General features: G+C 48.2%; 61 protein-coding genes, 7 tRNA genes, 1 rRNA gene and 1 riboswitch (1 of these 70 only partly in view). Of the genes, 19 read left to right on the plus strand and 50 right to left on the minus strand.

Translation table 11 applies throughout. The features are described 5' to 3' along the window. Positions 1-141 carry the end of a cation diffusion facilitator family transporter gene (locus KNQ12_RS12165; protein WP_214748324.1) on the plus strand. It extends 837 nt beyond the left edge of the window, so the window shows 141 of its 978 coding nt (coding positions 838-978); its start codon lies off the left edge, out of view; it ends in the stop codon at positions 139-141. A gap of 41 nt (positions 142-182) precedes the next feature. Here KNQ12_RS12165 and KNQ12_RS12170 read toward each other — a convergent pair whose 3' ends face one another. From KNQ12_RS12170 to KNQ12_RS12180, 3 genes are all read right to left on the minus strand, one after another. Continuing rightward, positions 183-878 carry a thermonuclease family protein gene (locus tag KNQ12_RS12170; RefSeq protein WP_251055827.1) on the minus strand — a complete coding sequence of 232 codons (696 nt, stop codon included), beginning with the start codon at positions 876-878 and terminating at the stop codon, positions 183-185. Positions 879-968: 90 nt separating this feature from the next. After that, a complete protein-coding gene (locus tag KNQ12_RS12175; protein WP_029343173.1) occupies positions 969-1,619 on the minus strand; it encodes an SDR family NAD(P)-dependent oxidoreductase in 651 nt (216 codons plus the stop codon). A gap of 60 nt (positions 1,620-1,679) precedes the next feature. Next, a complete protein-coding gene (locus KNQ12_RS12180) occupies positions 1,680-1,946 on the minus strand; it encodes a DUF5327 family protein (RefSeq protein WP_214748319.1) in 267 nt (88 codons plus the stop codon). A gap of 57 nt (positions 1,947-2,003) precedes the next feature. Between KNQ12_RS12180 and KNQ12_RS12185 the strand changes: the two genes are divergently transcribed. Together KNQ12_RS12185 and KNQ12_RS12190 are read left to right on the plus strand one after the other, a co-directional pair. Beyond that, positions 2,004-2,972: a Gfo/Idh/MocA family oxidoreductase gene (locus KNQ12_RS12185; protein ID WP_214748318.1), complete on the plus strand. Its 969-nt coding sequence runs from the start codon at positions 2,004-2,006 to the stop codon at positions 2,970-2,972. Positions 2,973-3,004: 32 nt separating this feature from the next. Next, entirely contained in the window at positions 3,005-4,666 is a 1,662-nt protein-coding gene (locus KNQ12_RS12190; RefSeq protein ID WP_058265456.1) for a glycerol-3-phosphate dehydrogenase/oxidase, read from the plus strand. A 46-nt stretch (positions 4,667-4,712) separates the two neighbouring features. Here the strand turns inward: KNQ12_RS12190 and bcaP are convergent, their stop codons facing one another. From bcaP to KNQ12_RS12215, 5 genes are all read right to left on the minus strand, one after another. Next, on the minus strand, positions 4,713-6,149 hold the full coding sequence (bcaP, locus tag KNQ12_RS12195) for a branched-chain amino acid transporter BcaP (protein ID WP_047391976.1): 1,437 nt from the start codon (positions 6,147-6,149) through the stop codon (positions 4,713-4,715). A 225-nt stretch (positions 6,150-6,374) separates the two neighbouring features. Beyond that, complete coding sequence (locus tag KNQ12_RS12200) at positions 6,375-7,670, minus strand: DUF2252 domain-containing protein (protein WP_214748316.1); 1,296 nt, start codon at positions 7,668-7,670, stop codon at positions 6,375-6,377. A gap of 68 nt (positions 7,671-7,738) precedes the next feature. Then, complete coding sequence (gene msrA, locus KNQ12_RS12205; protein ID WP_055969900.1) at positions 7,739-8,686, minus strand: peptide-methionine (S)-S-oxide reductase MsrA; 948 nt, start codon at positions 8,684-8,686, stop codon at positions 7,739-7,741. Positions 8,687-8,755: 69 nt separating this feature from the next. Continuing rightward, a complete protein-coding gene (locus KNQ12_RS12210; protein ID WP_035399267.1) occupies positions 8,756-8,938 on the minus strand; it encodes a hypothetical protein in 183 nt (60 codons plus the stop codon). Positions 8,939-9,018: 80 nt separating this feature from the next. Beyond that, on the minus strand, positions 9,019-10,500 hold the full coding sequence (locus KNQ12_RS12215; protein ID WP_055969897.1) for an amino acid permease: 1,482 nt from the start codon (positions 10,498-10,500) through the stop codon (positions 9,019-9,021). Positions 10,501-10,631: 131 nt separating this feature from the next. Beyond that, positions 10,632-10,820, minus strand: a riboswitch (Lysine riboswitch). A gap of 165 nt (positions 10,821-10,985) precedes the next feature. On the opposite strand from KNQ12_RS12215, the gene KNQ12_RS12220 reads away from it, so the two are divergent. Together KNQ12_RS12220 and KNQ12_RS12225 are read left to right on the plus strand one after the other, a co-directional pair. After that, positions 10,986-11,441 (plus strand): MarR family winged helix-turn-helix transcriptional regulator, encoded by a 456-nt coding sequence (locus KNQ12_RS12220; protein WP_050677326.1) that lies wholly within the window; start codon positions 10,986-10,988, stop codon positions 11,439-11,441. Between the two features lie 136 nt (positions 11,442-11,577). Continuing rightward, positions 11,578-12,669, plus strand: a complete 1,092-nt coding sequence (locus KNQ12_RS12225; RefSeq protein ID WP_235515959.1) for a diguanylate cyclase — start codon at positions 11,578-11,580, stop codon at positions 12,667-12,669. Between the two features lie 43 nt (positions 12,670-12,712). On the opposite strand, the gene KNQ12_RS12230 is transcribed toward KNQ12_RS12225, so the two are convergent. Beyond that, positions 12,713-13,318 carry a TetR/AcrR family transcriptional regulator gene (locus KNQ12_RS12230; protein WP_055969891.1) on the minus strand — a complete coding sequence of 202 codons (606 nt, stop codon included), beginning with the start codon at positions 13,316-13,318 and terminating at the stop codon, positions 12,713-12,715. A gap of 192 nt (positions 13,319-13,510) precedes the next feature. Here KNQ12_RS12230 and KNQ12_RS12235 point away from each other — a divergent pair, with 192 nt between their 5' ends. The 5 genes from KNQ12_RS12235 to KNQ12_RS12255 all read left to right on the plus strand — a co-directional run bounded on the left by KNQ12_RS12235 (position 13,511) and on the right by KNQ12_RS12255 (position 18,657). Then, a complete protein-coding gene (locus KNQ12_RS12235; protein ID WP_035399222.1) occupies positions 13,511-14,167 on the plus strand; it encodes an HlyD family secretion protein in 657 nt (218 codons plus the stop codon). 12 nt (positions 14,168-14,179) lie between these two features. After that, complete coding sequence (locus KNQ12_RS12240; RefSeq protein ID WP_214748314.1) at positions 14,180-15,871, plus strand: DHA2 family efflux MFS transporter permease subunit; 1,692 nt, start codon at positions 14,180-14,182, stop codon at positions 15,869-15,871. A 130-nt stretch (positions 15,872-16,001) separates the two neighbouring features. Next, positions 16,002-16,559, plus strand: a complete 558-nt coding sequence (locus KNQ12_RS12245) for a hypothetical protein (RefSeq protein WP_023466728.1) — start codon at positions 16,002-16,004, stop codon at positions 16,557-16,559. Between the two features lie 121 nt (positions 16,560-16,680). Continuing rightward, a complete protein-coding gene (locus tag KNQ12_RS12250; protein ID WP_023466727.1) occupies positions 16,681-17,238 on the plus strand; it encodes a nitroreductase family protein in 558 nt (185 codons plus the stop codon). A gap of 222 nt (positions 17,239-17,460) precedes the next feature. Continuing rightward, positions 17,461-18,657: an MFS transporter gene (locus KNQ12_RS12255; protein WP_055969885.1), complete on the plus strand. Its 1,197-nt coding sequence runs from the start codon at positions 17,461-17,463 to the stop codon at positions 18,655-18,657. A gap of 56 nt (positions 18,658-18,713) precedes the next feature. Here the strand turns inward: KNQ12_RS12255 and KNQ12_RS17055 are convergent, their stop codons facing one another. The 4 genes from KNQ12_RS17055 to KNQ12_RS12270 are packed head-to-tail and all read right to left on the minus strand — an operon-like array spanning position 18,714 to position 20,407. After that, a complete protein-coding gene (locus KNQ12_RS17055) occupies positions 18,714-18,956 on the minus strand; it encodes a DM13 domain-containing protein (protein WP_251055826.1) in 243 nt (80 codons plus the stop codon). Positions 18,957-18,970: 14 nt separating this feature from the next. Further along, positions 18,971-19,240 (minus strand): hypothetical protein, encoded by a 270-nt coding sequence (locus tag KNQ12_RS17060; protein WP_251137749.1) that lies wholly within the window; start codon positions 19,238-19,240, stop codon positions 18,971-18,973. Between the two features lie 35 nt (positions 19,241-19,275). Next, positions 19,276-19,728, minus strand: a complete 453-nt coding sequence (locus KNQ12_RS12265) for a DUF4385 domain-containing protein (protein ID WP_055969879.1) — start codon at positions 19,726-19,728, stop codon at positions 19,276-19,278. Between the two features lie 49 nt (positions 19,729-19,777). Continuing rightward, complete coding sequence (locus tag KNQ12_RS12270) at positions 19,778-20,407, minus strand: TetR/AcrR family transcriptional regulator (protein WP_075642789.1); 630 nt, start codon at positions 20,405-20,407, stop codon at positions 19,778-19,780. 107 nt (positions 20,408-20,514) lie between these two features. Between KNQ12_RS12270 and kynU the strand changes: the two genes are divergently transcribed. The 4 genes from kynU to kynB are packed head-to-tail and all read left to right on the plus strand — an operon-like array spanning position 20,515 to position 24,682. Beyond that, the gene (kynU, locus tag KNQ12_RS12275; RefSeq protein ID WP_055969872.1) at positions 20,515-21,792 is read left to right on the plus strand and encodes a kynureninase; all 1,278 of its coding nucleotides are present in this window, start codon (positions 20,515-20,517) and stop codon (positions 21,790-21,792) included. A gap of 10 nt (positions 21,793-21,802) precedes the next feature. Then, on the plus strand, positions 21,803-23,155 hold the full coding sequence (locus KNQ12_RS12280; RefSeq protein WP_055969869.1) for an amino acid permease: 1,353 nt from the start codon (positions 21,803-21,805) through the stop codon (positions 23,153-23,155). 50 nt (positions 23,156-23,205) lie between these two features. Continuing rightward, complete coding sequence (kynA, locus tag KNQ12_RS12285; RefSeq protein ID WP_055969867.1) at positions 23,206-24,045, plus strand: tryptophan 2,3-dioxygenase; 840 nt, start codon at positions 23,206-23,208, stop codon at positions 24,043-24,045. 13 nt (positions 24,046-24,058) lie between these two features. Continuing rightward, the gene (gene kynB / locus KNQ12_RS12290) at positions 24,059-24,682 is read left to right on the plus strand and encodes an arylformamidase (protein WP_055969866.1); all 624 of its coding nucleotides are present in this window, start codon (positions 24,059-24,061) and stop codon (positions 24,680-24,682) included. A 37-nt stretch (positions 24,683-24,719) separates the two neighbouring features. On the opposite strand, the gene KNQ12_RS12295 is transcribed toward kynB, so the two are convergent. The 3 genes from KNQ12_RS12295 to cydD all read right to left on the minus strand — a co-directional run bounded on the left by KNQ12_RS12295 (position 24,720) and on the right by cydD (position 28,919). After that, positions 24,720-25,358: an alpha/beta hydrolase gene (locus KNQ12_RS12295; RefSeq protein ID WP_055969865.1), complete on the minus strand. Its 639-nt coding sequence runs from the start codon at positions 25,356-25,358 to the stop codon at positions 24,720-24,722. Between the two features lie 124 nt (positions 25,359-25,482). After that, entirely contained in the window at positions 25,483-27,192 is a 1,710-nt protein-coding gene (gene cydC, locus KNQ12_RS12300) for a thiol reductant ABC exporter subunit CydC (RefSeq protein WP_214748312.1), read from the minus strand. Beyond that, a complete protein-coding gene (gene cydD / locus KNQ12_RS12305; RefSeq protein ID WP_214748309.1) occupies positions 27,189-28,919 on the minus strand; it encodes a thiol reductant ABC exporter subunit CydD in 1,731 nt (576 codons plus the stop codon). The genes cydC and cydD overlap by 4 nt, the downstream gene beginning before the upstream one ends. A 208-nt stretch (positions 28,920-29,127) precedes the next feature. Between cydD and KNQ12_RS12310 the strand changes: the two genes are divergently transcribed. After that, positions 29,128-29,610, plus strand: coding sequence for an Rrf2 family transcriptional regulator (locus KNQ12_RS12310; RefSeq protein WP_055969858.1), 483 nt, complete (start codon positions 29,128-29,130; stop codon positions 29,608-29,610). Between the two features lie 22 nt (positions 29,611-29,632). Further along, positions 29,633-30,001, plus strand: coding sequence for a nuclear transport factor 2 family protein (locus KNQ12_RS12315; protein ID WP_023466710.1), 369 nt, complete (start codon positions 29,633-29,635; stop codon positions 29,999-30,001). A gap of 61 nt (positions 30,002-30,062) precedes the next feature. Here the strand turns inward: KNQ12_RS12315 and KNQ12_RS12320 are convergent, their stop codons facing one another. Beyond that, positions 30,063-30,230 carry a hypothetical protein gene (locus KNQ12_RS12320; RefSeq protein WP_156357225.1) on the minus strand — a complete coding sequence of 56 codons (168 nt, stop codon included), beginning with the start codon at positions 30,228-30,230 and terminating at the stop codon, positions 30,063-30,065. 82 nt (positions 30,231-30,312) lie between these two features. Then, complete coding sequence (gene ypfJ / locus KNQ12_RS12325; protein WP_055969857.1) at positions 30,313-31,155, minus strand: KPN_02809 family neutral zinc metallopeptidase; 843 nt, start codon at positions 31,153-31,155, stop codon at positions 30,313-30,315. A gap of 193 nt (positions 31,156-31,348) precedes the next feature. Between ypfJ and KNQ12_RS12330 the strand changes: the two genes are divergently transcribed. Beyond that, a complete protein-coding gene (locus KNQ12_RS12330) occupies positions 31,349-32,467 on the plus strand; it encodes a glycosyltransferase family 4 protein (protein ID WP_214748307.1) in 1,119 nt (372 codons plus the stop codon). 60 nt (positions 32,468-32,527) lie between these two features. On the opposite strand, the gene KNQ12_RS12335 is transcribed toward KNQ12_RS12330, so the two are convergent. From KNQ12_RS12335 to KNQ12_RS12380, 10 genes are all read right to left on the minus strand, one after another. Then, complete coding sequence (locus KNQ12_RS12335; RefSeq protein ID WP_055969851.1) at positions 32,528-33,187, minus strand: peroxiredoxin-like family protein; 660 nt, start codon at positions 33,185-33,187, stop codon at positions 32,528-32,530. Between the two features lie 40 nt (positions 33,188-33,227). After that, positions 33,228-34,295 carry a YcjF family protein gene (locus KNQ12_RS12340; protein WP_035399298.1) on the minus strand — a complete coding sequence of 356 codons (1,068 nt, stop codon included), beginning with the start codon at positions 34,293-34,295 and terminating at the stop codon, positions 33,228-33,230. 98 nt (positions 34,296-34,393) lie between these two features. Further along, positions 34,394-34,876, minus strand: coding sequence for a GNAT family N-acetyltransferase (locus KNQ12_RS12345; RefSeq protein WP_055969848.1), 483 nt, complete (start codon positions 34,874-34,876; stop codon positions 34,394-34,396). A gap of 37 nt (positions 34,877-34,913) precedes the next feature. Next, positions 34,914-35,351 carry a GNAT family N-acetyltransferase gene (locus KNQ12_RS12350; RefSeq protein ID WP_082487279.1) on the minus strand — a complete coding sequence of 146 codons (438 nt, stop codon included), beginning with the start codon at positions 35,349-35,351 and terminating at the stop codon, positions 34,914-34,916. Between the two features lie 107 nt (positions 35,352-35,458). Beyond that, positions 35,459-36,160 carry a YjjG family noncanonical pyrimidine nucleotidase gene (locus KNQ12_RS12355; protein ID WP_035399304.1) on the minus strand — a complete coding sequence of 234 codons (702 nt, stop codon included), beginning with the start codon at positions 36,158-36,160 and terminating at the stop codon, positions 35,459-35,461. 2 nt (positions 36,161-36,162) lie between these two features. Further along, positions 36,163-36,633 (minus strand): DMT family transporter, encoded by a 471-nt coding sequence (locus tag KNQ12_RS12360; protein ID WP_055969840.1) that lies wholly within the window; start codon positions 36,631-36,633, stop codon positions 36,163-36,165. Positions 36,634-36,645: 12 nt separating this feature from the next. Beyond that, entirely contained in the window at positions 36,646-37,308 is a 663-nt protein-coding gene (locus KNQ12_RS12365; protein WP_353047621.1) for a Crp/Fnr family transcriptional regulator, read from the minus strand. A 12-nt stretch (positions 37,309-37,320) separates the two neighbouring features. Further along, on the minus strand, positions 37,321-37,746 hold the full coding sequence (locus KNQ12_RS12370; protein WP_214748304.1) for a DMT family transporter: 426 nt from the start codon (positions 37,744-37,746) through the stop codon (positions 37,321-37,323). Between the two features lie 192 nt (positions 37,747-37,938). Then, positions 37,939-38,793 (minus strand): PPK2 family polyphosphate kinase, encoded by an 855-nt coding sequence (locus KNQ12_RS12375; RefSeq protein ID WP_050676896.1) that lies wholly within the window; start codon positions 38,791-38,793, stop codon positions 37,939-37,941. A gap of 74 nt (positions 38,794-38,867) precedes the next feature. Continuing rightward, a complete protein-coding gene (locus KNQ12_RS12380; protein ID WP_055969835.1) occupies positions 38,868-39,722 on the minus strand; it encodes an NAD(P)H-binding protein in 855 nt (284 codons plus the stop codon). Positions 39,723-39,844: 122 nt separating this feature from the next. Here KNQ12_RS12380 and KNQ12_RS12385 point away from each other — a divergent pair, with 122 nt between their 5' ends. Then, positions 39,845-40,177 carry a winged helix-turn-helix transcriptional regulator gene (locus KNQ12_RS12385; RefSeq protein WP_023466681.1) on the plus strand — a complete coding sequence of 111 codons (333 nt, stop codon included), beginning with the start codon at positions 39,845-39,847 and terminating at the stop codon, positions 40,175-40,177. Between the two features lie 61 nt (positions 40,178-40,238). On the opposite strand, the gene KNQ12_RS12390 is transcribed toward KNQ12_RS12385, so the two are convergent. The 4 genes from KNQ12_RS12390 to KNQ12_RS12405 form a co-directional block, all read right to left on the minus strand. Next, positions 40,239-41,231, minus strand: coding sequence for an NAD(P)/FAD-dependent oxidoreductase (locus KNQ12_RS12390; RefSeq protein WP_023466680.1), 993 nt, complete (start codon positions 41,229-41,231; stop codon positions 40,239-40,241). A 64-nt stretch (positions 41,232-41,295) separates the two neighbouring features. After that, positions 41,296-42,189 carry a phosphotransferase family protein gene (locus KNQ12_RS12395; protein WP_214748301.1) on the minus strand — a complete coding sequence of 298 codons (894 nt, stop codon included), beginning with the start codon at positions 42,187-42,189 and terminating at the stop codon, positions 41,296-41,298. Further along, complete coding sequence (locus tag KNQ12_RS12400) at positions 42,186-42,668, minus strand: GNAT family N-acetyltransferase (protein WP_023466678.1); 483 nt, start codon at positions 42,666-42,668, stop codon at positions 42,186-42,188. The genes KNQ12_RS12395 and KNQ12_RS12400 overlap by 4 nt, the downstream gene beginning before the upstream one ends. 13 nt (positions 42,669-42,681) lie before the next feature. Then, positions 42,682-43,242, minus strand: coding sequence for an isochorismatase family protein (locus KNQ12_RS12405; RefSeq protein WP_023466677.1), 561 nt, complete (start codon positions 43,240-43,242; stop codon positions 42,682-42,684). A gap of 129 nt (positions 43,243-43,371) precedes the next feature. Here KNQ12_RS12405 and KNQ12_RS12410 point away from each other — a divergent pair, with 129 nt between their 5' ends. Further along, positions 43,372-43,545, plus strand: coding sequence for a hypothetical protein (locus tag KNQ12_RS12410; protein WP_156357224.1), 174 nt, complete (start codon positions 43,372-43,374; stop codon positions 43,543-43,545). A 37-nt stretch (positions 43,546-43,582) separates the two neighbouring features. On the opposite strand, the gene KNQ12_RS12415 is transcribed toward KNQ12_RS12410, so the two are convergent. The 18 genes from KNQ12_RS12415 to rrf form a co-directional block, all read right to left on the minus strand. Then, positions 43,583-44,182, minus strand: coding sequence for a short chain dehydrogenase (locus tag KNQ12_RS12415; RefSeq protein WP_055969825.1), 600 nt, complete (start codon positions 44,180-44,182; stop codon positions 43,583-43,585). Positions 44,183-44,220: 38 nt separating this feature from the next. Continuing rightward, complete coding sequence (locus KNQ12_RS12420) at positions 44,221-44,988, minus strand: alpha/beta hydrolase (protein ID WP_055969822.1); 768 nt, start codon at positions 44,986-44,988, stop codon at positions 44,221-44,223. 23 nt (positions 44,989-45,011) lie between these two features. Continuing rightward, positions 45,012-45,578 (minus strand): hypothetical protein, encoded by a 567-nt coding sequence (locus tag KNQ12_RS12425; protein WP_055969819.1) that lies wholly within the window; start codon positions 45,576-45,578, stop codon positions 45,012-45,014. Positions 45,579-45,653: 75 nt separating this feature from the next. Next, positions 45,654-47,450 (minus strand): glutamine--fructose-6-phosphate transaminase (isomerizing), encoded by a 1,797-nt coding sequence (gene glmS, locus KNQ12_RS12430; protein ID WP_023466669.1) that lies wholly within the window; start codon positions 47,448-47,450, stop codon positions 45,654-45,656. A 412-nt stretch (positions 47,451-47,862) separates the two neighbouring features. Continuing rightward, positions 47,863-49,218 (minus strand): phosphoglucosamine mutase, encoded by a 1,356-nt coding sequence (gene glmM, locus KNQ12_RS12435; protein WP_023466667.1) that lies wholly within the window; start codon positions 49,216-49,218, stop codon positions 47,863-47,865. Positions 49,219-49,247: 29 nt separating this feature from the next. Next, a complete protein-coding gene (locus tag KNQ12_RS12440; RefSeq protein WP_023466665.1) occupies positions 49,248-50,534 on the minus strand; it encodes a CdaR family protein in 1,287 nt (428 codons plus the stop codon). Next, positions 50,534-51,394, minus strand: a complete 861-nt coding sequence (gene cdaA, locus KNQ12_RS12445) for a diadenylate cyclase CdaA (protein WP_023466663.1) — start codon at positions 51,392-51,394, stop codon at positions 50,534-50,536. Before cdaA ends, KNQ12_RS12440 begins: the two co-directional genes overlap by 1 nt. 79 nt (positions 51,395-51,473) lie before the next feature. Then, positions 51,474-52,094 (minus strand): anti-sigma factor, encoded by a 621-nt coding sequence (locus KNQ12_RS12450; RefSeq protein ID WP_023466661.1) that lies wholly within the window; start codon positions 52,092-52,094, stop codon positions 51,474-51,476. 16 nt (positions 52,095-52,110) lie between these two features. Then, complete coding sequence (gene sigW, locus KNQ12_RS12455; protein ID WP_023466660.1) at positions 52,111-52,674, minus strand: RNA polymerase sigma factor SigW; 564 nt, start codon at positions 52,672-52,674, stop codon at positions 52,111-52,113. A 125-nt stretch (positions 52,675-52,799) separates the two neighbouring features. Then, positions 52,800-53,708, minus strand: a complete 909-nt coding sequence (rocF, locus tag KNQ12_RS12460; RefSeq protein WP_055969816.1) for an arginase — start codon at positions 53,706-53,708, stop codon at positions 52,800-52,802. A 212-nt stretch (positions 53,709-53,920) separates the two neighbouring features. After that, positions 53,921-53,996 (minus strand) — tRNA-Ala (locus tag KNQ12_RS12465). Positions 53,997-54,005: 9 nt separating this feature from the next. After that, positions 54,006-54,077, minus strand: a tRNA-Gly gene (locus KNQ12_RS12470). Between the two features lie 6 nt (positions 54,078-54,083). Further along, positions 54,084-54,156: transfer RNA gene (locus KNQ12_RS12475), tRNA-Lys, on the minus strand. Positions 54,157-54,160: 4 nt separating this feature from the next. Beyond that, positions 54,161-54,244, minus strand: a tRNA-Tyr gene (locus KNQ12_RS12480). Between the two features lie 38 nt (positions 54,245-54,282). Further along, positions 54,283-54,355: transfer RNA gene (locus tag KNQ12_RS12485), tRNA-Thr, on the minus strand. A gap of 13 nt (positions 54,356-54,368) precedes the next feature. Then, positions 54,369-54,443, minus strand: a tRNA-Glu gene (locus KNQ12_RS12490). Between the two features lie 2 nt (positions 54,444-54,445). Continuing rightward, positions 54,446-54,520, minus strand: a tRNA-Asn gene (locus tag KNQ12_RS12495). A gap of 11 nt (positions 54,521-54,531) precedes the next feature. Beyond that, positions 54,532-54,619 (minus strand): 5S ribosomal RNA (gene rrf, locus KNQ12_RS12500); the annotation flags it as partial.

Genomic DNA, 54,619 nt, shown 5'->3' on the forward strand with positions numbered 1-54,619 from the left:
ACGATTGCCCAAGCGGACGACATCAAGGACCGGCTTGAACTTCAAATCCGAATTCTTAAAGGGATCACCGATGTCACGATTTCCTTTGATGAAGATGATAAAGTACAGCAGTATCAATCCCCCTCACCACCTGTAGAGTAAACAAAAAGCCATCGATTCCGATGGCTTTTTGTGTGCATTCATTAGCGTGCAGCGCGGACGAATCCGGCTTCTTCTGCTTCTTTTTCCGTACAGAACCGTTGCTCTGGCTTCACTTCATCGTAGGACTGACCTCCCGGTACATGGTAGATTTTTTTACCCGACCGATTGACGTTGCCTTTGATGTCGCAGGATTTCGTTTCTGTAATCGCTTGAGCGTCGAAGCCACGATTCGTAACGTAGCCATCGTGCTCCCAAATCTTTTTCTTCGCCTGCTTGGCTTCCTGTTCAATCTGTTCGAACATATCGACATAACGTGTGTCCGGCTCATAGACGAACGCTACACGTGCGAGTCCTTTTCGAAGTAACTCCTGATTCAACATCTTATCGCCGTACCAGACGTATGCGAGTAATCTTCCATATCGATCAGTCCGGGAATGATCACGCTCCAACCGAATAGCCGTCCCGCTCGGTAAGGTCTCTTTCGTAAATGCTGAAGCTTCCATTCCATATGGTTGAACCGGTGTATCTGGTTTGACGGTTTCTGGTGTATCGACAAGGAGTAGACGAACGTCCTCCATTTTCCCATCCGCCAACTTTACTTTTAATGTATCCCCATCGATGACGCGTTCGACCGTCGCCTTCGTGATTTTTTCGTCATCTGGTTGCTTGATTCCCAATAAGTCTGTCTCCTCTGGTGCACAACCGATGAGAACGAATAGAAAAAGTAGACTTATCATGGCGTATCGTCTCACTTCTGTTTCGCTCCTTTCCATGAAAATACGGATTCGGTCAAAGCCCGAACCCGCATACGCTATCTTGTTTATTCGTTAGTCTGCTGAAAGAACCGTTTCGACTTCATTTCGGTTCGTATAAAGTTGATAGAACGCTTCCGCTACATTTTTCGGATCAAGTGCCGTTCCACGCTTCACTTCCCCGGCAATCGTGACGGTTCCGACGTAGACACCGTCTTCCTTTAACGTATCGTGTAACATATGCGTCACTTGGCGAACGCCTGCCTTCCCGATTGAAAGTCCTGGTAACGATTTGATTGCTTGCATCGCAGCGCCGCCTCCAGTAATCAGGATAGCGCCGTCTTTCCGTTCTTGCATCGACGGAGCAACGAGTTGTGCGGCATGCAGTGCACCGAGAACATCGATTTCGAACTCTTTCGTAATCTGTTCTGCCGAGACTTCAAGGACAGACGCTTGATGTAAAATCGAAGCATTGTAGACTAAGACATCAACTTGTCCGTATTGCTCCTCTGTCCATTCGATGAGGGATGCGATATCAGCTTTTCGTGAAGCATCACATTCCACTCCGACCGCTTCCACGCCCGCTTCTTTTAGTTCCGTGATGACGGCTGCGAGTGTTTCTTGCGTCCGCGCCGCACAAACGACTTGAAAGCCTTCTTGTCCGAATCGTTTACTGATTTCATATCCGTTTCCTGGTCCTGCTCCGATGACGATTACTGTTTTCATGACGTATCTCCCCTTCTCGTTTCAACTGTGATGGTTATTCCCTGAATCGCGTCATTTCATTCAAAAATCGAGCAATGAAGTGCCTTTTTCTTCTTTCTCCTGCGAAACACCCATGAAACGCGCTAACATCGGATCGACTGTTGGTGTTGCCTGAGGTGTTGACGTAGGTAGCGATATCGTTGAACTTGATGTCGTCTCAGATTCAAGTAATAGTTCACAGTACGCCTTCATTGCTGCAATCTGCTCTTTCTGCGCGGCTCCTGTCGTTTGCTCAATGCGTTGCATCGCTTGACGCATCTTTTCGATGATGTGTTGTTCAGTAATCATCTTGTATTCCTCCTTATGGTAGATTGAGGGTATGAACTTGAAAAGGATGTGTTTTCCATGATTCGTACCGCTTTAGTTGGTTTTGGTATTGCCGGTGAACATTTACATGCTCCTTATTTACACGCACCTGATTATCAGTTAGTCGCTGTTCAGTCGAGTCGTCCGGAAGCAGTCGCTGCTTATGACGCGACGCTACCTGTTTATTCGACACTTGAAGCCCTGCTCGCTAAAGAACAGATCGATTTAGTCATCATCGCGACAGCAAATGAGCTACATTATCCACTTGCGCGCCTCGCTTTGCTATCGGGCTGTGATGTACTCGTCGAGAAACCGTTCACTGTCACGCTCGAAGAAGCCGAAACGTTGACAGAACTAGCACGTGTACACGATCGGTTACTGACAGTTTATCATAATCGTCGGTATACGAAGGACTTTCGAACGCTGATGACCTTACTCGAATCAGGACGTCTCGGTACGCTCCAAACGTTCGAAGCGCATTATGATCGCTATCACCCAGACGTTGAGGATCGTTGGCGCGAACAGGACGTACCCGGTGCTGGTCTCTTGTACGATCTTGGATCACATTTGATTGATCAAGCACTCGTCGCCTTCAATGCAGTACCAGATCGCGTCTTTTGTGATCAAACGATTCAACGGCAAGGTGGGATTGTCGATGACTACACACATCTGATTTTAGCATTCGGTACACGACGCGCTATTTTGCACATCGGCTCCATCGTTCCGGCTGTCGGTCCTTCGCTTATGGTACATGGGACAAAGGCTAGCTATTTCGTCGATAAAGTCGATACGAAACGCGCGACGTATCAATTGGCTGAAGCAAACGGTCCCCTTGAAGACTTTCCTTTTGTCTCCGGGCAATTTGGGGATTATTATACAGACCTTGCGCCAGCCATTCGACAGCGAACAAATCCACCTGTCTCTCCGAAACAGGCTGAACTCGTCATGAAAATCATTGATCGTGCTCAAAAGAGTGCAAAATCGGGTACATGGATAGAAGTAGACTAACTATCCATTCAGACGAACAGGGGGAAGACAAGATGTTTTCAAGTACGGAACGGACAGCTTGGTTAGAAGAGATGGGACAAGAACTTTTAGACGTGCTCGTCATCGGGGGCGGTATCACGGGAGCCGGTATTTTGCTTGACGCACAAAGTCGAGGCATGCGGACAGGATTGATTGAGATGCAGGACTTCGCCGAAGGGACATCGAGCCGATCGACGAAACTCGTCCATGGTGGATTGCGTTATCTGAAGCAGTTCGAAATCAAACTTGTTGCCGAAGTCGGAAAAGAACGTGCCATCGTGTATGAGAACGCTCCACACGTGACGACGCCGGAGTGGATGATGCTTCCACTCGTCGAAGGCGGAACGTTCGGCAGCTTCTCGACATCGATCGGCTTACGCGTCTATGACCAGCTCGCAGGCGTCAAACGCAATGAACGCCGGACGATGCTCAGTAAAGAAGAAACATTACGTTACGAGCCACTATTACGTTCGGAACACTTAGTCGGTGGTGGTCGTTATGTCGAATATAAAACGGATGATGCCCGATTGACAGTCGAAGTCTTAAAGGCAGCCGTTGGTTACGGTGGACGTGCCGTCAACTATACGAAGGCTGAATCGCTTGTCTACCACAATGGAAAAGTTGTCGGTGTCGAAGTCCGTGACGTCTTAAGTGACAAAACGTATACGATTCGGGCGAAGAAAATCATCAATGCAACCGGTCCGTGGGTCGACGAACTACGTGAAAAAGATGGTTCGAAAGCTGGGAAATCGCTCCACCTGACGAAAGGGATTCATCTCGTCATCGATCAAGCGCATTTCCCACTCCAACAGGCTGTTTATTTCGACGTTCCAGATGGTCGGATGATCTTTGCGATTCCACGCGAAGGGAAAACCTATGTCGGAACGACTGACACGAACTATAAAGGAGATATTCTTGAGCCGGGTGTCACCGTCGAGGATCAGGACTATATTCTAGAGGCAACAAATCAAATGTTCAACGTCGAGTTACGACCTGAACACGTCGAATCGACATGGTCCGGGCTACGTCCACTCATTCATGAAGATGGAAAGGACCCAAGTGAACTGTCCCGAAAAGATGAGATCTTCGTCTCGAAATCCGGGCTGATGTCAATCGCTGGTGGGAAGTTGACCGGGTACCGGAAGATGGCAGAACGAATCATTGATATGGTCGCAGACCAATTCAAGACAGAAGAAAATCGAATTTACCTCGCTTCCCGTACGCACGATATCTTGCTTGGTGGTGGTCATCCACAAGGAAGTAAAGGATTTGCCCGCTACTTGAAGGAGCAACAACCAAAAGGAGAAGCCCTTGGATTATCACCGAATGAGGCGACATGGCTCATCCAACGTTACGGTACGAACGTCGAACGTGTCTACGAGTTGATTCGGACACGTGGTGACGAGGCAGCTCGTTATCAATTACCGTTACACTGGTTCGGTGCTCTTCTATATGGATTAGAAGCTGAGCTCGTCATGCAACCCGGCGACTTCTTGAACCGTCGTGCCTCGGCCGTCTTCTTTGATTTCCCTCACGCTGAACAGTACGCAGATGGTGTTCTCGCCTTGATGCGTAGCGAACTCGGCTGGTCGGCAGAAGATGAAGCGAGAGCCAATGAAAGCATTCGTCGCGAATTTGATGCGGTCCGTGTCAAAGGACCCGTTCCGCTTTCCTAACATCAGAAGACCCGACCGCCTTCAGGCGACCGGGTCTTCTTGTGTATTACTGTTCTTCTTTTGAAGCAGCGAGTTCCGCTGCCGGCATGTTGCCTGGGTGTAAATTTGAACTCTTACGTGCAAATGTGAAGTAAAGAACTAAACCGATAGCAAGCCAGATTCCAAAAGCAATCCATGTCTCGAGTTTCAAGTTGAACATCAAGAAAAGACATGCAGCGATTGCTGCGATTGGCACATATGGCATACCTGGACATTTGAACGCACGTGGGAGATCGGGCTGTGTCTTACGAAGAATCAAGACAGCGACAGAGATCAAGACGAATGCTGCGAGTGTACCCATGTTGACGAGGTTTGCGATGACATCGAGTGGAACGAATCCAGCAACGAGTGAGCTACCCAGTCCGATCATCCAAGTCGCCTTGAATGGTGTTTGGTACTTCGGATGCACTTCAGAGAACACTTTCGGGAACATTCCGTCACGCGAGATGGCGAATGCAAGACGCACCATTCCGTAAGTCATGACGAGAATGACTGTTGTGATCCCGAGGATCGCACCGAGATCGATGAATCCAGCTACCCAGCTTTGACCGGCCATTTGAATTGCAAGTGAGACTGGATGATCGACACCGGCAAATTGTTGGTACGGTACGATACCCGTCATGATGGCTGCGACGATGACGTAAAGGACTGTACAAACAGCGAGTGAACCGATGATCCCGCGTGGCAAGTTTTTTTGCGGATCGCGGACTTCTTCAGCTGCTGATGTGACGGCATCAAAGCCGATGTACGCGAAGAAGACGATTGCGGCACCCGAGAAGACGCCTCCCCAACCAAATGGTGTGAACGGTGTCCAGTTCGATGGCTCAACGTAGCCAACACCAACAACGATGAAGAGAATGACGACTGCGACCTTGATGACGACCATGATGTTGTTGACACGTTTCGTTTCCTTGATTCCCATCGACAACAATGCCGTAATGGCAAAGAGGATTAAGAATGCTGGAAGGTTGAAGTATGTCTTGGCTCCTTCGACTGCTCCAGGAGCTGCTGATAAGGCTGTTGGCACATGGATGTTGAATCCTGCAAGTAAGGACTGGAAGTATCCAGACCATCCGGCTGCAACGGCACTCGAGGCGAGTCCATATTCGAGGATCAAGTTCCAACCGATGATCCAAGCGAAGATCTCACCCATCGTCGCATACGTGTACGTATAGACGGATCCACTGACCGGAATCGTTGATGCGAATTCAGCGTAAGCAAGAGCAGCTAGACCACAGGCGATGGCAGATAGAATGAATGATACGATAAGTCCTGGTCCTGCAGTCAATGCTCCTGTTCCTGTCAAAACGAAGATTCCGGTTCCGATGATGGCGCCAATTCCTAAAAACGTTAAATCCATCGCGCCAAGATTTCGAGCAAGTCCACTGTTTCGTTTACTTGCAGCAATCATAGCGGAAACATCTTTTTTCCGCGTCAAGCTCATGATGTACTTCCCCCTATGTCTCTTTTGATTTGTCCTACGGAGCGAGTCGTCCGTAAGAACTTAATCAAAAATTTACGAAGTTTTCTGATAAATTGATATAGGTCATTATACCTATTTCTATTTTGTTGAACGCTTTCATTCGTTAAACAAAAAAATCTGTAAAAAAAAGATGGATATGTAACACATGTTACACACCCATTTAACAAGCCTCAGTTTATTAGGTTTTTAAATTGTTTTTCGGGTCTTCATCCACTCTAAAAACACTTGGTAATCCAGCTTTGTTCGTGTCACGTAGGCTTCTGACCAACGCTCGATTTGCTCTAAAAAAGCAGTGTCCGAAACACCAATGGCTTGGATGATTTCAACATCCGCATGATGTGTCAAAATTTTTTCTTTAATCCCGGCGTCCTGATCTGCCCGCGCATGGATTTTCGCGGTAATTTGACCTTGAATACACAACACGTTCTCAAGGTCTTCCTGACTTTTGATATGCTTTGCTTTTAGTTTTTTCTTATATGGCGAGCGCTCACGTACATAATATTCCTTTTTCCCAATCGTCAGGTAGCCAAGATATGGATCCTCATGTGCCTGCATCGCTTTTTGGGACGTGATGATCTGGCGTCCTTGATGAACTGTTTCTGCTTCTGGACGATAGACGGGAAGGAACAACGAAGGGACAGAAGTCTGAGCTTGTTTCATCTCTAGAATCAAATCTTCTTCCCCTCCCTCCCCCTCAATCAAGATGTAATAGCGTTCAAGACCAATCGATGCCGTTCCACTGTCTAGTTTCCGCACGATATCCTTGATTGTATAGAACGCTTCGTCACGACGATCCTCTGCGTCAATCGTCTCGATATAGGAGGACCAGGCAGACTCAATCGCTATTCGCGTCGTATCATCTATCGCTTGCATATCCGGTAATGTACAAAAACGTCTCACGCCATCCACTAGTTCCGTACGCTCTCCCATTAATTCCTCACGTTTCTTTTCTGCTTTTTTGATCAACTTCTTGATTGGTCCTTTCGTATTATCCCGCGTAAAACAGACATCACTCGGATCTTTTCCGAGAGCGTACTTTTTTAAATCGTGTAAGTATTCCAGGACATAATTTCGAATCGCAGGAGTCGGATCGTATCCTGCCTCTTCAGCGAACAACCGGACGGAGACCGCCATGCGAATCAAATCGTATAGATAAGATCCTAAGTATCCTTCATCAAAGTCATTGACGTCGTAGATGATCTCTCCCTTCGCATTGCCATGGACACCGAAATTCTCAAAATGAAGATCTCCCTGAATCCACGTCGGTTTATCACGAGGCGTATCAAAACCAAGGGGAATTCGCGTCACGTCATAATAAAACAGATGCGAACTCCCACGGAAAAAGCGAAACGGACTCAAGCTCATCTTGTCGTACTTTTCCTGACGTGCTTGCTCATCGAGCTGACGGATTTCGTGATCGTAGAAATCAAGCACTTTCGCAATCGTCATTTGTCGAATCTCTTCATATACGGGTCGAAACATTCGATTCTCTCCCTTCCATTTGAAAAAAAGAGCAGTCAAAACGAAATCGTTTGACTGCTCCTTACGTGTTACTCGAAATGTTTTTTATATTCCCCATATCCTGCCGAATCAAGCTCTTCAAGCGGAATAAATCGTAATGCTGCTGAGTTGATACAATAGCGAAGACCACCAAGTTCTGTCGGACCATCATCGAAGATATGACCGAGGTGACTATCCGCATTCGCAGAACGCACTTCCGTCCGCGTCATCCCGTGACTCGTATCGAGTTCGACTTCCATCTTGTCTTCTGAGATGGGTTTAGCGAAGCTTGGCCAACCACAGTTTGACTGGAACTTATCTTTCGATGTGAAGAGTGGTGTGCCGTCAACGATATCGACGTACAGTCCTGGACGTTCTTCATCCCAGTATTCGTTACGGAAAGCGGGTTCTGTCCCGTTCTCTTGTGTGACTTTATACTGAATTGGTGTCAGACGCTCTTTCAGTTCTTTTTCCTTACCGTGGTCCTTCCACGCTTCTTTGATGAATTTCGCGCGACCTGAGCCGACACTATACATCTGATAACGGAACGGATTCTTTTTATAATAATCTTGGTGATATTCTTCTGCTGGCCAAAACGGCTTTTCTGGACGAATCTCTACCGCGACCGGACGCGAGAAACGTCCTGATGCGTCAAGCGCTGCTTTCGAACGTTCCGCCGTTTCACGCTGTGCTTCATCGACATAAAAGATAGCCGGCTGATACGATTCACCACGGTCGTTGAACTGACCACCACCGTCTGTCGGATCGATTTGACGCCAGAAAATCTCGAGTAATTCTTCGTACGTAATGACGGACGGATCGTACGTGACTTCAACCGCCTCCAAGTGACCTGTCGTTTCCGAACAGACCTCTTTATAAGTCGGGTTCTCTGTATGACCACCGGTATATCCTGAAATGACCTGCTCTACCCCATCATATTTATGGAATGGCTTGACCATGCACCAGAAACAACCACCTGCAAATATTGCTTTTGCCATCTATCTTCCCCTCCTCTGTATATGACTATTTTACCTCGTTCAGAGAATGGACTCGACTTTCCTGCTCATTCAATCCTCCGGGTTCGCTTTTAGACGACGCATGACGAAGTAGATCGCCGCAAAGACAAGAAGAAGTCCTCCAAGCGAATACCAGATGTTATTCAAACGATAGATCATTTGGTATAAGGCAAGCGTCACAAGCAATAATGCGATCGGTAAGAAGGCACGCTTAAAGTGGTACCAGTAATTCATAAAGATCGCCCCCTGTTTTTCTTTCATCTTACTTGAAGCGACATCTAAAAAGCCACCTTCATTTGAAGGTGGCTAGTTGATTACGATTGACGTGGATGTTCTGGGAAGTCCATCTCGTCATAACGAACGATTGACGTCCGGTTTTTGAATTTATGTCCCAACCAGAAGGCGAGGAATAATGGAATACCAACATACGTTGCGGCAATTCCGACCCAATCAATTTGATCCGCGAGGAATGCGGCATAGTTTTGACCGACGATGACGAGGAAACAAAGACCGAATGCGAACAGCGGACCGAATGGGAACGCTGGTGCCACATATGGTAAGTCTTTCAACGAGTGACCTTGTGCAAGGAATCCTTTACGGAAACGATAGTGACTGATTGCAATCCCGAGCCATGCGATGAATCCTGTCATACCGGAAGCATTGAGTAACCACAAGTAGACTTGTCCACCAAACATTGACGTCAAGAAACAGAGTGCACCGATTGCTCCTGTTGCGAGCAAAGCGTTACGCGGTACACCGTTTTTCGATACTTTCGCAAACAACTTCGGTGCATCTCCTTGGCGAGCAAGCGTATAAAGCATCCGAGTCGAAGCATACATACCTGAGTTTCCGGCAGATAGAACAGACGTCAAGATGACGGCGTTCATGAGTGCTGCTGAGAACGCAAGACCTGCTTTTTCAAAGACGAGCGTAAACGGACTAACCGCTACGTCCGTAATGTCATTCGAAACCAAGTTCGGACTCGTATACGGAATGAGCATTCCGATGACGAAAATCGCGAAGACGTAGAAAAGTAAGATACGCCAGAAAACTTGTTTGACTGCTTTAGGAACGTTCTTTTTCGGGTCTTCTGACTCACCCGCGGCAATCCCGACGAGCTCCGTTCCTTGGAAACTGAATCCAGCAACAAGAATGATTCCGATGACGGCAGGAATCCCACCGACGAACGGTGCATCGCCAAGAGCAAAGTTTTTAAAGCCAACCGGTGGCTCCGATGTAAAGACACCGAAAATCATCGCAACACCGACGACTAAAAAGACGATGACGGTAACGACTTTAATCATCGCAAACCAATACTCCGCTTCCCCGAATCCTTTAACGGAGAAGTAGTTCAAGCCGATCATGAGTAAGAGGAATAAGGCACTGAAATAAAATCCAGGAACATCCGGGAACCAGTACGTCATGACGATTTGTGCTGCGACGAGTTCAACTGCGATCGTGACTGCCCAGTTGTACCAGTAGTTCCAGCCGAGTGCAAAGCCGAATGATGGATCGACGAATTTTGTTCCATATGTCGAGAAGGATCCAGCGACCGGCATGTACGCTGCCATTTCACCAAGACTTGTCATTAGGAAGTAAACCATCAGACCAACGATTGCATACGATAGGAGCGCACCACCTGGTCCTGCTGCTGCGACGGAAGCACCGGACGCAATGAAGAGTCCTGTTCCGATCGCTCCACCGATGGCGATCATTGACATATGACGGGCTTGTAATCCACGTTTTAATCCTTCTGCTGTCGAATCTGTTGTTTGTTTCACATCTAGATTGTTCATTTCGTTCGCTTCTCTCTTTAATAAATTTTTGAGAGGACACTTTTTGAATGAAAAAACAAAAAGCGCCCTCATCTTCCAGATGGAAGATGAGAACGCAACATAATAAAATGGATGCGCCTCATTCTACCGTCGTGAAAGATAGCTCTCCACAAGTAGGTGATACCCGACTTGTGACAGTATTAGACCTATTTGATCTAATCCCAATCGATCATCTTCAAAGCGATGATTGATTTCGGCAATTCTTCCTTTCAGGTCACCTCATCTGTCGCTTGACGACATCCGTAACCGTACTCTTAAGAACTGCAACCTCCATCCCACTGGTTGAGTGAGAACTGAATTAAGTTAGTTATTACTACGCCATATTACACAAAACGCCACGAAATTGTCAATTGCCTTTTTCGAATCTGGGGTAGTCGATGGTAAAAATCCGATATGTTTAGTACACTAAATGGTAGAAGTCCACTGAGAGAAAGGATGCTGCTTGCATGCCACAGGAACGTGATTTGCTAACTTATCGACTCGAGGAACAAATGCGTGTCATTCTTCGTACCCTGCGACGTGAACTTAACCGGCTATTTGAAGGAACGGCGACCCGGAGTGAATTTTTCATCTTACGAAGCCTTTCAGAAAATGGTCCTCAGCGCCCGACGCTTCTTGCGGAACAATTTGAGCTCGCGACGAGTCAAGTCACTGCTTTGACGGATAAGCTGTATAAACAAGGATATGTCACACGGACACGCTCGACGGAAGATCGTCGTTCAATCGTCCTCGCTTTGACGGATGACGGAGAACGTGCATTTCGGGATCTCGAAATCGTCCGGAAAAACTATTTACAAGATCGCTTCGGTACATTGACGGAAGAAGAGCTGGAAACGATGATTCGTGTCTTTGATAAAATTTTACTGACGATGGATGAGGATTCTCTTACTTCATCTTCTTAAAAACGGTAGATTTTCTACCGTTTTTTATTTTTCATCTAAACATTTATGCCTGTCTAACCGTTATCTAGTTGAGTATACTGGAAGTATATATATGGAAATCTGTTAGTTGGGGAGCTGGGAGGATTTGTTGTCCATCATGAATCAATTCATCATTAACTTTTGTCTACTGTTTACAACGATTACTCTCTTGTTCTTACCGTTTCGGAATCAACCGCGTATTTCATTGAACTCCAAATGGAGCATTCGACTTATACTCGGAGCAGTCTCTGGTTTGATTGCGGTCTTATTGATGTTCAATGGGATTCAAATCGATGTCGCCCGTGTTGATTTACGTATCGTTCCCGTCGCGATTGCCATGCTGTTCGGTGGTTTCCCAAGCGCCATCGTTGCTGGTGCAATGATCATCGGGACACGTTACTTTTTAACACCAGTTGATCAAATGGAAGGATTTTATTTATCGACGTTGATCATCGTCTTGTTCATCACGACGATCGGGATCATTCGTCGATTCGTCCATGTCTCGATGCGTCATTTTCAGCTTATGGTGTTGGTCGGTATTCTCTATTCGTTACCCGCCATCTACGTCCTGACGCACAGCTGGTCGACATTCTTTAAAATCTCGATTGCGTACGTCTTCTTTAATTTATTAGCTGGCTTTGTCGCTTTTCGATTGCTGACGGAATTACGCCGTCACTTCGAAAACATCCAGTATCAGCAGAAACTCGCCATGACGGATGCTTTGACAGGGCTCGCCAATCGTCGTCGCCTGGATGACTCGCTTTCGCTTGTCGGCTCGACCGACCAAGGCTATTCGCTTGTACTCATCGATATCGATTTCTTCAAGCATGTCAATGATACATATGGTCATGATGCGGGCGATGATGTGTTACGCCAACTCGGCATGACTCTCGCTTCCTTGACCCGTCCAGACGACCTCGTCGGACGGTACGGTGGTGAAGAATTTTTAATCATCTTACCAAGTACTTCGGCGAAAGAAGCGCAAAAAATAGCAGAACTAGCTCGGTTGACGGTCGCACGTAACCTGTTCCCAACAGCAGATGTACCTGATCTGCAAATTACGATCTCACTTGGGATTTCCCATTCCAGTGGTTCGCATACGTCACTTGAAGCATTACAACAGGCAGATAAAGCGTTGTATTATTCAAAAGAAAGCGGACGGAATCGGAGTACGATCTATACGAAAGAACTTGCATTCCGACAAGCTTAAACTGATTGGACACTTCCGCAGGGAAGTGTCTTTTTTTACGTCTTCATTCCGTTTCTTTAGGAAAACCGATACTCTCAACCGTTCCAAAGACGATCATCCGACTTAATTGTTCTGCCATGTATTCTGATGAATACGGTCGACCGTTTCGTAACCAAGAAATCAACAATCCTAACTGTCCACCAATGACATAGTTCAATAATAAGTCTCGATCGACGAACGTAGCTTCTTCTGTGATTTGCGGTCGAAACACAATTCGATAATTCTCTTTCAATGTATCGAGAAAACGAGAGATGAACGTTTTGATCGGTCCTTGAACGAGCATCGTCTGATAGAATAGTTCATTTTCTTCGATATGAATGAACAAACGAGCAAAATAGCGACTCACCTGCTCGACTGTCGGAAAGACAGTTCCTGTACCCGTGATCCGAATCGCTTGTTCAAGTGCTTTCATTTGCTCCTCAACGACTTGATCGAGCAAATCATACTTATCCGTATAGTGTGCGTAGAAGGTCGAACGATTCACACCTGCTCCATCCGTCAACATTTTGACAGTAATGCTCGAGAAGCTGTGCGTCTTCAGTAAACGAAATAATTCCATCGTAATACGGTCACGTGACCGTTTTGGTCGGGGATCACGGCTCTCATTCATCCATATTTCACTCCTTTTTCATCCTCTTTTCATTAATGAATCCGTTATCATCTATTTTTCCAACATTTTGTCGGAAATTGTCGGTTGTTTGTTAGCTAACTTTCCATATAATTAACTATATTAATTACTCCTCCCCCCAGAGGAGTACTTTTTTTGAATCGATTGTACACAAGAAAGGATGCTAACACACCCATGAGTATGAAAAAATTATTGATCATCAATATCGTGACACTCATCGTTTTAATCGGTGGTGGTGTTGTCGGATACTACTATTACGATCAAGCAACGAGCTATGTCAAAACAGACAACGCGAAAATCGACGGTAAGATGATAACGGTTGCGAGCCCAAGCGCTGGTAAATTAACAGACTGGTCTGCGAAAACAGGCGAATCACTTGCCAGTGGCGCAACAGTCGGACACGTCATGACGGCACAAGCTGGACAAAAACCGACGGATCTCTCGGTTTCAATGCCCTCAAAAGCAACGATCGTTCAGTCGATGGCGACAAAGAACGGCTTCGTCGCAGCAGGTACACCTCTCGCCTATGGTTTTGACTTAAACGACCTTTGGGTCACAGCGAACATCGAAGAAACAGAAATCGATGAAATCAAAGTCGGACAAACAGTGGATGTTTACGTCGACAGCTACCCAGACACGACACTTTCTGGTGAAGTCGAGCAAATCGGTATGACGACGGCTTCCACGTTCTCAATGATGCCTTCTTCAAACGGAAATGCGAACTACACGAAAGTCGCACAAGTCATTCCTGTTAAAGTCTCACTCTCGCAAGAAAAATCACTCGACATTCGACCTGGTATGAATGTGACCGTCCGCATTCATAAGGATTAAGGAGGGACGTTCATGTCTACTACCTTCTTGTTCGGATACAGTGCGTTCACGATTCTGATCATCATCGGCGTCAACTGGATTGCCCGTCGAAGTCGCCCATCCGACATGGCACTGGCGACTGACGGACCGACTCTTGAGGAATCCCTCGAGGCGGAACCGACGATGACCGTGACACCACCAGTCGCAGCACCTTCTAAACAGGTATCGACTGAAAACGTCAGTATTCCGAAAGTACTGACGGTCTTACTCATCGGTATGTTCATTGCTATTTTGAACCAAACGTTGATCAATGTCGCGTTACCGGTTCTGATCAATGACTTTAACGTGTCGACATCCACTGCCCAATGGTTGACGACGGGCTTCATGCTCGTCAACGGGATTTTGATTCCGATCAGTGCCTTTTTGATGCGAAGCTACACGTTCCGTCAATTGTTCCTCGCTTCGATGACACTGTTTTTCTTCGGATCGGTCATCTGTTCGATGGCAATGAACTTCCCGGTCATGATGATCGGTCGTGTCGTTCAGGCTGCGGGTGCTGGTATCTTGATGCCACTCGGATCAAACGTCTTCATGACATTGTTCCCACCGCATAAGCGCGGTGCTGCCATGGGAATGCTCGGAATCGCGATGATTCTGGCTCCAGCTGTCGGACCTACGATCACGGGATATGTCATCCAAAACTATGACTGGCACGTCATGTTTTATGCGATGTCGTTCTTTGGATTAGTGACGTTGTTACTCGGTACAGCCTGGTTCCGCCTGACGCAGCCACTCTCGAAACCTTCTTTCGACGCACTGGGCGTCTTATTTAGTACGATCGGATTCGGGAGTCTCCTTTACGGATTCAGTGAAGCCGGGAATGACGGCTGGGATAGCCCAATCGTCATCAGCACGATCGTCATCGGCTTAATTGGAATTGCTGCTTTTGCAATGCGTGAGCTGTCGATGGAAGATCCGATGTTGAATATTCGTGTGTTAAAGGTTCCGGAATTTTCGTTCACCCTCTTCATCAATGTCATCGTCACGATGGCCTTGTTCGGCGGGATGTTGCTTTTACCGATTTACCTTCAAAGCATTCGCGGTTTTTCACCGGTCGATTCAGGTCTTCTCCTTTTGCCCGGATCACTAATCATGGGAATCACTGGACCGATTGCCGGTCGTTTATTTGACCGCTTCGGTATTCGACCGCTCGCTATCTTCGGTTTGACGTTGATGACGTACGGGACATGGGAATTGACGCAATTAAACATGGATACGTCGTATTATTCCATCATGGGCATCTACATGCTTCGGTCATTCGGTATGGCATTCATCATGATGCCGATCATGACTGCCGGTATGAACGCTTTACCGATGAAGATGATCCCACACGGAAACGCGACCCAAAACACACTTCGTCAAGTCGCCGGCTCCATCGGAACGGCAATTCTCGTCACCGTCATGACCCGTCAAACGACGGCTCACTTGGCAGACGATGCGAATCAGTTCACGACGCTCGACCCGACGCTTTCGCAACATTTAAACGATCTTGGTCAACAGCTGGGTAGCTCCCAAGCCGCTTCAACGAGTTGGTTTACGATGCTGACGAAACAAGCGACGATCCAAGGGATCACCGATGCGTTCTGGATTGCGACCGTCTTGTCTGCGCTTGCACTGATTCTGTCCTTCTTCTTGCACGGAAAAAAAGAACCGAATCTAGATTGATTGACGACAGACCAGTTGATGTCCTATCAGCTGGTCTTTTCTTATACTTTACGAAAAGTTCTTCTTTGCACTTCAGCCTTAAAATCGATACACTATGGACAATGAGTTTCATATCTAAAGGAGATGCTTTATGGTTGCCTTTCTGCAATTTTATGCGTTCATCTTTGCTTGTTGTTTTGCTTGGCAAGTTGGTCGACCATCCCCTTGGTCACAAAAGATCGTTCGTGCCTTTTTAACAAGTGTCAACGGGCTCTTCGTATTTGCACGTGCCTCGATTTCAATCTTTTTATTAGTTGGACCACTATTACTCGTCACTTATCTTGTCTTCCCACGGTTAATCGCTTTTGAAAATGGTTTAGCGATGGTGATCAGCGTGCTCGTCATCGGACTGGTTGATCGTCTCGTCAGTCTCGTCGTCCTGCCACTCATGCGTTCCTTTTTCTTAAAACGTCAACGCGTCATGCCACAATCGGTGGAAATGGTACTTTATACGATGGCAATGGCTGTCTTACTCTTCATTCAGCTTCATGCTGTTCCTGGCGTTCAAATTCATGTAGCGTTAACGATTTTCCTTGGTTTTACGATTTATTTCGCTCATTATCTATTTGCCCTATATCGGATTCGCCTCATGAAAAAGAAGCTAACGACCGTTGCTCAAGATCAAGACGAGGAACGAAAAGCCTCTTAAATACGAAAACGAAAGATGATTTCCTCTTGGGAATCGTCTTTTTGTTTTCTGATAAATAACGTTGACAATGATAATCGTTATCATTTATAGTGAAAAAGTACTCAGTGAGGAGATGAAACGGATGCATGCCCAACAAGTGATTGAAACACGCCGCTCGATCCGATCCTATACGGAACAACCGGTTCCGGTCGAATTGGTAGAAGCATTACTCGATACAGCGATTTATGCTCCGAATCATAAATTACGAGAGCCTTGGCGCTTTGTTCTCGCAATCGAAGACGGACAAACACGGTATGTCGATGCCTTAATGGAGTTACTAACGGCGCGTGGTCAATTCGAGACGAAAACGTCTGAACAACGTCAACAGGCTGAACAAAAATTACGGGAAGTCCCAGTTTATTTAACGGTACTTTGTCAGGTACAAGGGACACCGGATCAACAACTAGAGGATACTCTCGCAACGGCTGCGATGATTCAAAATCTGCAGTTGGTAGCAACAGAACGAGGTCTTGGGTGTTGCTGGAAGAGCGGAAAACACTGGTTCACACCAGAGTATGCCTCACTCGTTGACGCTTCTGAAAACGAACGCGTTCTCGGCGTCATTCAAATCGGCTGGCCTGCCATCGTTCCACCTGTCAAACCTAGAACGTCCGCAAAGGACAAGTTGACGCACTTTTAAGAGGTGCGCATTCTGCGAGCTACCCCTGCTCGCGCCAATCAAGCCCCAATTCAAAAATAAAAACGTTCCGATGACGTCTCTCTCCCCAAACGGAGACGCAATCGGAACGTTTTTCTGTTAGAGAAACCCTTCATGATTGACAAGTGATTTAGCTTGAATCTAAGATTATGAAGGTGAAACAAATAACCGCTTACAGAAAGCGGGTCGAAAGAAGGGGTCCCCTTGCACGCGGATCAACGAAAAAAATTAACGGTCCTCATGATCAACATGTTCATTGCGGTCGGGAGCTTCGGGATCATCATTCCGATTCTACCCGCTTACTTAGCATCGATTGGACAGGGTGGAACGGCGGCTGGATTAATGATCGCCATCTTTGCCGGAGCACAACTCGTCATGTCACCGATTGCCGGAAAATGGGCGGACCAATACGGTCGTCGCAAGATGATCATCTATGGATTGATCGGCTTGACGCTCTCGATGTTCGTCTTCTACTTCTCCAATTCCGTCACGGTCCTCTATATCTCGCGCGCAATCGGTGGTGCCGGTGCCGCACTCCTGATTCCAGCGATCTTTGCTTACGTCGCGGACATCACGACGATGGATCAGCGCGCAAAAGGAAACAGTTACGTCTCAGCTGCGATGTCACTCGGAATCGTCATCGGTCCTGGAATTGGTGGATTCCTTGCCGAATACGACTTAAAATTGCCACTACTCGTCTCAGCGATCGTCTCAGGGGCAGCCGTCTTGTTCAGCGTCCTGTTACTTCAAGAAAGCGAAAAACACGATGCGACAGCGATGGCACCAGACGAAGGGTCGATGCTTCGAAAACTCGGCACGTCGTTTAAGAAACCGTACTTCGTACCGCTCGTCATTACACTCGTCATGAGCTTCGGTCTCATGGCATACGAATCAGTACTTGGTCTATTCGTCGATGACCAATTCGGTGCTTCACCGAAAGACATCGCGATCATGGTGACGTCGACCGGTATCATCAGCGTCATTGCTCAAATCTTCATCGTCGATAAGTTGTCAAGTAGTCTCGGAGAAGGAAAGGTCTTGAACCTATTCCTGTTCATCGCAGCACTCGGTTTCCTGTTGTCATTATTGACATCAAGTTACGGTGGATTCTTTGCGATTACCCTCGTCATCTTCCTTGCGACATCGATTTTACGTCCCGTCTTGAATACGATGATTTCAAAGCTCGCTGGTAATGAGCAAGGCTTTGCTATGGGAATGAACAACGCCTACATGAGCATCGGGAACGTACTCGGACCGACGCTTGCAGGTGTCCTGTATGACGTCAATATTCTCTATCCGTTTGCACTCGGTCTGATTTTCCTCGTCGTGACGTTCATCGGATCGTTCATCTGGCAGAAACGTCAATCGCGTTTAATTAAAAAAGTCGAACAAACTTCTTAACGTCAAAAAAGCAATGCGTTCCCGATTTTTTATTCGGAAGCGCACTGCTTTTTCATTCATTCATTCATTGCTTTTAAATCACCTGTTCCAAAGTCAGCATCAAAAGCACGACACCAAATGACGACACGGCTATGTTTCGTCAAATCGACGTCTTTTGGAATCATATAGTTCTGATTTCCTTGATTTCCTTTTAAGGTGCCGAGACGAATGCCGTCTGCTGTATCTTCACCGGGCTCGATCAAGTACACAAACAAATCCGGACCATTCGTCGTTTGAAAATCTTCAAAACGTAGATACAACGTATCGTCTACAGTTAGCGTCTTGATGTTCCCTGATGTTTTGTAATTTTTTCACCGTCCATGAATTGGCCTGATAATTCAGCTTCCGTTTCTTCAGGAGAAGGTTGTGACGTTTCGGAGTTGTTTTCCTCCTCCTTTTGTTCCACTGTTGAAGAACCTGGCGGCAGTCCTTCATCGACTGATTCATTCAAAAAAAGAGGTGATGCGAGCCACCAAACTAAAGCCAGTACGCAAACAATGACGATTCCGACGATAATTTTCGATCCTGTTCGCACCGTCTCCACTCCATTCCTCCATTGAGAGAAAGCATGACTTCCGTTTAACCGTATTGTTTTTGATGTTCCCGTTTTAATGCCAAATACTCTTCATCCGCCCGGATCAAATCCCATTTTTCTTGGAAGATGGCCGCAGATTTTGCTTTTTCTTCGTCAATCTCGCGCGCGTGTAATTCTTTGGTCTCTTTATCTTTATATTTACGCCCACCCTTGTAGTTCGCGTAACGTCGTGCGCGCGTATGTCCCATCTGAATGAACTTCCGCGCCATATCCATGCCGACGAAGTCTCCGTCTTCTTTATAAGCTAAATACATCTCATAAATTTTCTCAGACGATTCCTTCGCGATGTCCGGCGTCTTAAAACGCCAATGCGGCAAAATCTCACTTTTGTAAGGTTCGACGAGTAAGACCCCTTGCTCCCCGCGTCCAACCCGGTACTTTTCCGGCTCCTTACGAAAATCCGTCGTCTTGAAATCGAGATCGTAATCAAACGGCATCCCGGTCACGCTCCCTTCTACTTCGAAACGTTCCCTTCCCGTCCGTTCATCAATCCTCGATCCGGTAGAGCCCTTGCGTATAAATCGTCGCTAAGACGTGCGCAATCTCTTCGATCGTCGCTGTCGCCTCTTCGCGGACGACTTCGAATAAATACATCTCATTCGCAAAGAACCAACCACGGGCGACGAGTTTCGAGTCGACATCCTGCCGCGCAAGTCCTGTCTCCTGCGCATACTGGATATCCTGACTGATCCGATCAATGAACCGTTCCCGAATCGCTTTCCATTTCGCACGGACGATATAGGAGACGCCGATTGCTTGCTCGACAACCCGTAACATCGCTCGTTCTTCTTCCGCGAGACGTAAGAAATCCGTCGCTTGCGTCACGATGCGTTCCTTTGCCTCTAGCGGCGTCGTCGGTTCGAATGTTCGTTCCGCGATCGCGTGGAAGCGGCTCATGACATCTTCCATCAGGACGACGAGCAACTCATCTTTCCCTTCAAAATGGACATAGGCTGTTCCGTAGCCGACGCCAGCTTGTTTAATGATTTGTGAAATCGTTGCCGTTTGAAACCCTTGTTCTAAGAAGACGTCACGTGCCGCACTCAACAGTTTCTCGCGTGTCCGCACCGTGCGCAGATGACGTTTATCGATTTTTTCTGGTTGAGAAGATGACATGTCCTTCACTCCTTTTGTTTTCTCTATTCGACAATATTGACACAATGTCAATTTGTTTGCTACGCTTTTGTCAAAATTGATTGAGCATTCATTTGAGGAGGATGACTATGACACTGCAAGCAAAACGGACCGATGCTGTTGCTCGGGATGAGCAAGATACACTCGCCGCCTATCGTGATGAGTTTTATCTGCAACCGGGTAGTATCTATATGGACGGAAACTCACTCGGCTTATTATCGAAGCGTGCCGAGAAGACGTTGCTCGAGTCGCTATCAGACTGGAAAGAACTCGGAATCGATGGCTGGATGAAAGGACGTCATCCTTGGTTTGAATTATCAGAACGTCTCGCTGCTCTCAACGCTCCGCTCGTCGGCGCACAAGCTGAAGAAGTCATGGTCACTGGTTCGACGACCGTCAATCTCCATCAACTCGTCGCGACATTCTTCCAACCAACAGAAGGACGAGATAAGATTTTAGCGGATGCGCTGACGTTCCCGTCGGATATCTATGCCCTCCAAAGCCAACTTCGCTTACGTGGTCTGGATCCGGAGACACATCTCATCCAAGTACCGAGTCGGGACGGTCGCTTTTTAGAAGAAGACGATATCATCGCCGCGATGACAGATGATATCGCGTTGATCGTCTTGCCGACAGTACTTTACCGAAGTGGACAAATTCTCGATATGGAGCGTTTGACGAAGGCGGCACACGACCGCGGCATCCTGATTGGTTTTGATGGTTGTCATTCCGTCGGAGCCGTTCCCCACGCGTTCCATGACTGGGGTGTCGACTTTGCCTACTGGTGTAATTACAAACACTTGAACGGTGGTCCTGGAACGGTTGGTGGATTATTCGTCCACGAACGTCATTTCGGAACGTTGCCTGGTCTGACAGGCTGGTTCGGTTCACGGAAGGATAAGCAGTTCGATATGGATCATACGATGACACCGGCGGCGCATGCCGGTGCTTTCCAAATCGGGACACCACACGTCTTAAGTCTCGCTCCACAAATCGGTGCATTAGAGATGTTTGACGAAGTCGGTATCGAAGCCGTTCGGACAAAATCACTCGCGTTGACGCAGTACATGATGGAACTCGTCGAGCAGGAACTCACACCGTACGGTTTCGTCATCGGAAATCCAATCGACGATAAACGCCGCGGGGCGCATCTCAGCCTCGAGCACCCGGAAGCAGCACGGATCTGTAAAGCACTCAAGGAAAATCGGATCATTCCCGATTTTCGGGCGCCAAACATCGTCCGTCTAGCACCCGTCGCGCTCTATAATACGTTTACCGATGTCTATGACGTCGTCGCGACACTCAAACGAATCATGAAAGATAAAGAATACGAACGTTTCGCGAATGAACGCGAAGTCGTTGCTTAAGGAGTACACCATGGAACAACCTACTGAACTACGGCGTGAACTCAAGACACGCCAACTCACGATGATTGCGATGGGCTGTGCGATCGGAACCGGTCTTTTCCTCGGAAGTGGACTTGCGATCGGGCTTGCCGGACCGAGCGTTTTAATCAGTTACGCAGTCGGCGCCTTCATCGTCCTACTTTTAATGGGCTGTCTGGCTGAAATGACGGTCGCTCATCCAACATCTGGCTCGTTCGGTACGATTGCCGAACGATACATTAGTCCATATGCGGGTTTTCTCGTCCGCTATTCATACTGGATCGCAAACGTTCTCGCGATTGGTGTCGAAGTCAGTGCAATTGCCATCTATATGAAATACTGGTTCCCGGACGTTCCCGGGGTCGTCTGGATTCTCGTATTCGCTGCCGCGTTGATTTACATCAATGCCACGACAGTCAATACGTTCGCGACCTTCGAATACTGGTTCTCCGTCATTAAAATCAGTGCCATCTTGCTATTCATTCTGCTCGGTGCCTACTTGGTCATCGGTAGTCCAAGTCCTGAGATTGGTCCACAAAACTTCACAAATGACGGTGGCTTCATGCCGTTCGGTTTCTCAGGTCTCTGGATCGCGATTTTCATCTCCCTGTTCAGCTTCCTCGGAACGGAATTGATTGCCGTAACCGCTGGTGAAGCGAAGGATCCAGATGTCGCCGTACCGAAAGCATTAAAAGCGACAGTATTCCGTCTCTCGACGTTTTATGTCATCACGATTGCTTTGATGTTGATGATCGTCCCGTGGCAACAAGCAGGTGGTGTCAATCAAAGTCCGTTCGTCAAAGTAATGGAGATGCTATCGATTCCGTATGCAGGCGGCATCATGAACTTCATCATCCTGACGGCGGCACTGTCTGCGATGAACAGTCAGCTGTATGCTTCGACACGGATGATGTATTCCTTATCGAAGGCAACGTATGCGCCAAAAGTATTTGGTCGTTTGAATCGAAAAGGTGTACCGCTCTTCGCACTCGCCTTATCGACACTCGGGATTTTTCTCGCGGGGATTATCAGCAGTCAATCGAGCGTTTCTTATCCATTCATGATGGGAATTTCGATGTTCGGGGCGATTTTCACATGGTTCATGATTTTCATCTCCCACCTGTACTTCCGTAAAGCCTGGGAACGTGAAGGTGGACGGACGTTACCGGTCCAGATGATGGGCTATCCGTATTTGACTGCCCTCGGTGCATTGTTGTTATTCGCACTCGTACTAACGACATGGTTCACAGATTTTCAAATCGTCTTGAAGTTTGGTGTTCCGTGGTTAGTGTTCTTATCGATCGCCTATTTCTTCTGGAAACGGGCGCATCCGGAACAACCATAGACCGCTGAAAAACGAAAACTGAATTAACATGATAAAGGAGATGAATGGGAATGACAAAGACAGATCCTACGTCTATTGAAGCATCGATTCAAACGGATTTTAAGAAAGATATGTCCTACGGGGATTATTTGCAACTAGATCCATTGCTTACGAGTCAACATCGCTTATCGGGGCATCATGACGAGATGCTGTTCATCATCATTCATCAAACGAGCGAACTCTGGATGAAGCTGATCCTGCATGAGATGCGAGCAGCGACGCAAGCGGTCGCAAACGATGATCTCGAATCATCGTTTAAGATGCTCGCACGTATCTCAAAGATTCAGCACCAGTTGATTCAGTCGTGGAATGTCTTGTCGACCTTGACCCCTGCCGAATATCTGGAATTCCGTGACGCGCTTGGTCACTCATCCGGTTTCCAATCGTATCAAAACCGTCAAATCGAATTCGTGCTCGGCTTCAAGAATGAGCAGATGCTAAAAGTGTATGCGCATGACGAAACACTCTATCCAATGTTGCTGGAAGATCTGAAGACACCAAGCATCTACGATGAAACGATTCGCGCGATGGCGCGTCATGGACTACCGATCGACGAGTCCGTCCTTGAGCGTGATGTCACGCAAGACTGGACGCCGAATGCAAGTGTCGAGGCCGCTTGGGCAAGCGTCTATCGAGATGTCGAGCAATACTGGGATCTGTATGAACTCGGTGAAAAACTACTCGATATCGGAAGCCAGCAACAGATGTGGCGCTTTAACCATATGAGTACCGTCGAACGGATCATCGGACAAAAACCAGGAACGGGCGGTTCGTCTGGTGTCAGTTATCTACGGCGTGTGCTCGACCACCGGTTCTTCCCGGAACTGTGGTCGGTCCGCACGACATTATGAGGAGGATGAAACGATGACACGATGGATTGATGTTTCACAACCACTTGATCGTCACGTCACGACGTGGCCGGGGGATACACCGTTTGAAGCCACATTGACATGGAATAAGGCAGACACCGGTTCCGTTAACGTCGGCAAAGTTACGATGAGTCTGCATACCGGTACCCATGTCGACGCGCCGTTTCATTTTGATGATGCTGGACAAAAAATCATCGACCTGGATCCAGACCTCTACATCGGACATGCGCGTGTCATTTACTTACCAGGGCGTACAGACATCACAGCCGCTGATTTAGATGGCTTTGAGCTAAATGACGTCCAGCGCTTGATCATCAAAACGGATGGTTGGATCGACAAATCAACGTTCCCAGAAACGATTCCCGTCTTGACTCCAAGTCTTGCTGAACGTCTCGGAGAACTCGGGATTTCGCTGATTGGTCTTGACTTACCAAGCGTCGATGCGATTGATAGCAAGGAAATGGCAGCCCATCACGCACTGACACAGCATGGAATCCATATCCTCGAAGGACTCGTCCTCGATGCGATCACGCCTGGTGATTACCACTTGAATGCCGTCCCGCTCCCGCTCGTCGACGGCGATGGTAGTCCCGTTCGCGCCTTACTTCGTCCATACTAAAAAATCCGTCCAGCAGCCTCTCTGCTGGACGGATTTTTTACTGGTGTAGCGGTTCGAATAGACTGGCTTCGATCTGACGAATGACATGTCCGAGAACTGCAAGTGACGAATCGACCTCAAATCCTTGATCGAGTGAATGATTCGCTCCTTCGATAACATCGATCATTAATTGTGATGTCCGACACGTTTCAAGTGCTGCCTCATCATAAAACTTATCGGCCGTGCCAATGACGATCAGTCCAACTTGCGACGAGGTGGCGATTTGTTCAACCACTTCATTTAGGACGGGTGTTAAGAAAACGAAGCGTGCTGTCTGTAGACTCGGCTTAGCAAGTAACGCGGCAAGCGGAATCGTTCCTAACGATTTTGCGATAAACTGAACGTTTTCGTATGGATGCGTCGCAAGCACTTCCGAGACGACAGCGTCAACTCGGCGCGTCATGCAGGCATTTGATTCAGCGTCTGACATTGAAAATAGCTCTTCTGTCACATAGTGAATGCAGATGACATCGATGCCTCGCGCGAGTAATGCCATTCGACTGTAGTAAAAGTATGGATGGTCGTATACGTACGATGCTCCCGAAATCAAGAAGCAGACCTGTTTGGATCCCATTTGAAAATGATCATATGAAACGGTCGTCTGATCGACGACGATGGATGATTGTTTGATATGCATGAAATCCCCCTATGTTTTTTCTAGACTTTACCATTTCAGAAGTAGACTGTCATGTCTTTTCAGTTCTTCCAAGCTAAATAAAAAAGGCAATGAACCTTACTTGATTCATTGCCTTCCATACTTTTTATCCAATCGGAGCAAACACCGACTGCTCGACTTGTTTTAACTCATAAAACGCCCCTTGTCGTGTCATCAAATCGGCATACGTTCCGACTTCGATGACTTGTCCTTGATCCATGACGATGATTTGATCCATCGCTTCAAGACCCGCTAAGCGGTGGCTGACGAGGACAAGTGTCGCATCCGTTGCTCGCGCAAACAGTCGCTTGAGAATCATCTGTTCCGTCAAAGCATCAACGGATGACGTCGGTTCGTCAAGCAAGTAAAGCGATGCTTCTCGCAAGAGCACGCGGGCAATCGCTAGCCGCTGTTTTTCTCCTCCGGATAAGTTCTCTCCTTTTTCAAACACACGATCACTCAACTCGAATGTCGTTAATCCGACATCATCGAGTGCTTGTCGCATCGCTTCATCCGTCGCTGCTTCGTTTGCGAGAAGTAGATTATCACGAAGTGTTCCATAAAAGTAGTGATTTTGTTGCAGGACGACATTCGCGTGCTGCCAGAGTCCTTCCGGATCAACCGTCCGACTATCTTGACCAGCAATCGTTAATCCGTCCGCTGGATACATCCGTAACATCAATTGCAGTAACGTGGATTTCCCGGAACCACTCGCCCCGACGATCGCCGTCTTCTTGCCGGCAGGAATCGAGACGGTGACGTCACGTAAGACCGGACGCGGTGCATCAGGGAACGTGAACGTCAACGCGTTCGTTTCAAAGGATGGTGCCTGATTGAGAACAAACGTGTCATAAGTTGGCTCTTCTTGCTCGGTCACGACTTCATCAAGTCGTTTCGCAGCATGCCGGCTGTCTTCAAAAAAGCCGGGTAAGATCGCCATCGGTGCCGCATTTTCAAAGACGGTCAGCGATGTCATGACGAGTAAAGCGAGGAAAACTCCCTCGAGTTGTCCGCTTGCGACGAGATAGGCACTGACACCAAGGACAAGCCAAGAGATGATCAACGTCACCATCGTATTCAAGGCCAGGTTCGAGACAGCGTGTAAACCATTACGTTTCTCTTCCTCGACATACCGTTTCGCGACGGCATTCAAGTCCTGTTCCTTTTGGTCGAGTTGTTGGTAAATCTTCAAATCACGATAGCCTTGGAATAACTCTGTCACTTCTGTCGACAAGTCACCACGTCGAACACGGACTGAACGGGCGAAGCGTTGTTCACGGTACGCGAACCATCCCGGAATCAAGAAACCGGTCAGAATTAAACCAAGCAACAGAATCCCGGCAATCGTCCATGAGAAGAAACTGACGAAAAAGATCGTACAGAAGAAAACGAGCAGTAACACGATAGGTGGATAGAGGACACGTAAGAAGGTATTTTGTAGACTCTCAACATCCCCGACGATCCGCGCAAGTAAGTCACCACTGCGGTACTTACCAAAAATCCCTGGCGCAAGCGGCTCGAGACGACGGTAAAATGACGTTCGGATGTCACTAAGAATCGTAAACGTCGCCCGGTGCGAATAGTAACGTTCCGCATACCGACTGACGGCGCGCGTCAGACTCGACACTTTTTGCAGGGCGATCAAGACGGCGAGTGTCTGGATCGGTGGCAACAAGGCTGCCTTTGAAATCAGGTAACCACTTGCTGCGAATAAACCGACCGCTGTCACACCGGCGAGGACACCGAAGAAGATCGACCAGGCGATATCGCGTTTTTGATGCACCATCAACCGAAAGACTCCTAATAATTCCTTCATCGTGTTTCCTCCCCTCTCTGGACGCTACGCATCCGCGCATATTCCGAATCGCGACCAAGCAATTCATCATGGGTGCCACGATCGACGATTCGTCCGCCGTCGAGAACGACGATTTGATCCGATCGTTCAATCGTATGCAAACGGTGCGCGACAGTGATGACCGTTGCCGATTGTCCGAGTTGCTCAATCGCTTGTTGGAGCAGTCGCTCCGTTTTGACATCAAGTCCAGTCGTCGGTTCATCAAAGACGACGACGTTCGGGCGTTTCAAGAACGCTCGCGCTAACGCAACACGCTGTTTTTCGCCACCCGATAGACCGCGTCCACCTTCTCCGATCACCGTGTCAATCCCTTCAGGCAACGTCGCAATCAACTCCTCGAGCCCTGCCGCCTGCGCCGCTTCGAAAATCTCTTCCGGCGTCGCTTGACGAAGCTCACCAATCGCGATGTTTTCTGCCAGCGTTCCGGCATACAGATACGGATGTTGAGAAATGTAGCTCAACTGACGAAACCAGCTTGTTTCCTCCACCTGACCGCGCTCGGTTCCGTCGAGTAGAATCCGTCCTTCTTGTGGATCCGCAAGTCCGGCAATCAACTGCAAGACGGTCGATTTACCGGCCCCGCTGCGACCGATCAACGCTACCTTTTGATACGGCTCAATCGTAAGCCCGATATCTTGCAAGGCAAAACGTCCTTCTTGGTACGTAAAGCCGACTTCATCCAAGACGATTCGTGGTGGACGGTTCATCGAAAGTTCTGATTGCCCAAAGGCAACAGGACGATCGTCTGCCGTTAGTTCGGCTGCGATCTGTTTCGCTGCCGCGACACTACCGCGTCCCGTATGGAAGGCAGCTCCCATCTCTTTTAAGGCAAGATAGTATTCTGGTGCCAACACGAGCATCAAGAACGCCGGGATGAAGGTAATGCTTTGGAACAAAATCAAGCGCAGACTGACCTCAAGTGCAATCATTCCCATGCTGAGCATCGAGATGAACTCAAGCATCAACGACGACAAGAAGGCGAGCTTCAAGACCGTTAACGTCGCATCCCGGAAATCAAGACTGCTTTTTTCGATGACGTCACGTTGTCGTTTCGCACGACCAAATAACTTCAAGGTCGTCAGTCCTTGCAACGTATCAAGGAACGTTCCCGAGAATGCCGTCATCTTCTCGAGTTGAGCATCCGCCCGCTTTTGCGTCATGATGCCGATGATGATGTAGAACAACGGAATGAACGGTGCCGTGATCATCATGACGAGACCGGTGATCCAGTCATAGCTGAATGCCGCGATCAAGACCATCAAGGGAACGATCGTCGTCTGGACAACTTTCGGCAAGTACTGACTGTAGTAGCTGTCCATCTCGTCTACAGCGTCGAGCAAGACACTGACCTTCTGTCCCGCTTGCCCTTGTAGCATCATCTCGACCGAACGACCTGTGTATTTCGCGACGAGTGCTTCCCGAAGTGCCTGCTTCATGTGTGCCGATAACGTCGTACCGAGACGACCGTTCCAATACGTCACGGCGACTCGGAGCAATAACATCCCGAGGACGACGAGCAGTAACGGAATGACAGCTTCAAACGGTTGTTCTTTTAGGAAAATGCGATCGACCGTCAACACGATGCCGTATGACTGACCGACGACCGCGACCCCCATTAAGAAAGCCGCAATGATGAATTGAATGAGAATATTACGTGGAATCTGGACGATTCCTTTTAATGGATTCATATACAAACGTCCTTTCACAAAGTGTGAACGACTTTTAGTGAATATTTTCACATATCGTACATTTAGTATACCGAATCCGGAACGGGGATGCCATGCAGATGCTGTCGAAAAGGTGTGACGGTTTTGTGAGAGCATATGACTCGACAATTCTTTCGAATAAAACTATTATGGATATACATTATCAACGTTTAACGAAAGGAGATTTCTCATGCAAATGAAAACCGGGGTCGAGCAATCCGTCTATGCGATGTTGCTTTTGACCTTCCTTCCGGATCGCGCTGTGTTGCCCGGTGAATTCATCAGCCAGCAACTCGGTGCCTCGCCGACTTATTTCCAAAAGCTCTTACGAAAACTCGTCCAGGCGGATCTGTTGTATTCCGTACCGGGTGTCAAAGGCGGCTTTCGCTTACGACGTCCGGCAGACGAAATTCAAATCTTTGACATTTATCAAGCGATCGAGGGCAAGCAGACGTTGTATGCGTCAAGCGGTGTCTTTGAGGATTTGATGGGAATTCAGGAACAGGAAATCGGTCTACTCTCGAATCTGATGACAGAGGCGGAAGAGGCGTGGCAATCGACGTTGAAGCGCGAATCGATTGGCTCGATCCGTCAAGCAATCGACGCCTCCTGTCCACCGGAGCATTTAGAACGGTTGCATGCGTTAATCACAGACCGGATGATGACACTTTAATGAACAGAAAGAGGTTTTTACTATGGTATTGAATCGTTATTTCGACTTATTCGACGCGTCACGCACAGATGAACAAGCTTTTGAGGATCTCGTTTCCTTATTCACGACAGACATCACGTTCGTCCTGAACGGACAACCAAAGCACGGCATCGACGCCTGGAAACAGTTCGTCCGTCATGTGTTCACGGCGAATCAGGACATTAAGCACATGTATGCAGGCTGGGAAGAAACAACACCAGGAACATATGAAACACGCTGGGCAGTTTGCGGAAAACGGGCAGACGGTAGTGTCTTCACTCAAGACGGAAAAGATATCGCACGTCTCGATGAAAACGGACGGATCGCTTATCTGGAGAACGTTCCAGATGATCCGACGATGTTCCGTTCATAAGATGGCTTTTAAATAACGAAAACCTGTGTTCCGCGCAAGCAGAACACAGGTTTTTTGGTATTTAGCGCTTCATTACGAGTCGTTTCAACAAATAGCCTGTGATGACAAGTAATGATGCAATGGCGAAATAGACCATATAGACCAACAAGTCTGGCGCAAATCGTGACACGATGTACGTCAATCCGACGACAGCCGTATAGAACAATAGAAATAGACTGATGTGCTTCAACTTCGACACTCCCCTTTGAATCCTTCCCTCTTCTTTACAGAAATGACTGGAAGATATTTCAAAGGACTGTCGTTGCTTCGTTTTATAGATTCTTCGCTTTGAATGTATCTCCGCCTTCGATCGTGCCGTTATCAAAGCCTTTTTGGAACCAACGCTCTCGTTGCGCCGATGTGCCGTGGGTGAAACTCTCCGGTACGACATATCCTTGTCCTTTCTCTTGTAACGTATCGTCCCCAACAGCATTGGCTGCTGTCAACGCTTCTTCGAGATCGCCTTCTTCGAGCAAGTTTTCTCCTTGCGCGTGATGCGCCCAGACGCCGGCATAATAATCTGCCTGTAGCTCGAATCGAACGAGGTATTTATTGAACTTCTCCTCACTCATTTGCTTTCGAAGTGGCATGATCTCATCCGATTTTCCGAGTAACGTCTGGACATGATGCCCGACTTCATGCGCAATGACATAGGCCATCGCAAAATCGCCCGGTGCTCCGTATTTCGTCTGCAGTTCATTATAAAAGCTTAAATCAATGTATAATTTCTGATCACCGGGACAGTAAAAGGGACCGACGGACTTCCCTGCTTGTCCGCAAGCCGAACTAACTTGATCCGTATATAAGACGAGTGTCGGTTTTTTATAGGTCTTACCATCTTCTTTAAATTCTTTCGCCCAGACTCGTTCCGTATCGGCCAAGACGACGGAGACGAAGTCCGCTGCTTCTTTTTCCTGCGCTGTTTCCTCATACGTCGTATTTTGCTGATCCCCACCGGTTAAGTCTCCGAGTAGTTCAGTTGGATTACCACCCATCAAAGTGATGACGATCAGCAGGATGATCCCGACACCACCGCCGATACCGGCGATTCCTTTCCCACCCATTCCCCGCCTGTCCTCGACGTTCGAACTCCGTTCTCTTCCCTTCCATTTCATGCGCTTTCCTCCTACCCGTTTCGTTATTGTTCTTTACCCAAAAGCTTTTATACGTAACGCTTCAGGACATCATGGATGAAACAGAAGTCTATTGATTTGATGCATTTTCTAGGAATATCCTTCTACTGTAGAGAAGATTAGTAGCAGAACCGATCTTTCGGATCCAATTTTTTCTACGCAAAGGAGGTACGACATGAAACCTCATCTACTTTTTTTATCTTGGCGTGATGCTCGACATCCACAAGCCGGAGAAGCTGAAACTTTTATTCATGATATGTTGCGGCGTGTCAGTACTACCTACCGAGTTACCCATTTGTCTGTCTCATTCAAGGGCGGATCACCGACGGAGTATCGAGATGGTATCACTTACCTCCGTTATGGTACGACAGCTTCTCTTATTCCATATGTCCTTTATTATTACTGGTCTTATGCTAAAACGATTGATTTAGTTCTGGATCATTTGAATGGGTTTCATTTCTTCACACCACTTTATGTTCCACGTCATAAACGAACTTTATTTCTTTATCAATTGATTCGTGAGCGTTGGTCGACGACGCTTGTGTTTCCTTTTTCAAAGCTTGGCGAATGGACAGAGACTCGACGGTTAAGCTGGTATAAAGATAGTCATGCCTTGACTGTCAGCCCCTCTGTTGTAGACGAACTACAAAGTGCTGGTTTTACTAACAGTCATATCACGATGTTGCCGCCAGGACTTTCCTTTTCCCCGTGGTCTGAACAGGAATGGGAGTTAAAAGAACATGTTCCAACCTTTCTATATATCAACCGTCTGAACGAAAAAGAACTTCAAGATGCGATTGGGGCATTCCTCATGGTCCAACGTGAGTTTCCTGAGACACGCCTCTGGCTGATTGGTATCCGTAACAGCACTCATCTTTTGCAATACCTTACACTTCCCCTTCCTAAAGAAGTGAAGGATGCTATCACATATTACGATTCAGTCACTGAAACAGAAACGCGCCGCATGATGAGTCGTGCCACCGCTCTCCTTTTCCCTTCCATACGTGAAGGCGTAGGTTTTTCTATTATTGAAGCGGCGGCGGTCGGAACACCATCCATCGTATATGATGCTCCTGGTGTCCGAGACGCCGTTCAGTACGGCATGACAGGCTACATGGCTAAAAACAAAACACCTGGTGCACTCGCTGCCGAAATGCGAGCTTGCTTCCGAGATCCAGAGGAGTACGAAGCCATTCGCATCTCCGCTCATCATTTTGCACGGGCAATGGATTGGCAACAGACTGATCTCAAATTTCAAGAATGGCTGAGACGAGTACTTCTTGATACAAAATAAAGGGAAACTTCAAACGGTCTGACTTCTCCCAACAAGTAGAGAGAAGCCAGACCGTTTAAGTCAATCTTCATACTTTTTATTCTGTTCAAGGTTTTGGAGGATGTGTTCTGGATCAACGCGTTTTGTATAATCGGATGGTACTTCTGCGAAACGAATCACACCGTCCGTATCAATAATGAATGTCGCCGGTTTCGGCAACTGCCAATCCTCATTTCCGTTGTGTTTTGCTACATCAAGTCCCGATGCCTTGTAAATCTCGATCAAGTAATCTGGCAGGTCGAAGACCAAATCAAATTGACGGGATACATGTAAATCAACGTCACTTAAGACAGGGAAACTTAACGCATTCTTATTCACCGTTTGCTCAGCAAAATCAGCTGTCTCCGGACTAATTGCAATGACAGTCGCTCCCTGAGCACGAATTCGGTCGATTTCCCGTTCGTACGCGCGAAGCTCGAGATTGCAGTATGGACACCAGCCACCCCGGTAGAACGTTAAGATGACAGGACCTTGCTCGAGTAATGTCTCGATCGCCACAGGCTTGCCAGATACATCGGGTAACGTAAAGTGTGGAATCGTATCACCGACACCTAGACCTTTTGCGATACCAGAAGCAGTAAGTTCTGCTGTCGCTTCCGCCATCAACCGTTGTTTCTCAGCAGGTGCCTTTTGTCGGAATTCCGATTGATACTGTTTGATTTCTTCGAGTAATCGTGTCATATGTTCTCCCCCTTTATTGCTGTATAGAATAACAGGGAGATTACTCGTTTGTCTCTTCTGACGACTCTTCTGCCTTCTTCCGGAATCGTTTCACGAACCCCATCAGTTGTTCCGGTGTCAGCTCGAGCTTATTCTCATAGACATATTTTGTTCCATATCCGAGTGCAAGGGTGGCGGTCGAAGCAACGCCCGCGGCAATGACGGCACCATACCCCGGAACGAGCTTCGCCATTTGCCGAAAGGCGGTTTTTCCGGAGTTTCCGACGATTGTCACGACAAGCAACTCCTTCGCACTCTCCTTGGATAACTGTCGTTCGTACAGATTCGATAACTTGAGCATCAAGCCGATTTGAATTGAAGTCAATGGAATGATATCAGCTCCCGGGAACGGGACGGCACCAATCGCACCTGCGGCTGTTCCGGCACCCACAATCCAGTTGTTGGCGATCTTGCCACGAACGGTCGGATCCATCTGACGAACGAACACATTATCCTTGTCGAACTTTTTTAAGATGTCGAGGACCTCCCGACGGAGCCGATCAATGTTCGTTCCTTCTCGTGCTGATACGGGAATGATTTTGGGTCCTGGTAGTTTTTCTGCAATATGCTGAACGATCGTGTCGACATCATCCGTCGCATCCATCTTCGTAACGACGATCAAGACATTTTGGTTATGTTGATAGATCTTACGGAAGTTTTTCGTCTCCGTTTCAGATAAGACGGTACCTGCCGCATTTAAAAAATAAAGGATGACATCGGCACTTTGATAGTACGTCCACGTCGCTTCCGAGTTCTGTGTATTGGCATCATTCAATCCTGGTGTATCGACGAAGATGACTTTATCTTCCGGATGCTGCCTTACTTGATCAATCCGGACCGTTTCACCCGGGCGCGCTCCGACCGTTGCGACTTCACGACCAAGAATCGCGTTCAAGGTCGAGGATTTTCCCGCATTGACATCTCCGATCAAGGCAACCGTCACGTCCTGCTCCAGCGATTGATTGAAATCCCGTCGCTCCGATTCAAACGACTGATCAAAGATTTCCTCCAGTTTGCGTTTCCGTTTTTGCTGATTGGTCTCAAGTCCTTCACCAAAAAAATCATCCATCGTGATCCCTCCCCCTTCTTCTGCTGTCTGTCTTTTCCCATTATCCCTTGCTTTCAACACAAAGAAGGCAAGGGAACATTGTGTCCACTTGCCGAATTTTAGAGATATGTGCTGCGTCGCTCGAGCAATACCGTATCGCGCCATCTGCCTCCGAGCCGACCAATTCGCTCTCGGCGACCGACTTCCCGAAAATCAAAACGTTCATGAAGGCGTAGACTCGCTTGATTTTCCGGAAAGACTTGCGATTGCAACGTCCAGATTCCGGCTGCTTCACTTGCTTGAATGACGTCGTCCATCAAGCGTGTGCCGACACCTTTACCGCGTGCTTCTTCCGCGATATAGAGGCTGATTTCAGCGACACCGGCGTATGCCGGAATCGAAGAGAATGGACTTAACGCGACCCAGCCGAGCAGTTGCTCGTCTTCCATTGCAACGAGGCGGCTGTGTGCGTGGTGATGCCTCGTCCATTCTTCGTACGGTATTGCTTCCGTGCGAAATGTCGCATTCTCCGTCTTTATTCCTTGTTCGTAGATTCGAACGACTTCTGGATAATCCGATTCTTTCATTAGTCGAATGTGCATGGTGTCTCCTCTATTCGTTCTATCATCTCATCAAGTTTTATACTTCTAATCGCACTGCCATTTCCCGACCGAATCGATCCCCGTGGTCGATGAAGCCGAGACTTGCATACAGACGGTGTGCCGCCTGATTATCCGGCCGATAGCCGACGACGATTCGTTTAGCTGCAGGTAACACGCGCATCTCGTCAATTACGGCTTGCATCGCCAATCGTCCGATTCCGTTCCCTTGCTGCGCTTGATCAATCATGATGCGGTAAATCCAGTAGCCGTTGAGTTCTTCTAGCTCCGTGTTGTACATCACAAAACCAACGACGGCTTCACCTGCAATGATCGCCCGAAGGACAAGGCTCGGTTCGAACTTCGCTTGCGCGATCGAGTAGACATTCGCTTCCATGAAGTCTTGCTGTTCTACTGTCAGTGCTAGCTCACAACACGCTTCCCAGTTTTCTGCTGTTACCGGTACAAGTTGAATCATGTTCATTTCCCCTTTTAGTTAGACGGGAGTTGCCTCCAGCGTCTGTTGATCACATCGTTGCACAGTGATCGCCCCCTTTCCTTCTCTTTCCTATCGGTTGGTTTGATTCATTGTTGAAGGACTGCTGCGTTTTCAAGCACCGCAGGTAGTTCGGCTAACGACGTAATCGTAAACGTCGGCTTGATATCCGTCGCTGATTTTCCTTCTGGATTAAACCAACATGTTGCGATACCGGCTTGATTGCCACCTGCGATATCAGCTGACAAGGAATCCCCGACGATGATCGTTCGCGCTGGGTCGAATTGCGGAATTCGCGCAAACACATGATTGAAGAATCCTGCCATCGGCTTTTGAAAACCCGTCTCCTCTGAAACGAAAATCCCTTCAAAGAAGTCCGTTAATTCGGCGCCCTCGAGCCGTGCGCGTTGCGTCTTCGAGATACCATTCGTGACGACGTACATCGTGACGTTTCCGGCTAGCTGCTCAAGCAGCGCCGTCGCACCCGGAATCAATTCTGTTCCTTGTGCGAGATAGCCGCGATACGTTTCGTCAACTTCTCGTCCGTCGACCGTCCGTCCTTCTTCCGCGAAGAACGTCACGAACCGTGAGTGAATGACTTCCTCGCGTGTCACCTCACCTCGTTCGAGTGCTTTCCAAAGCGCTTGATTGAGTGTTTTATAGCGCGCTTCTCGCTCCGGTGTCCACTGCAAATCTTGTTGCTCGAGCAGGCGGCGAAAGGCAATCCGTTCCGTCGCTTCAAAATCGAGTAATGTATGGTCAATATCGAATAATACCGTCGTGTAAAACATAGTCAAGCTCCTTTTCGTACGTGTTGTACAGTCGTTGTTTTGCCACCTAGTTGAAATAATAGCACGCCACCACCAATCAATAGCACGCCGAGTGCTTTCGTCCACGTAAACGGAACGGTCTGTAAACCAAACCAGCCGAGCGTATCCCAGAGTAAGGCAAACAGGATTTGTGATACCATGACGATCGAAATCGCTCGACTCGGTCCGAGTTGTTGAACGCCTTGCGTCACACAGAGGACGACACCGACACCAATGATCCCGCTGAACCAAAACCAGGTTTGTGCCTCTTTTAGTGCAAACAGTTGTGATCCTTCGACGATCAAACCAATCGTCAGTGAAGCGAGGAACCCGAGTCCAAGGACTAACGTTGTCGTCGCCCAAGCGCCGACGTATTCTTTGACTTTTGCGTTAAACGTATTTTGAATACAGACGAGCATGCCCCCACAAAGGGCAAGAATGATTCCTGTAACCATATCACACCTCTTTCATTCGTAAATGCTTTCTCCAACGCGCTCCATCAATCCGTCTCGATCAATGATTTCAATCGTATGCTGCGTCCGGCGAATCAACCCATCATCGACGAACTGGCGTAAGACACGATTGACATGACGATAACTCGTCCCGATCAAATCTGCCGCATCGACGAGTTCCTTACTCGCAAAAGCATCCGTATTAGGTGTCATCGACAGCAAATAACTGGCGAGCCGAACTTCAACCGGGTACAACAGATTGAAGCTGAGCGTATGCGATTTTAATTCAAACTTTTTCGTGATCGTCTCGAGTAAAAATAATAAAAAGGCAGAATGATGGACACGTGCTTCTTCCAAATCCGGATAGGCAATGCGTAAGACGATCACTGGTGTCACTGCCTCGACCGTGTTCATCAAATCAATCTTTCGGACGAACTCAATATCACCGACGAGATCAAACGGATGCTTGAAGGACAACACGAGACGTTTCCCCGTTGCCGACATATGCGTGATCTTCAATTTCCCTTCGACGAGCAGGTAGAGTTCATGCGCAACATCGCCTTGTCGGCATAAAGCCTCACCCGGTGCGAACGTCTGGATGTGCATCGCCTTGCGTAGTGATGCATCAAAGACATGCATTAACTGATACCGTTCCAAATAGGTCACAATGTCCGTCACTTCTTCTCCTCCTTAGCTCTTTAAGATGAAGATGCCTGCTACCATCATCAAGATGCCGATGATCTGCGGACCCCGCAGTCGACGTTTCATGACGCCGAACCAGCCTCTTCCGTCAATCCAGAGTGCCAGCGCTAATTGCGCCAATAAAAAGAGCGAAATCGTCAAAGTCATGCCCATCCGGTGGACAGCCGTCATGTTGCTGAATAATATGATCGCCGCAAAGGCTCCCCCTGCCAGATAGAGTGGTTTGACACGTCGCATCGCTGAAAAACTGCGATCCCGTAAGACGATTGCTAAGAGAATCGCAACGATGAACCCAGTCATCTGAGTGATCGTCGCCGCTTGCCACGTCCCGATCGTTTGACTGATCCGGGCATTGGCGACACTTTGGAGCGTCAAGAAAAAGCCACCAGCAATCGCAAATAAGACACCACGCATGTGCATACTCCTCTCTTGTTCCATGATACTTTCATTTAACGAGAGTCCTTCTGATTTGAATAGGACATTTGTCCTGAGATGTGAATAAGTTCATGCTTCATGATAACTGAAAAAAATTCATACAAAGCCAAATGCATCAAAAAAAAAGCGATTCTTCTCAGCAAGAGAACAATCGCTTTTGGTGTAAATGATTTATGCTTCTTCTTCCAATCGTTTAATCGCTTCATCTAGTTGTTCCTGATCCTCTTCCGACAACTTCGGATATTGCGGATCAATTTCCTTCAAAACGTCATTCATGACTTCGGTGACGATATAGCGAGAATACCATTCGTCATCTGCCGGCAAGATGTACCATGGTGCATACGATGTCGACGTCGCCGAGACGAGTTCAGCAAAAATCTCATGGTATTCGTCCCAGTGCTTGCGTTCTTCAATATCACTGAACGAAAATTCAAAGTTTTTCGTTGGATCCTTCAGACGAGTCAATAATCGTTGCCGTTGCTCTTCTTTTGAGACATGGAACAAAAACTTGACGACCCGGAAGCCGTTCTCGACGAGATAGCGTTCAAAGTCATTGATTTGGCGATAGCGCATCTGCCAGACATCTCCGTCATCCGGCTTTTCCTCTTCCTCGAGCAAATCATGGATGCGTGGCGCAATGACTTCCTCATAATAGGAACGGTTCAAGATGCCGACTTCGCCTTTTTCCGGTAGTCCTTCGTGGATCCGCCATAGATAGTCGTGTTTTTGCTCCGTATCCGACGGTTTTTTGACGGAAATCGTCCGGAGTCCTTGTGCGTTCAAGTTAGAAAAGATGTAGCTGATTGCCTCATCCTTCCCCGCTGCATCAATCGCTTGCAGGATGACGAGGACGCCGTTCTTCTCTTCGGCATGTAAACGCCAGTGTAACTCTTGTAACGTCTCGACACTTTTCGGAATCCGCTTCTCTCGCAATTCCGCTTCCGAAATCTCATGTTTTTCTGATGTCGGGTAATTCGAAAACGAGACTTGCTCGCCTTCCTTGACACGATAGGATGACAGTTTCATGGTAGGGCTCCTCCTTTAATTGCTTCTAAAGGGGATTTACCCTACTCGTTCATCCTGAAAACGTTCAGATGAACTTATCTTTTCAAAAGGAGACGGACTCCCTCTTCTAGCGTCGTCACAGGACGACCGAGTAATTCTTTAAAATCAGTACTTTCCACCGCAAGGGTTCCGGCTGCGATATCTGCCTGGATACCCGTCAACATTGGAATCAAGAAGTCAGGTAAGCCAGCTGCTTGCATCCGCTCGCCATAGGTCGCGCTATCTACTTCATCTACAGCGACCGATCGGTTAAGTACTGTTCCGACTGCATTCGCGAGTTCTGCTTGTGTATGCAACGGACCTGATAGTTCATAGATCGCTTTTGGATGCTCGAGCGTCAGTCCCGTCGCAATCGCTAGCGCATACTCCTCTTGTAACGCCCATCCGACTTTGCCTTCACCTGCTGCTGTTAACCAGTCTGCACCTTGTGCGACGGCATCCATCGTTCCGAGTTCATTTTCGAGATACCAGTTGTTGCGGAAAAAGACATACGGGATACCTGTCGCTTGAATCGCTTCTTCTGTGACCCGATGTGTTCGCGCAAGTCCGTTCGTGCTCTGTGCCGCATTGGCGATACTCGTATAACCGATCAGCTTGACGCCTGCCGCTTGTGCTGCCGTGACAGCGGCTTGATGTTGCCGGATCCGTGTTGCTTCTTCACCGTCCGTCGAGATGATCAGCAGACGATCGATACCTTGAAACGCGTGTCCGAGTGTTTCCGGCTGATCGAAATCACCATGCCGGACGTCGATTCCTTGCGCTGCAAGCGACGCTGCTTTTTCAACGTCACGGACACTAACCGCTACATGTTCGTTGCCGACTTGTTCACTGAGATGTTGCACGATGCGCGCCCCTAATTTTCCGGTTGCTCCTGTAATTAACCATTTCATGATGAAACCACTCCTTTGAAGTTTGATGTTGTTCTTCATGATACGCCAGGTGATACACTAAAAAAAGTAGGCACTTATCTGAAACTAGGTCCCTCAAAACGAACCAATGGGAGAGGATGAACGTGGCTGTATTCGATTCAACAACTAATCAACGGACGGCTTGTCCAGTCACTCGGGTCCAACAGATGGTCGCTGGCAAATGGAAGATCATCTTGCTCTGGCACCTGACACACGGGACGCATCGTTTTCATGAACTGCAACAATTAACAGGCATCTCTAAAGGAACATTAACGCGTCAGCTTCGCGAGCTCGAGGCGGACGGTTTGATTCAACGACACGTCTTTGGCGAAGTTCCTCCTCGCGTTGAATATTCCCTGACGGATGCCGGACATAGTTTTTTACCGATTCTTGACCAAATGGCAGCTTGGAGTGAGCAACACTTCCAGGGGGAATGATCGTGAGTAACAAAAAAACATGCGCTTCTTCTCGATTCAGAAAAGAAGTGCATGTTGTCGTTCATTCCGTCGCTGTCACCGTCTGACGTAAGTGGGTATCAATCGCCTCTGCGACGCGTAATCCGGAGATGACAGCACTCTCGACGCGCGTCCGCCCTGACGCATCATCGGCTTCAAGGAACGCATCCCCGGCAAGCCAAAGCGGATGTGCCGCTAGTTTCAAATGCGGTGTCCGGTAAACCGCACGTGCCTGAGCGTAACGCCAACGTTTGAGCTGACGCGAAACAATCGTCACCGGTCCGAGTTGCTGTTGTAACAGCCGCTCGACTTCAGCGAGTGTCTCTTCTTCCGGACGCTCGTACCAGTCTTCACTGAAGCGGGCTGTCATATAGACGCTTAGGAGTGTCGTCTTCGAAATCTGCTTTTCGGCATTATTGACGAGTTTTAACATCCCATCGACAAGTTGTTCGTCTTGTAGACCAACTTCTCCGATCGTCAGTCGCTCTTTGATTTCAAACAGACCCACGAATGTCGGCTCGAACGTCACTTGGCGTAACTGCTCATGATCGTCATCTCCAAGCGCCAGATCAGAAGACTGCAACAGTTCATATGCTTGCGGCACAGGCGCCGTCACGAGTAACGCATCATACGTACCTTGATGATCCGTCGCTTGTGTGACGAGTTCATCCTCTGTTGCCGTAATATGCGTGACCTGCTCATTCAACTGAACGGGAATCCCTCGACCAATCGCTTGTACGAGTTGATTCATACCGTTCGTTGCGACATAGCGTGGAAAATCCGTTCCGAACCACTTACGAACCCATCCCTTCTCAAGCCATTCGTCGACTTCGCGTTCCAACTCTTCCGTCCGAACCGTGAAGAAGACGGCACCATGATCCGCTGTTCCTTCATCAATCCGACGAGTTGCCATTCGCCCCCCGACGCTCTGGCTTTTTTCGATGATTTCAACAGCATGTCCTGCTGCCTGCAATTGACGTGCCGCAAAGATTCCGGCGAGTCCACCACCGATGATTCCGATTCGTTTCCCTGTCATCTCGCTTCCCCCTCATATTCCTCATTTCCCTAAGTATAGAGGTTTCTTCCAAGACATGGGTGAATCAATACCCGTCCGATATGCTCGTCATCTGTAATTCCTGCTCGATGAGCATGATGTTCTCCTCAAAGAACGCCCGGTGCTCTTCTAGTCCACGTTTGATGCACCAGCCAACAGCCGTGAGTGCTTCCCACAAACGATAGTGTGCTAGATACATCTCAATTGGCACGTCTGAGTGTAACGTCGCGTATCCTTCTTGAAATGCCGTGACGTAAATGGAACCGAACGTATTGAGATTACGGATGATCTTCGTGAAGTCCATCTCGATCGCCCCATAACGGGTCGTCTCGAAATCGATCACCCCTATGACTTGATCACCTACCGTCAGTAAATTTGCTAGGCGGAAGTCACAATGTGTGGCAACGGGACATGAAGGCTCCGGTAACGACTGTTCTCGTCTGACTAACTCTGTTTGGATGTTCTCTAAAAAAACGGGATCGAGTTCGGATGTGATGAACGGCATGAATCCATCGAGTTTTTCATTCCGGAAGCGTCGCCAGTTCTGAACCGGATAGGCATAAAATCCATCTTCCGTATACTCGCCGTAAGCTTCTCCTGTACACGTATGCAGCATTGCGAGCGTTCGACCAATTTCGTACGCCAATTTTTTAGTCATCGTGACCGGTGCCTGTCCCGGTAAGGCAGCAAGCACGAACGCCCCGGTCGTCTGCCCGGGAGCTGCTTCAGCTAAGATGTGCGGCACGGGTACAAACCCTTCTAGTGCATGAATCCAGCCTCGCTCCCGGTACCACTTTTCAGCCGTATAGGGGCGCTTTAAGAAAACGACCTGACCATCCGCTAAAACGAGACGATCGACTTCAGAACTATACGATTCGTCGACAGTCGCGCATGCTGCGACATCGAGTTGAAAATGTTCAATCCATTCGTCTCGTGTCATTCTGTCGTCCCCACTATTTTCTGTAGCGTTTCACCTGGTAGACCGTCAATCGGTCCAACATAGGTCGATTCAAAACCTAATCCGATCAAAATACGGCGCGACGCTTCATGTGCTGGATCAATCGTTGCCGTGACGACCTGTAACTCTTCTTCTGTCGCTAACTGTAAGAGACGCTCTGCAATCGCTGTGCCGTATCCGCGTCCCCACTGATCGGGTAGCAGCATGTAACCGAGCTCTGCTTCGAACGGTTGCGTTTGACTCCGGGTCATGTGCCCGATTCCAATCCATGTCTCTTCGGTATAAATCAGATACGATCCGAGTCGGTCGTGCTGCTGTTGTTCAAGGATTCGGTCAAAGCGTTGTTTCGTTTCCGTATCTGTTAATGCCTGTTCCGTGATGTAACGCATGACACGTTCGTTTTGGACGAGCGTCGCGTAGCGATCGTAATCGGACGCTGTTATTTTTCGTAATTCAATCATCTTATTCTCCTCTTCATGTCCGGTAGTCATTGTGGGTTGGGGTGAAGACATCTTCCGTTGACGGACGAACAATCGCAAAGTGCTCGACGTTATAATGACCGTGCAAGACTTGATTGTGGTGGGCGATCATTTGCTCCGGCGTCAGGACATCGGAGCCGTTCGTCGTATGCCCGTCGGCGACGAGTGTGACATCAAAGCCGTGCACCGTCGCACTGCGCACCGCGGTATCGATGCAGTGTTCCGTCTTACAGCCTAAAACGATCAGATGTTCAATCGATGCTTGGCGTAGATGATCGAGCAAGGGTGTATCATGGAACGCATTCGTCGCCGCTTTATCGAACGTGACACTGGACGCTGGAACGGGAATCGAGTCATGGACTGCAAACCCAGGTCCTGTTCCGCCAGCGACGTCCAAATCCCGAATGAAGACGACCGGAACGTTTCGTTCGTCTGCTTCAAGCACGACCGCTTCGATGACGTGCGCAACTTGCTCTTTTAAGTATACCGGTCGTTCTTCTGTGTTTCCGTCGACGAGTTCCTGTTGAAAATCAATCACTAGGACTGCTTGTTTCATCGTCATGTTCCTCCTTGTAAAATCGACTGCTTGTTTCCTTCCCGTTCATCTGAATGATTTCCTGCTCTTGACGGGCGTGAAACTTTTTAGCTGTTGGATTCGTTAAGAAGAAGGAAAGGATGTGTCTGGATGATTTGGTTTGGCGTCATCTTCTTATGTGTGCTTCTCGTCAATCTGACACTGGAGAAACTGATCATGAACCGGACGATGACAGGTCGTTGGTTCGTACGCAACTTACTCATTTGTCTCGGGATCACTCTATTACTATTCGGAATCGAACGTTATGTCATATCCGGGTTCTAAAAAAGCAGGTAGCGATTTTCGCTACCTGCTTTTTTAGTTAATAGACTTCGTAATTTTGCCCTGTCTGTGCCCCTTCGACACTCTTTTCGAACGCCGTCGCGACACGTGACGCCGGAACGGCTTCAAAACCACGGAAGAAGGGTCCGTACTTTTCAAGCGACTCGATCAGTACGTTCGGACTGACACTGTTGATCCGAATACCTCGTGGCATCTCGATCGCTGCTGCGTGAACGAACGCTTTGACCCCACCGTTCGCAAGCGCAGCGGATGCGCCTTGGCGAATCGGAGCGTCCATCATGATGCCGGTCGTCAGCGTAAAGCTTCCCCCGTCTCGTACTGACTCTAAACCAAGCAAGACAAGATTGACCTGACCTTTTAGTTTACTGTCGATTCCGATTTGATTAAGCTCCGGTGTTAAGTCCGTCAATGGACCGAAATGAGCACCACCTGTGGCACTGATGACGGCATCAACAGAACCGACTGTTTCATACATCGCCCGAATACTTTCCTCTGATGTGATGTCGACTTGTACATCCGCTCCGCTTCGTCCGGCACGAATGATGTCATGCCGCCCACTCAGCCGTTCGACGACTGCCTGCCCAATCGTTCCGCTTGCTCCTACTACTAAAATTCGCATGATCCCTTCCCCTTTCACGTCTAGCTTACCTATCTAGCCTACTGCACAGCAGCTGATGGTTTCAAGGAATCTACCGGATGCGTCTTCAAGAAGATAAGGATTTCTTCGAACAAACGTTGTTTATCCCGATCGAGCGTCAGTAAATGTTTACTGTTCGGAAGAAGGACCTTTTTCTGATCTCGGCTCGGCACTGTCGTTTCGATTCGCTCGAGACTTGCATGATAGACGGCATCATCTAAGGCACCAAGGAATAGAGCGATGGGTTGCGTGATCTTCGGCAAGACAACTCCCGTGTCGAGGATGAACTGTTGCAGTGCCCGTAAGTCTTTTTCCGGGCGTGGAAAATGACGGTCGACAAAATCTAAGATCCACTCTGGCGAACGATCGTCAAATTGAAAATACCGTTCCGTATACCGACGGACGCGGTGCTCAAGTCCGGCAATCGTCCGCTCAAGAATCGGCGTCGAGAGTAAGATGAGTCCAGCGCATCCTGACTGTTCTGCTAGTCGAAGTGCCATTACTCCACCGAGTGATTGTCCGATCAAAAAGATGTCTTTGTGTCCTCGATCTTGTAAAAACGCGAGTCCGACTTGCGCGGACTGCCAGACGTCTTCGATCGTCGTCTCAAACAAGCGCTCCGGCGATTCCCCGTGCCCGGCGTAATTGGGCGCGTAACAGGTATAGCCGGCTGCATGTAAAAAACGAGCGAGTCCCCGCATCTCATTCGCACTTCCAGTAAAACTATGTAACAACAAAACAGCAGGTCCGGGTCCTTCTAAGTACAGATCCTTTGATTTCGTAATCAAGTGCGCCCCTCCTTTTCATCTCTTCACACTTCCTCCACCGAAGCATCCTCCCGTAACGACTCTATAATCCGAAAGCCTGGGTAGTTCGCTTCGGATCGTCGTTCGCCACTTGACCGATAATAAGCATTCCAGTAACTGATCATCCGGTCTTCGATTCGCTTCATGTATGCCGGATCATCCTCGACGAATCGCCGCTTCACTTCCGGATCCCATTGCTCGATTGCGGGTACGATGATGTCGACGATGTCACGGACGTATTCACTAGCAAGTTCGATGATATAGGCAAGAACCCATCCGTCGTGTGGATAGTTTTTAAGTAACTGCTGAAGATACTGCTCACGAACATGACCATCATGGTGACGGGTGTAAAGGCAATATAAAATCGTCTGCTGAGTCGACGTCAGTTGCTTGATCCGCTCCGAGTCGATTTCTGATAAATACAAACGCATCGGAATCTGTATGTGTTCCTGTTCTATATTTACTTCGATCGCCCCTGGTGATAATCGTGTCCATCCAAACGGTAGACATGCTTTAACGACCCGAACGTCCTGTTCATATCTCTTAGGAAATGCGGTGATCCAGCGGTTCATCTCGTTCTCCTCCTAATATAAAAACTCCAAACGACAGACGCTTACACGCCTGTCATTTGGAGTCGATTTGTTTCCTTATTCAACCGTTACCGACTTCGCCAAGTTACGTGGCTTATCGACGTCACAGTCGCGACCGAGTGCCGCGTAGTATGAGATTAATTGAAGTGGTAAGACCGACAAGAGTGGTGACAAGAGTGGCTCGACTGCTGGAATGACGAATGCATCTGTTGGCAATTCAAGACCTTCTGCTGCGATGACACACGCATTTGCCCCACGTGCGACGACTTCCTTGATATTCCCACGGTTGTTGAGATGAACGTGTGGTTGTGTCACGAGCGCGATGACCGGTGTGTTGTCTTCAATCAAAGCGATCGGACCGTGCTTGAGCTCTCCACCCGCGTATCCTTCTGCTTGGATATACGAGATCTCTTTGAGTTTCAATGCACCTTCCATCCCGACGTATGCATCTTGTCCACGACCGATGAAGAACGCATTGCGTGACTCAGACAAGTATTCTGTCGCGATTTCTTGGAAGCGATCTTTTTGAGACATGACCGACTCCATCGCACTTGAGATTTTACCGAGTTCTTTCATGAGATCGAAGTTGACGGCAACCCCTTTTGCTTGAGCAAGGTCAAACGCAAGGACAGCGAGAACAGCGATTTGAGCTGTATACGCTTTTGTTGAAGCAACGGCGATTTCTGGACCCGCGTGGAGCAACAATGTTGCGTTTGCTTCACGTGACAATGTTGATCCTGGAACGTTCGTGATCGTCAGTGCCGGGTGACCAAGTTTCTTCGCTTCGACGAGAACGGCACGACTATCCGCTGTTTCACCTGATTGTGAAAGGAAGAGGAAGAGCGGTTTCTCTGTCAATAATGGCATGTTGTATCCGAACTCAGAAGAGATGTGCACTTCTGTCGGGATGCCTGCGATTTGTTCGATCAACTGTTTTCCGATCAAACCAGCATGGTAGCTTGTTCCGCAACCAATGATATAGACACGGTCACGACCGAGTACGAGATCACGGACTGATTGATCGAGTGTGATGTCGCCTGCTTCGTTTTGATATTTTTGAACGATGTTCCGGATGACTGCTGGTTGCTCATCCATCTCTTTGAGCATATAGTGCGCGTACGTTCCTTTTTCGATATCTGATGCATCGATTTCAGCCGTGTACGCTTCACGCTCTTGGACGTTCCCGTCGAGATCTTGGATCGTCACGCTATCACGCGTCAAGATGATCATCTCACCATCATGCAACTCAACGAATTGATCCGTTACTTGCAACATTGCCATTGCGTCTGAAGCGACGACGTTGAACGTACCGTCACCGAGACCAACGAGAAGTGGTGATTTGTTTTTCGCGACGTATAAGACGTCCGGGTTTTCTGCATCGATCAATGCGAGCGCATACGAACCATGCAAGACGCGGAGTGTTTGACGGAATGCTTCCGCGACGTCGCCTGTCTCGTTGAAGTTCTTTTCGATCATCTGAACGATGACTTCTGTATCCGTGTCGCTCAGGAGATCGACGTTCAATTCTGCTTTCAACTGCTCATCGTTCTCGATGACACCGTTGTGCACGAGTGTGAAACGTGCTGACGCACTTTGGTGTGGGTGCGCGTTTGGTACGCTTGGGACACCGTGTGTCGCCCAACGTGTGTGTCCGATTCCGACTGTGCCGTCTGCCTCTGCAGGAACGACTTCGCGTAGCGCAGCAATCCGGCCTACTTCTTTATGGACTTGGACGCCGTCGTTGACGAACGCAAGACCTGCCGAGTCATAGCCGCGGTACTCGAGCTTCTCGAGACCTTTTAATAAAATTTCTTTCGTGTTGACCTGTCCGATCATACCTACGATTCCGCACATGTTACATCTCTCCATTTACAAGTATTTCCCTGAAGAGGAAACGGCTCTTGTTGAGAGGGTCCCGATCGGTCTGTTTGTCCGCCCAATCACTTGGACGATTTCAGAACGATTTACGGTATGGACCTGTTACCGGGAGGCATCCGCCGAATGATTCGATAAACCTCCACCTCGTCAGCTTTCAACCTACGAAGAAAGCCCTGGCGCTTTTTAGTTCCGTCTGACCCCGTTTCTGTCCGACTTCACCATCATACGAACTTTACTTTGAAAAAGCAAGAAAGGTAACGTAGTTGTAACTATTCCCGATATTTCACTAATCAATACGTATAATCCCTATTTTTTGTAAAAATCTCAAGCTGTTTTTCTAAAATAATTGTAAAAAAAGAAGCAGAGCAATCGCTCTGCTTCGGGTTTCTTAGTTTTCTTGTAACGCATAGTTCTCACGAACGACATTCGCGATCCGCTCGACGTACGCATCACACGCTTCTTGTGTCGGAGCTTCCGCCATGACACGAACGAGTGGTTCTGTTCCTGACGCACGAACGAGGATCCGTCCGTTCCCCGCCATTTCCGCTTCAACTTCCGCAATGATTGCTTGTACAGCAGGACCGCTCATTGCGCCATTTTTATCTGAAACACGGATATTGACGAGACGTTGTGGGAAGATCGGCATCTCAGCTGCGAGTTCTGATAACTTCTTCCCTGTCGCTTTCATGATTTGCAACAACTGGACGCCTGACAACATGCCGTCTCCTGTCGTTGAGTAATCCATGAAGATGATGTGCCCCGACTGTTCGCCACCGAGCGTATAGTCGTTCTTACGCATCTCTTCGACGACATAACGGTCACCGACTGCTGTCTGAAGCGCCGTCATCCCGTTTTCTTTGACGGTTTTATGAAAACCAAGGTTACTCATGACCGTCGCAACGATCGTGTTGTCTTTCAGACGACCAAGTTCGTTCAAGTATTTCCCGCAGATGAACATAATTTTATCACCATCGACGATATCGCCGTTCTCATCGACTGCAATCAAGCGATCGCCGTCGCCATCAAATGACAAACCGACATCTGCGCTCTTTTCTTTGACGAAGGCAGCAAGGTGTTCAGGGTGTGTCGAACCGACACCATCATTGATGTTGAGTCCGTTCGGATTCGTTCCGATCGTCGATACTTCTGCTTCCAAGTCACCAAATAGACGTGGTGCGAGGCTTGACGTCGCTCCGTGTGCACCGTCAATCGCGACATGGATGCCTGAGAAATCTTCATCCGATGTCTGACGAAGCATATGCAGATACTTTTGTGCACCCTCAAAATAATCATGAACGAAGCCGAGTTCTTTTCCGGCTGGGCGTGGCAATGTATCTTCTGCTTCATCGAGTAATGCTTCAATTTCAAGTTCTGTTGCGTCATCAAGCTTAAAGCCGTCTGATCCGAAGAACTTGATCCCGTTATCTTCTACTGGATTGTGCGACGCGGAAATCATGACTCCTGCTGTCGCATCCATTGTTTTTGTCAGATACGCGACACCTGGTGTCGAGATGACACCTAGACGCATGACTTCTGCACCGATCGATAAAAGACCCGCGATAAGTGCGTTCTCAAGCATTTGACCAGAAACACGTGTATCGCGTCCAATTAAGACTTTAGGTCGTGTGCTTTCGTGTTTTGTTAACACGTAACCACCTGTTCGACCGAGGCGATACGCCAGTTCCGGTGTCAATTCTACGTTTGCGACGCCGCGTACGCCGTCAGTTCCAAAATACTTACCCATATGTTATTTCCTCATTTCACTAATTTGTTTTAATTGGTCGGAACGGATGTCCGAGGCACGGCTTTTAACGTGACATCCATGTTATCCGGACGCAAGACATCGAAGGCTTTCGACGTCTGGTATGAAATCGGCAATCCATGCGTCCCTTCCTTTAAGCCTGTCACATCGATGACCGCTTTAATATCCGTCGCATCAATCGATGCTAGATCCGATTCTTTCCCACGGACAACGACATCCATCGTTTGGTTATAATCAATCGTATACTTCGACTCATCAAACCCGTTCAATGTGACCGTCACACCCGGGATCGTTTTCTCTGCTCGATCCTCGACGGTTTCTGTCGTCGATTTCGCGTTTTCCTTTTCAACGACGATATTGACGGTAACCTGTGTCGGATCCATCGCCGTCGCGTTTTCCGGTTCCACGAGTTTGACGGTTTTTTCCGTCGTCTTCGTCAATCCCTTAAGCGAGACCGCTTCTGTATCAACGGAACCAATCCGTTCCAACTCTTCTTTTGTTCCATATAGACGAGCTTCCGTCGTGACGGGAACGATCTTGACAACGGTATACCCTTTTTTGACGTTGTCTTTTGTCTTCACATTGATTGGTACCGTCTTACTTTCCTTATAGATCGGTACTGTGATTTCTAATTGCTCCGGTTGATAAGATGCATTAATCGTATTCCCGTTCGCATCCGTCGCTTTAGCATTGAACGTCTCTTTGAACGTCTCTGCCCGACCGGTCACATCAATCGGTACTTGGATTGCTGAAATCGCCTGTAACTTCTCCGCGCCTCCCGTGACTTCAACAGTTTGTTGGTTCGGTTGCGCTTCCCCAGCGACATATCCTTCAGCGATTTTGTTTTTATTGAGTAAGGCGACTTGTACCGGTACTTCTTTCGTAATCTTCTTATCGAGGAAGACTTCGATCGTCTGTTGTTTCGGCGTCACTTCGACATCTTTTCCGAAGCCGGTCGGTGTGACACGGACACGATGATAGCCCGGGTCGAGGCCTTTCAAATCAATCGATAATCCAAAATCCTGAACAAGCCGGAGCATCGTCAAGCTACTCGAAGGACCTTTAACGGTGACCTCCATCGTATTTGGAATATTATAGGCGACCCATTGCGATTCATCATACTGGACCGTGACCGGTACGTCAAACTTCGTCGAGCCTTGTCCTGCGATCGGTAACAGACTAGCCGCATCGCTTTTTCCCGTCGTATTCGAACCTGCGACCATCAAATACAACATGACGGCTAAGGCAACGGCAACGATACGTAAAAACCAGCGTTCATTGAACCACTTTTCGAACATTATTTTTTCGCCCCCATCCAGTTCAAGAAGGAAGTATTCGTCGGTTCGGCCTTGACGATTGTCTCAAGTAACTTCGTCCGCAAGGATTCTTCGTCGAGTTCCCGGTATAGACGTCCATTGATGGCGAGTGAGACACCACCCGTTTCTTCCGAGACGACGAGCGTGACACTATCCGTCACCTCACTGACACCAATTGCTGCGCGGTGACGTGTTCCAAGCTCTTTTGAGATATGTGCACTCTCAGACAGCGGTAAGTAACAAGCGGCTGCTGCTAACTTGCCTTGCTGGACGATGACGGCACCATCATGTAAGGGTGTATTCGGAATGAACAAGTTGATCAGCAACTGACTCGTGATTTGTGAGCCGAGCGGAATACCCGTCTCCACGTATTCACTCAGTCCAGTCTCCCGTTCAATCGTCACGAGTGCCCCAATACGCCGTTTTGACATGTACTGAGCAGACGATACGAGCGCATCGACGATTCGAATTTGTTCATCTTCATCACTGACCGCACTACGCGAGAAGAATTTACTCGTTCGTCCTAAATGTTCCAGTCCACGCCGGAGTTCGGGTTGGAAGATGATGATAATCCCCAGTAACCCATAGGTGATGATTTGATTCAGTAAGAATTGCAGTGTTTTGAGTCCAAAAAAGCCACTCAGGAACCAACTGATCAAAATGACCGAGATCCCTTTAATGAGCTGGACCGCTTTTGTTCCTTTGACGATGATCATGAGACGGTAAATGACGAACGTCACGACCGCAATATCAATCACGTCATTAATATAATCGTACCAATGTACGTTTTCTCCCAGTTTCAACAATTGAAATTGAAGTGGTTGCCAGCTGAAGTAATTCACCAACCGTGCCCCCTAACTCATCTGATTTAAACAGTTTCCATTATAGCACAAAGGGACGAGTTCGACTCGTCCCAGCTGATTATTGAAATAGACGCTTGATTCCGTACCATACGCGTTCGAATAATTGATCGATTTCCTTGATTTCTCCGGTCACGCTACCAGCACTCGCCGTGTACGCTTTCCCGTCAACGGTCATGACATCGCCATTGACTTTCCCTTCGATGCGGACGTTCCCGCCTTCGACATATAGATCTTGGTCGACCGTGACGCCTTTCGGGACAACGACCTCACCATTTTGAGCGACGATACCTGGTGCATTCGTATAAGATAAGTCATGTTCTTCTTGTGCCATATAACCACCTAGGCTACCGACCGACAAGAGTAAGAAAACAGCCGCTGCCGCGAGCAATGGGTACTGCTTCATCTTACCTCCAAAACGAGACGGTTGCGGTTGGTGCAGCAAAGCAGCGCTTGGCGTCTCCACCTGTTCAGGCAATTGTGCCAGCACGCGGGATGTAAAATCTGCCGATAATTTAGGCGCTGGAAGTTGACGCAGTCGAGCATCAAGGAGCCGATACTCTTCGAACTCGTCCATCGCGTCTACTTCTCGTAACTCTGCTTCTAATCGCTCGAATTCCTCAGGTGGTTGGTTTTGGTCTAAATAATCCTGGATCCGTTCATGTACATGCTCTCGTGACATGGTGAGTTCCTCCTTCTCATCGTTTGGCAAAATGCTTCTTCAGCGCTTCTCGTCCACGATGAATTCTAGTTTTGACAGTAGCGACAGGTAATTCGATCATTTCACTGATTTCCTTTAGCGAAAGATCTTCTACATATTTCAGGACGAGTGGGACACGGTATTTTTCTGGTAAAGCTGCAATCGCGTCCCCGACTTCGTTTCGTTGCTCGTTATCGACCACTTGGTCCTCCGGCAAGGTATCCTTGCTCTCGAGTTGTGAATACAATGTCAGTCCTTCAGTACCTGACATCTCAGCATCAAGAGAATAATCAGGTTTCTTTTTCCGTAATCGGTCAATCGATACGTTCGTGACGATTCGGTACAACCAAGTCCGGAACTTCCATTGTGCATTATACGAATCAATCTTCGTAAATACACGGATGAAGGCTTCTTGTGTCGCATCCTCCGCTTCCATTCGATCGCGCAAGACGCGGAAAGCCACAAGAAAGGCACCTTCCTTATATAGATCAACAAGTGCCGCGAATGCATCACGGTCTCCTTGTTTCACTCGCTCAATTAAGCGTAGTGTCGTTTCTTCCACTTTGAATACCCCCCGCTCTATGCGGTCAATCTCTTATACGAAGTCGACCGATAAATGTTTCATCTCCTTTTAAATTGTAACAAAAAAAACTTGAACTCCGCTGAAAAGAGTTCAAGTTCTATCCATTATTTTACTAAGCGATGTGTTTCCATTGCCAAAAGTAGATCTCCGATCAGTTCATTCGCAAGTTCCGCTGTTCCGTTTCCTTCTTCAAGTAACGGATTCACTTCAACGAATTCAGCTGCAATGAAGTTTTCTGCCGTTGCACAATGCTTGAGCACCGTTTTCGCATCGTCTAAGAAAATGCCATCGGCGACACGTGTACCTGTACCGACGACGAGTGATGGATCGAGACCATCCATATCAAAGCTAAGATAGAATGCATCCGTCGTTTCCTTCAAATAAGCAATCGCTTCTTCCATGATTGCGTCCATTCCCCGAGTTCGGATCGCTTCCATATCATAGACCCGAATACCAAGACGATCAATCAGCTCTTGTTCCCCTGGATCAACGTCACGTAATCCGATGAAGACGAGGTGTTCCGGTTGCAGCTTGATATCTGTTCCTCCGACTTCCGTTAAACGCTGATGTCCTTCCCCAAGGGCTACAGCGAGCGGCATACCGTGGATGTTACCAGACGGTGATGTTTCCGGTGTATTCAAATCACCGTGTGCATCGAACCAGATGACGCCAAGACGTGGTACAGTCTGACGTAACCCAGCAATCGTTCCGATCGCCATGCTGTGATCGCCACCAACTAACAACGGAAAACGTTGTTCCGATAACGCGTCACGTACGATCAGGTGCAAGTCATTCGTCGTATGGACGACGCCTTCCAAACGTTTCAGCTTAGGATCTTCTTCCCGGACTGCATCCTCGGATAAAACAGCCGCTTCCCCGTAGCGTACTGCTTCTTGTCCCCGTGCTTCGAGTGTCGCGAGTAGACCCGCTTTTTCGACAGCAGCAGGTCCGTGTTCAGTGCCTGGCTTTCCTTGTCCATAACGGTACGGTACGCTGATATACGCGATGTTCATACGATATTCCCCCTATGTCATAGTCACTTCTACATGTATTGTAAGCGGTAACAAACAAGTGGTTCAACTCAACAAAAAAACGCATGAATATACAAAAAAAACACCGTGAAGGGAATCACGGTGTTCTTGCGTACGTACTCTGGTTATGCTTGGCATTTCATATAAAAAAAACTTAAGACGAACGAAACTCGCTTAAGATCTTTAAATAAAATTGGTGGAGCCTAGCGGGATCGAACCGCTGACCTCCTGCGTGCAAGGCAGGCGCTCTCCCAGCTGAGCTAAGGCCCCGAAAGAAAAAGCGGAAGACGGGATTCGAACCCGCGACCCCGACCTTGGCAAGGTCGTATTCTACCACTGAACTACTTCCGCAAGAAATGAGCCATGCAGGATTCGAACCTGCGACCCTCTGATTAAAAGTCAGATGCTCTACCAACTGAGCTAATGGCTCGACATGGTGGGGGGGGGCGGATTCGAACCGCCGAACCCGAGGGAGCGGATTTACAGTCCGCCGCGTTTAGCCACTTCGCTACCCCCCCAGTTTGTCTAGGAAACTTATACGATTGAGAAAAAACAGTGCCGGCAACAGGAGTCGAACCCGCGACCTACTGATTACAAGTCAGTTGCTCTACCAGCTGAGCTACACCGGCACAAAAAGTATAATGGTGACCCGTACGGGATTCGAACCCGTGTTACCGCCGTGAAAGGGCGGTGTCTTAACCGCTTGACCAACGGGCCATTGGCTCCGCAAGTAGGATTTGAACCTACGACCTACCGGTTAACAGCCGGTTGCTCTACCACTGAGCTATTGCGGAATAAATTAAATGCCTGGCAACGTCCTATCCTCACAGGGGGAAGCCCCCAACTACTTTCGGCGTTCAAGTGCTTAACTTCCGTGTTCGGCATGGGAACGG

Source organism: Exiguobacterium sp. s11 (genome assembly GCF_018619015.1).
Lineage (GTDB): Bacteria > Bacillota > Bacilli > Exiguobacteriales > Exiguobacteriaceae > Exiguobacterium_A > Exiguobacterium_A indicum.

Coding starts and splice junctions, on each gene's coding strand:
- KNQ12_RS12200 (WP_214748316.1), bottom strand. CDS start 7,670: ATGTTTCGACCCGTATATGAAGAGATTCGACAAATGACGATTGCGAAA.
- KNQ12_RS12265 (WP_055969879.1), bottom strand. CDS start 19,728: ATGCCGTTTGATTACGATCTCGATTTCAAGACGACGGATTTTCGTAAG.
- KNQ12_RS12345 (WP_055969848.1), bottom strand. CDS start 34,876: ATGCACATTCGACTAATGAAAGAATCGGATTATCCAGAAGTCGTTCGA.
- KNQ12_RS12230 (WP_055969891.1), bottom strand. CDS start 13,318: ATGAATGAGAGCCGTGATCCCCGACCAAAACGGTCACGTGACCGTATT.
- KNQ12_RS12390 (WP_023466680.1), bottom strand. CDS start 41,231: ATGACAGGGAAACGAATCGGAATCATCGGTGGTGGACTCGCCGGAATC.
- KNQ12_RS12450 (WP_023466661.1), bottom strand. CDS start 52,094: ATGTCACGAGAGCATGTACATGAACGGATCCAGGATTATTTAGACCAA.
- glmS (WP_023466669.1), bottom strand. CDS start 47,450: ATGTGCGGAATCGTAGGTATGATCGGACAGGTCAACACGAAAGAAATT.
- KNQ12_RS12370 (WP_214748304.1), bottom strand. CDS start 37,746: ATGCGTGGTGTCTTATTTGCGATTGCTGGTGGCTTTTTCTTGACGCTC.
- KNQ12_RS12215 (WP_055969897.1), bottom strand. CDS start 10,500: ATGAACAATCTAGATGTGAAACAAACAACAGATTCGACAGCAGAAGGA.
- ypfJ (WP_055969857.1), bottom strand. CDS start 31,155: ATGAAATGGAAGGGAAGAGAACGGAGTTCGAACGTCGAGGACAGGCGG.
- KNQ12_RS12270 (WP_075642789.1), bottom strand. CDS start 20,407: ATGTCATCTTCTCAACCAGAAAAAATCGATAAACGTCATCTGCGCACG.
- KNQ12_RS12340 (WP_035399298.1), bottom strand. CDS start 34,295: ATGGATGATTTTTTTGGTGAAGGACTTGAGACCAATCAGCAAAAACGG.
- KNQ12_RS12220 (WP_050677326.1), top strand. CDS start 10,986: ATGCCACAGGAACGTGATTTGCTAACTTATCGACTCGAGGAACAAATG.
- kynU (WP_055969872.1), top strand. CDS start 20,515: ATGACACTGCAAGCAAAACGGACCGATGCTGTTGCTCGGGATGAGCAA.
- KNQ12_RS12180 (WP_214748319.1), bottom strand. CDS start 1,946: ATGATTACTGAACAACACATCATCGAAAAGATGCGTCAAGCGATGCAA.
- KNQ12_RS12335 (WP_055969851.1), bottom strand. CDS start 33,187: ATGACACGATTACTCGAAGAAATCAAACAGTATCAATCGGAATTCCGA.
- KNQ12_RS12425 (WP_055969819.1), bottom strand. CDS start 45,578: ATGAACCGCTGGATCACCGCATTTCCTAAGAGATATGAACAGGACGTT.
- KNQ12_RS12185 (WP_214748318.1), top strand. CDS start 2,004: ATGATTCGTACCGCTTTAGTTGGTTTTGGTATTGCCGGTGAACATTTA.
- KNQ12_RS12410 (WP_156357224.1), top strand. CDS start 43,372: ATGATTTGGTTTGGCGTCATCTTCTTATGTGTGCTTCTCGTCAATCTG.
- KNQ12_RS12440 (WP_023466665.1), bottom strand. CDS start 50,534: ATGTTCGAAAAGTGGTTCAATGAACGCTGGTTTTTACGTATCGTTGCC.
- KNQ12_RS12210 (WP_035399267.1), bottom strand. CDS start 8,938: ATGAATTACTGGTACCACTTTAAGCGTGCCTTCTTACCGATCGCATTA.
- KNQ12_RS12295 (WP_055969865.1), bottom strand. CDS start 25,358: ATGCATATCAAACAATCATCCATCGTCGTCGATCAGACGACCGTTTCA.
- KNQ12_RS12375 (WP_050676896.1), bottom strand. CDS start 38,793: ATGAAACTGTCATCCTATCGTGTCAAGGAAGGCGAGCAAGTCTCGTTT.
- KNQ12_RS12310 (WP_055969858.1), top strand. CDS start 29,128: ATGCAAATGAAAACCGGGGTCGAGCAATCCGTCTATGCGATGTTGCTT.
- KNQ12_RS12245 (WP_023466728.1), top strand. CDS start 16,002: ATGGTTGCCTTTCTGCAATTTTATGCGTTCATCTTTGCTTGTTGTTTT.
- KNQ12_RS12280 (WP_055969869.1), top strand. CDS start 21,803: ATGGAACAACCTACTGAACTACGGCGTGAACTCAAGACACGCCAACTC.
- KNQ12_RS12330 (WP_214748307.1), top strand. CDS start 31,349: ATGAAACCTCATCTACTTTTTTTATCTTGGCGTGATGCTCGACATCCA.
- cydD (WP_214748309.1), bottom strand. CDS start 28,919: ATGAATCCATTAAAAGGAATCGTCCAGATTCCACGTAATATTCTCATT.
- kynB (WP_055969866.1), top strand. CDS start 24,059: ATGACACGATGGATTGATGTTTCACAACCACTTGATCGTCACGTCACG.
- KNQ12_RS12360 (WP_055969840.1), bottom strand. CDS start 36,633: ATGGTTACAGGAATCATTCTTGCCCTTTGTGGGGGCATGCTCGTCTGT.
- glmM (WP_023466667.1), bottom strand. CDS start 49,218: ATGGGTAAGTATTTTGGAACTGACGGCGTACGCGGCGTCGCAAACGTA.
- KNQ12_RS12240 (WP_214748314.1), top strand. CDS start 14,180: ATGTCTACTACCTTCTTGTTCGGATACAGTGCGTTCACGATTCTGATC.
- KNQ12_RS12415 (WP_055969825.1), bottom strand. CDS start 44,182: ATGCGAATTTTAGTAGTAGGAGCAAGCGGAACGATTGGGCAGGCAGTC.
- msrA (WP_055969900.1), bottom strand. CDS start 8,686: ATGGCAAAAGCAATATTTGCAGGTGGTTGTTTCTGGTGCATGGTCAAG.
- KNQ12_RS12315 (WP_023466710.1), top strand. CDS start 29,633: ATGGTATTGAATCGTTATTTCGACTTATTCGACGCGTCACGCACAGAT.
- KNQ12_RS12250 (WP_023466727.1), top strand. CDS start 16,681: ATGCATGCCCAACAAGTGATTGAAACACGCCGCTCGATCCGATCCTAT.
- KNQ12_RS12405 (WP_023466677.1), bottom strand. CDS start 43,242: ATGAAACAAGCAGTCCTAGTGATTGATTTTCAACAGGAACTCGTCGAC.
- bcaP (WP_047391976.1), bottom strand. CDS start 6,149: ATGAGCTTGACGCGGAAAAAAGATGTTTCCGCTATGATTGCTGCAAGT.
- KNQ12_RS12350 (WP_082487279.1), bottom strand. CDS start 35,351: ATGATTCAACTTGTACCGGTAACAGCAGAAAACTGGGAAGCGTGTTGT.
- KNQ12_RS12170 (WP_251055827.1), bottom strand. CDS start 878: ATGATAAGTCTACTTTTTCTATTCGTTCTCATCGGTTGTGCACCAGAG.
- KNQ12_RS12235 (WP_035399222.1), top strand. CDS start 13,511: ATGAGTATGAAAAAATTATTGATCATCAATATCGTGACACTCATCGTT.
- KNQ12_RS12190 (WP_058265456.1), top strand. CDS start 3,005: ATGTTTTCAAGTACGGAACGGACAGCTTGGTTAGAAGAGATGGGACAA.
- KNQ12_RS12175 (WP_029343173.1), bottom strand. CDS start 1,619: ATGAAAACAGTAATCGTCATCGGAGCAGGACCAGGAAACGGATATGAA.
- KNQ12_RS12225 (WP_235515959.1), top strand. CDS start 11,578: ATGAATCAATTCATCATTAACTTTTGTCTACTGTTTACAACGATTACT.
- cydC (WP_214748312.1), bottom strand. CDS start 27,192: ATGAAGGAATTATTAGGAGTCTTTCGGTTGATGGTGCATCAAAAACGC.
- KNQ12_RS12395 (WP_214748301.1), bottom strand. CDS start 42,189: ATGACACGAGACGAATGGATTGAACATTTTCAACTCGATGTCGCAGCA.
- KNQ12_RS12380 (WP_055969835.1), bottom strand. CDS start 39,722: ATGAAATGGTTAATTACAGGAGCAACCGGAAAATTAGGGGCGCGCATC.
- rocF (WP_055969816.1), bottom strand. CDS start 53,708: ATGAACATCGCGTATATCAGCGTACCGTACCGTTATGGACAAGGAAAG.
- KNQ12_RS12355 (WP_035399304.1), bottom strand. CDS start 36,160: ATGTTTTACACGACGGTATTATTCGATATTGACCATACATTACTCGAT.
- KNQ12_RS12400 (WP_023466678.1), bottom strand. CDS start 42,668: ATGATTGAATTACGAAAAATAACAGCGTCCGATTACGATCGCTACGCG.
- kynA (WP_055969867.1), top strand. CDS start 23,206: ATGACAAAGACAGATCCTACGTCTATTGAAGCATCGATTCAAACGGAT.